This window comes from Acinetobacter sp. YH12105 (assembly GCF_013419095.1).
GTDB classification, from domain to species: Bacteria; Pseudomonadota; Gammaproteobacteria; order Pseudomonadales; family Moraxellaceae; genus Acinetobacter; species Acinetobacter pseudolwoffii.
The window spans coordinates 57,672-115,342 of record NZ_VPAU01000006.1 but is presented as its reverse complement, the minus strand read 5'-3'; the positions used below and the strand labels follow the sequence as shown (position 1 = coordinate 115,342).

Sequence of the window (57,671 nt, the reverse complement as noted above, 5' to 3'; positions counted from 1 at the left end):
CCTGTTCAATCAGGGTATCTTTAAAGATTTCCCAAGTCAGGTCTTCGGCTACGCCGTTGACTTTTTCCAAGGCCTGATAGATCGGTACGGTGCCAATTGGCACGGGAGAATTGCGGATAATCCATTCCCGGGTTTCATGGATGTTCTGCCCGGTTGAGAGATCCATAATGGTATCTGCGCCCCAGCGTGTCGCCCAGGTCATTTTCGAGACTTCTTCTTCAATCGAAGAACCCAAAGCCGAGTTACCAATATTGGCATTGATTTTGACCAGAAAATTGCGTCCGATGATCATCGGTTCCAGTTCCGGATGATTGATATTGGCCGGAATAATCGCGCGGCCGGCAGCGACTTCCTGCCGTACAAACTCCGGGGTGATTTCAGTCAGGTTTTTAGCACCGAAATTTTGTCCCGGATGCTGGCGCATATCGACACCCTCCAGTTGACGCAGGTTTTCACGAATGGCGATATATTCCATTTCTGGCGTAATCATGCCTTGTTTGGCATAGTGCATCTGGGTGATGTTCTGGCCGCGTTTGGCTTTGCGCGGTTTTTGAATATGCGCGAAACGGATGGCCGCAGTACGGATATCACGTAAACGTTGTCGGCCAAATTCAGAGCTTAAATCGTCCAGCATTTCTGTATCGTTACGCTGTTCAATCCAGCTGTCACGGATATTGGGCAGGCCTTTATTCAGGTCAATCGTCACATTGGGGTCGGTATAGACACCAGACGTGTCATAAACCATCAAGGGCGGATTATATTCACCGCCCAAGCCGGTCGGGGTTTCACTGAGGGAAATTTCCCGCATCGGCACCTGAATATCAGGACGCGAGCCTGGCAGATAGACTTTACGTGAAGCGGGTAGAATGCGCGTTAAATCACGTGCTTCCTGTTCATGCGTGGAGAGAGAAGTTTCAGAAGAAAGATTCGTTAACTGGTTCATGGCTATGATCCTTATGAATGACATCAACGAATCAAGCACGACCAAAAACGCGGGCAGATTTATCCTGAGCAGATAAAGCAGGGGCTGGGTTTTTAGCTGGCTTGATTCCTACGCAGGTATTAACCTGATCAGGTTCAACGGTACCCATGCTCAATTCCTGATAAAGATAAAAGGAATCACATGATCTCAGCGAGGGATTACTCGCGCTCCGTCAAGCGAGGCTAAAGCTTAGCTCAGTTTATGCCGAATAAACAGGTCTAAATCTCTCAACTTTAGCGATGGTCTCTTCAGGCAGGGGAAGCTGGACTCAAGCCAAATATTTCTAGCTAGATACAGAACGCATCCATAAAACAGTCTTTATCATATTTTTGTGAGGGTGGGCTGATCTTGGCATAATACAGAATCTGTTCAGCGTCCGAGCGGTTGCGATAGTCGGCAGGCAAGGCTTGCTGGCGCTGTTGCGGATTCATGTCCAGAAACTCCAGAAATTGGCGAGCCTGGGTCGAAAGCGTTGATTTCTGACCGCTGGATAGACCAATAATGGTTTCCAGATGACTGGTATCGACTGCATAACGGTCACGATAGTCCTCAGAAACGGGAGATGCTTCGGTGCCTCTAAACAAAAAATAGGTATATTGTTTCAGCAGGTATTCGGCATCCCGCTTATAACTGCTCTCAGGATAAGTCTTGAGATAATCTTCCCAAAGCAGACTGCGAGCTGCAATGTCAGCCGCCTCAATTTGCAGACGTTTTTCCACCAGTACCGGCTGCATATTCTGTTCAGCCAGATGTTCAATAAAAACTTTTTCAGCGTCGGGTAAATAAGGCGCAAAAATGCGGGCCAGATATTCCGGACTACGACGATAATGTAAGTTGCCATCGCCAAGATCCAGTAGTTCGACATAAGCCTGACCTTTGTGTTTTAACAGGTACTGGTCACGTGAGGTGAGCTGCTGAAAATGGGCTTGCTGAATGGTCGGATGCTGGGCCATTTCCAGCGCATACTGTTCAAAGGCGCGTTGCTGGAACTCAGTACGGTCGACGGCTAAAAAGCGCTGATACATTTCAGTAGAACGCAGCATCAGATGCTTCTGCTCCGCCAATTCCATCAGGGGCAGACACACTTTAAGATCCTGATTAACCTGTTCCAGCGCAAAAGTGGTGCGCTGGTCATTAATCTGGGACATATTTTTTTCAATATTCTTGCACATCAGGCTAAAGTCATTGACTGGACTTTGCTTCTGATTGGTCTCAGTCTGTTCAACCTGGATCTGTGGTTCTGACGGCTGCTGACAGCCTGCCAGAAACAGCAGGCTGCCGGAAATTAGACAGGCTTTGAATATCGACGGGAATGGCATTAACACTATGTTTCAGGACTCTGTATAGGTGAATTCAGAAAATAACGGCCTTGCTGGGAGATATATTGTATAGATCAAATAAAAATACTATGTTTAGTATTGTGAATTGCTTTGTTACATTGCGGGTATAGATCTTGAAAATTGAATTAATCGTGGATAAAACCCGAGAGTTATATTAAAAAGTTAATAAAAATCATACGCAAAAATGCAAAAAATCTCTTTAGTATGGCTTAGCTTAAAGCGCCAGAATTTTTGATCTGAATGGCTGTTAGGGGTTAACACTATAAAATGAAACTAAAACTCAGTGTCATGGCCGGTTTATTGTGCAGTAGTCCGGCGATTTTTGCCCTGGATCTGCAACAAGCCTATGCGCGCGCCCAGCAAAACGATCCGAACTGGCAAGCGAATCTGTTGCAATATCAGGCTGATCAGCTCAATCTGGGGATTGCCAGCGGCAATTTACTGCCGACCGTGAGTCTTTCAGGAAATATCACCCGTAAAAACCAGTCTGTCAATAACTCGCAATCTGCAGGTTTGCCGCCTGAGTTTGGTGAGTTGCAAAGTTCCAGTACCACCAGCCGTCAGGTGGCTTTAACTGCACGCCAGCCTTTATTCCGCTGGGATGCCTGGCAGGGCTATAAACAGGTCAAAACTTCGGTCGAACTCAGCGAAGTCAATCTGCGTCTGCAAAAACAGCAGCATATTTTACAGGTGGCAGAAGCCTATTTTAATGTCTTGCGTCAGCAGTCTTTGACCACGGCATATTTGCAGGAAGAACAGGCTCTATCTGAGCAGCTGCGCATGATGAATGCCAAACTAAAAGAAGGTCTGGTGGCACGTAGTGAGGTCAGTGAAGCCAATGCCCAGTATCAAAGTGCCCAAGCCAACCGGATTTCGACCCAAGTTCAGCTGATTCTAGCTCAGGAGCAACTGGCTCAGCTGATCGGGCCTTATCAGGAAAATCTGGCGGTATTACGCAATGACTTCCAGTTTCAGAAACCGATTCCAAGTGACATGCAGTCCTGGACAGATTTGGCACAAAGCCAGAATCTGAACATTCTGCAAGCCCGTCTGCAAAAACGCTATTCTGAAGATGCCAAACGGGTTGAGCAGGCCGCCCTCTATCCGCAGGTTGAAGCGGTCGGCACCTATGGCTATCTGAAACAGACACCAGAAACGATTATGTCCAGCAATGGTGATTTCGACCAGATTGGGGTGGAAGTCAACTGGAACCTATTTAGTGGTGGCCGTACCCAGAAAAGTATTCGTCAGGCTGGGGTCAATGTACAAAAAAGTGCAGCCCAATTAGACGCTGCGATCCGCAAAGCCAATACCGATGTGAAGCAGTCCTTCATGCAGGTAGAAACCGATCAGGCCAAACTGAATGCGCGTAAAGCGGCGATGGAATCTTCGGAAATGGTTTCACAAGCCTCCAGAGCCCAATATCAGGAGGGCTTAAAGACCATGGTCGATGTGTTGCTGGCCCAGCGCAATGCTTTTTCTGCCAAAACGGATTATCTGAATGCCAAATATGATTATCTGCTGCATGTACTCCAGTTACAGGCTTCAGTCGGGCAGCTGACCGAAAAGGAGCTGGCAGAGCTGAATGCCTGGCTGATCGAATATGATTTACCTCAGCCCAGATGACGCTACTATTGTCATCAAACTTTCATCATAAATATGCTTTAATGTGCTTTATTATTGATCATCGCTATATGCCGTTTCAGGAGTAGACTTCCTTGTGTCCAAATAATCCTGTGTTAAGTCATCACATTTCTTCGCAATTTAATGAAGAGTTGCAGGACGTCAATACCAAATTCATGACCATGGGCGGACTGGTGGAACAGCAGGTGGCCAACGCCATTCATGCCTTACTGGATACCGATGTCGCCATGGCAATTGATGTGCAGTTTCAGGACAATGTTGTCAATCAGATGGAAAGAGACATTGATGAAGCACTGACCCTGATTCTGGCACGCCGTCATCCTGCTGCGATTGATTTACGGATGGTACTTGCCATGTCCAAGGCCAATACCGATCTTGAGCGTATTGGTGATGAAGCGTCTAAAATAGGCCGGATTGCACAAAGCCTGAGCGAAGAGGGTAGCTCGCCGCGCGGTTATATGGAAACCCGGCATATTGGCAACCAGGTTCGGGTGATGATTCATGATGCACTGGATGCTTTTGCACGTCTGGATGTAGATCAGGCCTTGAAAGTGATGTTGGCAGATGCGGATATCGACCGTGAATACCAGTCAGCAACACGTACCCTCATGACCTATATGATTGAAGATCCGCGACATATTAGTCGTGTTATCAATGTACTATGGGTGCTTCGTTCACTCGAAAGAATTGGCGACCATGCCCGGAATATTTCTGAACAGGTGATCTATATGGTCAAAGGTTTTGACGTACGTCATACCAGCGTCGAAGAAATTGAGCAAAAAGTTCAGCGTTAAGAGTGATCATCTTTCAATAAAAGACCTCCCGCTCGGAGGTTTTTTTATTGGCTTGGAAGAAGCCCTAACTATGGGTTTCTTCCTCGGCATCATCCTCAAAAGTCTTGGCGATTTTTTCAATATTCAGGCTCTTGGCCATGGCATCAAAAATTTCCTTATACACGCCTTGCTGATGATAAAGCTGAGCGTGCTCACCATGTTCGGCAATCCTTCCCTCTTTCATCACATAGGTATAATCCGCGTCAATAATTTGCGACAGGCTATGTGAAATGATAATCACGGTACGGCCTTGCTTGATTTGATCCAGACTTTGCTTGATCTGTTCGGTGGCGATGGCATCCAGACTCGCCGTCGGTTCATCCAGAAAAATAATCGGTGGGTTTTTCAGGAACATCCGCGCCAAGGCAATGCGTTGCTGCTGTCCGCCAGAGAGCATGAGGGCATCACTATCATAGCCATCCGGTAACTGTAAAATCTGCGCATGAATCGAGGCTTTTTCTGCTGCCTCAATGATATCGTCCATCGAAGCCGTAGTTTTGCCATAACGGATATTCTCAAAAATGGTGCCTTGAAAAATATGATTTTTCTGCAACACCAGACCAATATGATCACGCAAAAATTGGGTGTCATAGTCTTTCAGGTCAATGCCATCCAGTTTAATCTGGCCTTGTTGCGGCTCATAAAATTTATCCAGCAGGCTGATCAGGGTAGATTTCCCCGCACCGGATAAGCCGACCAAAGCCGTGATCTTATTCGGACGAATTTCCATCTCAATATCTTTCAGGGCATGATGGCCATTCGGATAATAAAAATTCACCCCAGTCAGTTCAAATTTACCAGTCACTTGCGGTTTTTGTTGACCACTTTGTTCAATTTCCTGATCCGCTTCCAGAATCTTAAAGAAGCTTTCTGAATAGATCATGGCATCATTTACTTCATCATAAATCCGGTGCAGTGAGCGAATCGGGGCGGAGACATTATTAAACAGCAGCACATGAAACATGATCATGCCGATACTCATCTGGCCATCCAGCACAAAATAAGAGGTCAGAATAATAATCAACACAATGCCGATCTGTTCCAGGAACGTTTTCAGACCATCAAACAGGAAACTGGTCTGGCGGGTTTTCATCTGGTTGTCGGTTAGTTCGCGTTGCAATCCTAACTGCTTTTCCGACTCAATCGCTTCCCGGTTAAAGGATTTGATCACGGTAATTGAATTAATAATACTGAGAATACCCTGACTCTTTTTCTCGCGGCCATCTCTTAAACTGCGGCGCCAACCACCGAGCTTTTGTGCCTGCTTATAGGTCAGCCAGAAATAGATTGGGACAATGGCGGTGGCCACCAGACCAACATACATATTGGCATAGTACATCAGGCCCAAAGCCACAATTGCGCTGGTAAATAACGGTAAAATATCAATAAAGAAGATCTGTACCAGACGGGTCAGTGAGCCGATACCACGATCAATACGGGTCTGTAATTTTCCGGCCTGATTATTTTCCTGATTAAAAAATTCCAGACGATATTTTAAGAATTTTTCAATAATTCCTTGGGCCAGATCCTGAGAAACAAAAATCCGTAGCTTTTCTCCATAGAACTTCTGGCCGAACTGGACAAAGGCATTGATAATCTCTTTACCGAGCAAGATCGCTGAAATCGTAATCAGAATATGCCAGCCTTGCTCCAGTCCCTGACCTTGTTCCAGCAGCGCATTGATACTATCGACTGCATATTGCAGGGTCAGCGCATTGACCTGTGCGGTAAAGGAACCGATCAGGGTCAAAATCAGCGTGGCAATGACCAGCACCCGATAGGGCTGAACAAAAGGACGAAGTTTCTGAAACAGCTGCCATAAGTTCATAAAGGATTATTTTTATTGTGAAAGTTAAATTCAGTTTAGGCAGGAACAGGACAAGTCACAAGAGCAAATCTTGTAGTCATTTGTGAAATCCGGTTGTACTTTTTCAAAGTCAATGTCAGTATTTTCAGTAAGATAATCGGTCTAATTGACATGACTCTAGATTTATTTGCGCCCCAACCTGAAACGAATATCTTACCCTTTGATGGGGTGGTGGAGGACTATGGTCTGATTCTGGAGCAGGCGCAAAGCCAGCAGTATTTGCAGTATTTTCTGAGCCAGTTGGCCTGGCAACATGATGAAGTACGGTTGTTCGGCAAGCACTATGTCACAGCACGCAAGGTGGTCTGGTATGGCGATGCGCACTATCAATATCGCTATTCGGGGACGCTCAAGCAAGCTCAGTTGTGGACCCCGGGATTATTGCGTTTAAAACAGCATATTGAACAGCTGGTGGGTCATCCCTTTAATTCCTGTCTGGCCAATTTATATGAAGATGGTTCACAAGGCTTGGGCTGGCATAGCGATGATGAGCCTGCCTTATATACAGGAAGTTCTCGGGAAAATGTCATTGCTTCTCTGAGTCTGGGCGCGACCCGTAAAATGAGTTTTAAACATAAAACCCACGGGGATAAAGTCGAGTTGCTGTTACACAGTGGCCAACTGATTGTAATGCGCGGCCAGACCCAGCAGTACTGGAAACACAGCATTGGTAAAAGCAGCAAAGTTTTGACACCCAGAATTAATCTGACCTTTCGTTATTTTTACCCTTAAATCATGTTTTTAGGCATAAAAAAGCATCCCAAAGGATGCTGATTTTAAAATTTTATCAGCAGTTTAAGGGGTGATTCCGGCAGGATGGCGATACCAACTTTCAATCAATAAGGCTGCGGCGATACTGTCCGCAGACAACCTTTTGCCGCGACCTTGCGCCTGATAATGATCCAGTTCATCGCGTGCTTCACGGGTGGTCAGACGCTCATCGACCATCAAGGTTGCAATATTGGTCTGGTGCCGTAAACGGCGCGCAAATTTACGTGCCCGTGTCGAAAGCTCCGATTCACTATCATCCATATTCAGTGGTAAACCGACCAGAAATAGATTCGGTTGATGGCTTTTTACTATTTTGAGCAGTTCATCCCAGTTCGGAATACCGTCTTTCATGGGAAATAAAGGTAGGGGACTGGCACTTGCAATCAGGGATTGTCCAACAGACATTCCCATTTTTTGTGTACCAAAATCAAACGCCATAATGGTTTGTGGCGTGTTTACATCAGGCATGTCCAATCTCGGAAGATAACCAGTTGCGGTCGACGCCCATCTTTTTATAGGCAGCATCCCAACGGTCGTTATAAGGTAAGTTAAAAATCAGATCCATATCAGAATCACAAATCAGCCAGTCACCGTGGGCAATTTCCTGTTCTAGCTGGTGTTTGCCCCAACTGGCATAGCCAAGTGCGATTTGATAGCGACCTACACCTTCATTATGCGCAATTGCATCCAGAATATCTTTGGAGGTGGTGATACAGACGTTTTCACCCACCGCAATAGAGGAATGCCAGGTCGGCTGACCGGTATGCAGCACAAAGCCGGCCTCAGGGCGTAAAGGGCCACCTTGCAAGACTTCATGCGGATTGACATTGTCTGCTTCAATATCAAGATCATTCAGCAATTCTTTAATTTGAATACCGGCAGGGCGATTGATGATGATGCCTTGTGCACCATCTTCATCATGGCGAGCCAGATAGATCACCGTCTGGGCAAAAAAATCATCATCCGCATGTGGCGGCGCAATCAGACAACGATGTGTCAGAAACTGTTTGGTCACCTGAGCAGTTCTCCTTAAAATCAATTTCTTCGCAAAGAAATCGTATGATCCTAACCGCTACGTTACTCGAGCTTTATGGATTTACCAACTTTTATTTGTCTGGATTGTGATATTTAAACCTGCTGAAATTTCAACTGACGTAACTGACGGGCATGTTGTAAAGTCGTTTCACTGATTTCAACACCACCGGTCATGCGCGCGAGTTCATCAATACGTGCATCTTCTTGCAAACTCAGAATGGTGCTGCTGGCCGGGTCGGTTTGCTGCTTTTTCACGAGTAAATGCTGATCGGATTGTGCGGCCACTTGTGCCTGATGGGTAATACACAGAATCTGCACATGTTGGGCCAAACCTGCCAATAAACGCCCGACAATCTCTGCTGTACCGCCACTGATCCCGACATCAATTTCGTCAAAGACCAGTACTTCGGCTTCGGTTTTTTCTGCATTCATGACCTGCATCACCAGTGCAATACGCGACAGCTCACCACCTGATGCCACGCGAGCTAAGGGTTGTGCCGGAATGCCTTTATTGGCAGTAAATAGGAGTTGAATAAAGCTGAGGCCTTCACTCGATGGCTGTTCCAAAGCTTCAAACTTAAACTCGAAATGGGCTTCTGGTAGTGCCAGTTGTTTAACCTGTTCTGTGAGCTGCTTGGCCAGAGGTGCTGCGGCTTCACGGCGAATCTGTTCCAGATGTTGGGCTTTCTCCAGAAAATCCTGATAAGAGACTGCAACCTGTTCAGCCAGTGTTTCCGGGTCTTCCAGTTGATGCAGCTGTTCTAATTCGGTTTGCCAGGTTTCATATTCTGCCTTGAGCAATTCCGGTTGAGTACGATATTTACGAGCCAGACGGTGGAAAACCTCTAAAGTTGAATTCAGTTCTTCCATGCGTTCCGGGTCAAAACTCTGACGATCCATAAACTGACGTAAATTCGCCGCAGCATCTTCAAGTTCGCTTTGTGCATTTAATAAGGAATTATAAATTCCGGAAAGCTGCTCACTACGACCGGCATGCGATTCGACCCGACGCATAATTGATGCGAGTTCCTGGGTCATGTTCTGTTCAGCCTCATCGAGTACATTCAGGCTATAGACACAATCCTGCATGATCGCTTCATGATGGGAAAGCCGGTCAAATTCCTGCTCAATCTCCTGATAATCAGTCTGAACGATGTCTTCCAGTTCTTCCAGTTGCAGCTCAAGGGTTTCGATACGCTGTTTACGGGTGGCTTGTGCATCCAGTGCTGCCTGATGCTGGCGGATATTTTTCTGCCAGGTACTGTAAGCATCCCGTACCGCTTGCGCCGGCGCATAAAAATGATAATAACGATCCAGCCAATGCTTCGGATAAGGGGGTTCGAGTAGTTGTTGCTGACTGTGCTGGCTATAGAGTTGAACCAGTAAACGTCCAATTTCTTTTAGTTCGGACAGGCTGCTCGGTCGTCCATTGATCCAGGCTTTGCTGCGACCGGTGGCAAAAATTACCCGGCGTAAATGGATTTCACCTGATTCATCATCCAGCTCATGTTCTTTTAACCACGCGGCTTCAGGACTATGTTCCTGATAGCTAAAGCTTGCAGTCACATCGGCTTTTTCGGAACCATAACGCACATAATTGGTATCGGTTCGCTCACCCAGACAGGCAGACAAGGCATCTAACAAGAGGGATTTACCTGCACCGGTTTCACCGGTTAAAACGTTAAAACCTTTATCAATATCAATAGCAAGGTGCTCAGCTAAAGCAAAATTGATCAGAGTTAAATGTGTCAGCATAAACGCATCCGGGCTGCGAAAAGTTTGAGTGAAATAGCCTGATGTTGGATTGGGGTCACAACACGGCTGTGATTATAAATCAGGATGAATCAATTTCATTCTATCTTAAATTTTAGCGATTCATATATGCTTATTTCACTGTATTTTCGAAAGAAGCTGACTCAAAAGCCGGCAAATTCACTGCTTGTTTTCATAGTTTTGACATTGTCAAAGTTTAAGCTAGAAACCAAATCTGGCGGGCTGAATATACCATCAAGCCAGTAAACAAGCGGCCAGAATACCCCTTTCGCAACAGGCATTCAGGCGAGATAGAATATTTCACCGCTGCCGACAAACTTCGATTGATTAGTTGAGAGTGCACATTTAAACTACAGCAATCAAAATATTACAAAATGCTTTATCTGGAGAAATCGCATGTCAGCTCAGTTTGATCATGTATCTGTACTTAAAAAATCAAATGTATATTTCGGCGGTTTATGTATCAGCCATATTGTTCAATTTGAAGATGGCACCAAAAAGACTTTGGGGGTCATTTTACCATCAGAAAATGCCTTAACCTTTGAAACGCATGTGCCTGAGCGCATGGAAATTGTTTCAGGTGAATGTCGTGTTCAGATCGGAGATAGCGAAGAAAGTGAGCTGTTCCGTGCAGGCCAGTCCTTCTATGTGCCGGGTAATAGCCGTTTTAAAATCGAAACCGATGATGTGCTGGACTATGTCTGCCATTTTGAAGGTTAAGTACAGCGCAAGATCAGTGCAAACCGGGCAAGAAATTTCAGTGCGAATCGGTTAAACTAATCATTCTATAGAAATCCTGTGAAGTCAGCTTTACGGGATTTTTCTTTTATATATAAATTTAATTTAGAGGTCGTTCATGGCAAAACCTGAATATTTTTATGGCGTACATTCAGTGGAGTCATTGTTAGAGCTTGAGCCTGAACGTGTCTTGACATTATTCACTCTCAAAGGACGCGATGATCAGCGTTTAAAACGTGTACTGGAACTGGCTGAACCGTTTGGCATCAGTGTGCAGCAAGCCAGCCGTGACAAACTGGAAAAATTGGCCGGTCAACCCTTTCATCAGGGTGTTGTAGCAGCCGTTCGTGCCCATCCGGTCTTGAATGAAAAAGATCTTGAGACATTATTGAGCGCAAATCCGCAAGCCTTGTTATTGGCCCTTGATCATATTACCGATCCACACAACCTCGGAGCATGTGTGCGTACCGCCGCTGCGATGGGTGTTGAGGCGGTGATTGCACCACGTGATCGTTCTGCAAGCTTGACTCCGACTGCACGTAAAGTGGCTGCCGGTGGTGCTGACAAAGTCAAATTTATTCAGGTGACTAATCTGGCGCGTACCTTGGGGCAAATCAAAGAAGACTTTAATGTGCGAGTCGTCGGTACCATGCTGGATGAAAAAGCGCTGCCGATTCAGGAGTTTGATTTCACCGGTACTGGTGTCTGTGTGGTGATGGGTGCGGAAGATACCGGTCTACGTCCAATTACACAAAGCCAATGCGATCAGACGGTGTATATCCCGATGGCGGGTAATCTGCAAAGCCTGAATGTCAGTGTTGCAACAGGTATGGCACTGTATGAAGCTTGCCGCCAGCGTAACCTGTAATTGATGATGGCATTGTCAGATCGTACACAGGGCTATGTCTTTCTACTGACGACTATGTGTATCTGGGGCGGTTTTACTTTAACCGCCCGTCTGAATGCGCTTTGGAACATCAGTGCTTGGGATATCGTGGCTCTGCGGTTTTCTTTGGCTTTTCTGATTCTGATGCCGATCTTGCTCTATCGCAAAGAGGCGGCTTTTTTACTGAAAAAAGAACCCTTTATTCTGGCCATGATTGGCGGAGTAATTTACTGTCTGTTTGCCTATAGCGCCTTTCATTATGCGCCTACCGCCCATGCCGCGATTTTCTTGAATGGCTGTATTCCGATTTGTACTGCCATCATGGCTTTTTTCCTGATGGGGCAGGCTTTTGATAAGCATACCTGGGCCAGCCTGATTATTATGATTGCGGTGCTCTGTATCATGAGTCTGTTGATGTATCAGGAAACCGGAGTGGCATTCGGGGCAGGGGATGGGCTATTTTTTATCAGTGCAATACTCTGGGCAATTTTTACCGTGTTATTGCGGAAATATCAGTTAACTGCATGGCAGGCAATGAGCGGTGTCGCGATCTGGTCAGCAGTGGTTTACGTACCTGTTTATCTGCTGTTTTTACCCAAAAATTTGAGTGTGCCAGAACCCCAGCACTTATTGTTTCAAACCATCTTTCATGGGGTTTTTGTGGTAATTATTGCCACTTTAAGCTATGTCGAAGCAATCAAGCGTCTCGGTGCATTTAAAGCCGGTAGCATTACCAATCTTGCACCATTTATTGCTGCGATTCTGGCGGTGCCTTTATTAAATGAAGCGCTGAGCCTGGCGATGATCTGTGGCTTGGTGGGGATGGCAATTGGGGCCTTACAGCCTTGGCGCTGGATTGGCCGTAAAGATAGTTTAGAAGCACAACTTGCAGCACAGAAAAAGCAGTCTTAATCGGACTGCTTTTTTTATACCTCAGGCAGCTGCTATGTTTAAATATTTTTCATGCAATGGGCGGAGATGGGCATAAAGATGATCCAGATGACCATCATTCAGCACAATATCATCAGCCATGGCCTGTTTCTGTTCACGTGACATTTGTGCGGCAATAATGTTTCGGATTTGCTCAATATTTTGACCATCACGTTGTGAGGCACGTTCAATTTGCAATTCGATTGTGGCATCAATCAGTAAGCGATGCTGAGTGAGCTCATGTTGATTGGTCTCAAACAGGAGCGGTGAAACCAGAATGGCATAGGAACTTTGCGCAGCATCTAACTGCTGAATAATCGAAGTGCGAATTGCTGGATGAGTAATATTTTCCAGGGTTTTACGTGCTTCAGGAGACTGGAAAATATATTCGCGCAAGGCACGACGATTCAGTGAACCATCTTCAAGCAGTACCCAATCCCCAAAAGCCTGCTGAATCTGGGCGAGTGCAGGCTGGCCAATCTCGACCACTTCACGCGCCACCACATCGGCATCCACAACGACAATGCCTTGTGCTTCAAACCATTGACTGGCCGCAGACTTGCCACTACCAATCCCGCCGGTTAATCCGAGTATAAATTTCACTTTATTGACCTAAATACACTTTCATAATCTGCTCGCCCCACAGAAAAGCAATCCAGCCGGCAATCGCGATATAGGGACCAAAGGCAAAAGGCTGATTTTCCTTACGGACTTTCAGCAGGATAATCCCGATAATCGCACCCACTAAAGAAGAAAGGAGCACAATTAATGGTAATAGCAAAGGCCCCATCCAGGCACCCAAGGCGGCAAGCAATTTAAAATCGCCATAGCCCATACCTTCCTTGCCAGTGACAATTTTAAAGACATAATACACCACCCACAAACACAGAAAGCCAATGATATAGCCCCAGATGGCAGAACTCGGTGAGGTATAGAGGGCATAACTATTGACGCCCAGACCCAGCGCGGCCAGGGGTAGGGTATAACGGTCCGGCAATAACTGGGTGTCAAAATCAATAAAGGTCAGTGCAATTAAGACATAAGTCAGAATCAGGCCAAATAACATCTGGACAGTCGGACCAAAAACAGCCACCACCATCAGCGCACAGGCCGCGGTCAGAAGCTCAATAAATGGATAGCGGATACTAATGGGATTTTGACAGTTGCCGCACTTGCCGCGCAAGACCAGCCAGCTGATGACGGGAATATTCTGGTACCAGCGGATTGGCTGATGACATTTGGGGCAAGTCGAATCGGGTTTGCTTAAACTTAATTTGGTCTCATCAATAATTGGCTGTTCCGGATGCAGGAACATTTGGCAATCGGTACGCCATTCCTGCTCCATCATCTTAGGAGTGCGATAAATCACCACATTTAAGAAACTACCAATGCAGAGACTAAAAAGCCCAACTGCGCTATACAGCGCTGTTGGGTTTTGAATGAAATATTGAATAAGATCTTGCATTAAACCACAGAACCCATTTGGAAGATTGGAAGGTACATGGCAATCACCAGACCACCGACAAGTACACCGAGAACAGCCATGATCAAGGGCTCCATCATGGAAGTGAGACCGTCTACGGCATTGTCGACTTCATTTTCATAATGGGTAGCAACTTTATCTAGCATGGCATCTAACGCACCGGATTCCTCACCAATGGCGACCATTTGCACGGCCATAGATGGAAACTTGTTGGTCACCCGCATGGCAAACTGTAATTGCTGACCAGTGGCAACATCTTCGCGGATTTTCATGACGGCATCTTCATACACCACGTTATTGGTTGCGCCGGCAGTGGATTCCAGTGCATCAATCAAAGGTACACCGGCTGCAAAAGTGGTGGCCAAGGTACGGCTATAACGGGCAATAATGGCTTTATACACCAGATCACCGAAAATCGGTGCTTTAAGTGCTGCTTTATCCAGAAAATCACGGAATTTTTTACTGCGTTTTTTTGCTTCCAGAAAAGCCGTAATGATGGCCCCAATGGCAATAATGAGCAGGAACCAATATTTTTGCATCCATTCCGACATATTGACTACCATTTTGGTAAAAGCCGGTAAGTCAGCACCAAATGAAGAGAATAAATCCTGGAAAACCGGGACCACTTTTACCATTAGAATAATCGTGACAATCAGCGCGACCACGACCACCGCAGCCGGGTACTTCATGGCTTTTTTAATTTTTTGCTTGAGCAGTTCACTTTTTTCCTTGTAGATCGCGACCCGATCCAGCATGGTTTCTAGCGCACCGGATTGTTCACCCGATTCGACCAGTGAACAAAATAGTTTATCGAAGTATTGCGGGTATTTACGCAGTGCACCGGCAAAGGTATTACCACCTTCCACCTCACCTTTAATCCCCAGAACGACTTCACGCATGGCTGGATTCTCCAGACCCTCTGCAACAATTTCAAAGCCTTGTACTAAAGGTACGCCGGCTTTCATCATGGTCGCGAGCTGTCGGGTAAAAATCGTGATGTCCAGTGTGCTGACACGTTTTTTCATTAAGCCTTCGAGAATGTTTTTTTTCTTTTCCCGAATGGTCTTGATGCTGATGCCCTGTTTTCTGAGCGTCACTTTGGCCAGTGCCATGTTGCGCGCCGGCAATTCCCCCTTGATCTTTACCCCTTTACGATCAATTCCTTCATAGCTGAAGATCGGCATCATCTGGCCTTTCTTTACTGCTGCCATACCTTTATCCTTATTTTAGATCAGCGCACGATCATTCGCTGGTGACACGATTGACTTCCTGTAAAGAAGTCACCCCCTGCATCACCTTGATTAAACCTGATCGGCGTAAATTGTTAAAACCTGCACGGGCAGAAGCATCGGCAATTTCAAGTGCATTGCCATCTTCCATAATAATTCTAGAAATTTCAGGCGTCACTTTCATGACTTCATAAACACCTACACGACCCTTATAGCCTTCGCGACACTCATTGCAACCCACCGGCTCATAGATCTGGAACTCTGGTTGCTGGAGATCTGCTTCGGTAAAGCCCATTTCCAATAAACTCTGCTGTGGAATGTCGGCAGGTTTTTTACATTGTGAACACAGGCGACGTGCCAGTCGTTGTGCAATGACCAGATTCACTGAAGTGGCAATATTAAAAGACGGCACGCCCATATTGCGCAAACGGGTCAGGGTCTCAGGCGCACTGTTGGTATGCAGCGTTGACATCACCATATGACCGGTCTGTGCCGCTTTAATGGCAATCTCGGCAGTTTCCAGATCCCGGATCTCACCGACCATCACGATATCTGGATCTTGACGTAAGAATGACTTCAAGGCAGCAGAGAAGGTCAGGCCGACTTTATTGTTGACGTTGACCTGGTTAATCCCTTGCAGGTTGATCTCGACTGGATCTTCCGCTGTGGAAATATTGGTATCTTCACGATTCAGGATATTCAAACCGGTATAAAGTGAAACCGTTTTACCAGAACCCGTTGGCCCGGTAATCAGCAGCATGCCTTGCGGTTTATCCAGCGCCTGCATAAACAGTTCTTTTTGTTCCGGTTCATACCCCAGTGCATCGATCCCCAGCATCGCGCTAGATGGATCTAAAATACGCAGTACCAGTTTTTCGCCAAACAGGGTCGGTAATGAGTTGACACGGAAATCAATGGCTTTGTTCTTTGATAGTTTCAGCTTGATACGGCCATCTTGCGGAACACGTTTTTCAGAAATGTCCATTTGCGACATGACTTTTAAACGTGAAGACAGGCGGGTTGCCAACTGCAGCGGCGGTGTTGCAATTTGGCGTAATACCCCATCGACCCGATAACGAACCCGGTAGATTTTTTCATAAGGTTCAAAATGCAGATCCGAAGCACCCATACGAATCGCATCGATTAATAATTTATTGATATATTTGACAATCGGTGCTTCTTCTTCACCTTTGTCTTTTTCATCTTCTTCTTTACTCGGATCAGATGAATCGAAATCTACATCCAGATCAAAGTCTTCATCAAACTCAAAAGTGCTTTCTTCGGTAAAATTCTGCTCGATCAGTTTTTCCAGTTTATTGTGTTCAACAATAATGGTTTCAATATTGAGCTTGGTTGAAAAGCGAACGGCATCAATCGCTTCAATATTGGTCGGATTACTGATGGCAATATATAAAATACTGGAATTTTTAAAAATTGGCAGGATGCGATGCTTGGTAATCAGCTTCTCATCAATGATATCCCGCAAAATTTGCGCAGGATCATAGGCACTGATATCAAACAGCGGCTCACCAAATTCGACTGAAATCGTTTCAGCAATAACGGTTGGGGAGAGCTGTTGCTGGTTAATCAGCTCCGCCACAATATCTATTTTTTCTTGCTTGGCATGTGCCAAAGCACTGCGCATATCTTCAGCCGAGATGACGCCTTCCTCGACCAAACGACGAATAAATCCGGTAAATCTTGGCGACCCCTGTAATGCTGTCATGCTATAAATGCCTATAAATCAAATTTTTTTAATTGCTATATTAAAATTATACGTTTGTTACGTAAAAATACCATAGCTAAGAGTGCTGCTACCTTCCTCATATCCAGTAAAACTTTGAACTGGTTAGAAGAAGTTCCCATTTTTTTAAGTGATAACAAAAAACAACCATTTTGAATAGTCTAAACCTAGAATAAGTGATAAGAAAACTATTCTTTAAATTTTCCAATTCCGTGTAGAATGTGCCCAATTCGAAATATGTAAATAAAATAGGTTAATTATGTCAGTTTCGACGATTACCCCTTGGGTAATAGGTAACTGGAAAATGAATCCGCTGCAGGCAGATGCATTAACACTGGTACACGGTATTAAAAATTTACTGGAAACTGCACCAATCGCCGCAGATAAATGTCATATCGGTGTAGCCCCGATTGCCCTTGCCCTGACCCAGATTCGGACGGAACTGTCATCTGCGACTCGTCCTGTTTACACTGTAGCACAAGATGTTTCACGTATTTCAGGAACGGGGGCTTATACCGGTGAAGTGAGCGCTGAATTATTGCAAGACAGCCAGATTCATTATGTACTGATTGGTCATTCTGAGCGTCGTGAAGTTTTCGCAGAAAATGCAGAAGTTCTGAATGCCAAAATCAAGCATGCATTGAGTGCCGGTTTAACGGTGATTTACTGTGTGGGTGAAAGCCTGGAACAACGTGAAGCAGGGCAGGCTGAAGCGGTCGTATTGCAACAGATTTGTGATATTGCAGCGGTAGTGGACGCTGAGCAATGGAAAAATATCGTGATTGCTTATGAGCCGATCTGGGCAATTGGTACCGGTAAAACCGCCTCTCCTGAAGATGCACAAGCCATGCATGCACAAATCCGTCAAGGTTTGAGCCAGATCACCGGCTATGGTGCAACCATGGCGATTTTATATGGTGGTAGTGTCAAGCCGGAAAATGCAGTAGAGTTAGCAGCCTGCCCGGATATCAATGGAGCACTGGTCGGTGGTGCATCACTCAATGCTGAGTCGTTCCATAAAATTGCTCACGCATTTGCAAATACACAATAATTAGGAGTTCAGCATGCAAACTTTTGTGCTGGTAGTACATATTATCTTAGCTGTTTTGATGATTGTCTTGATTTTGGTTCAGCATGGTAAAGGTGCAGATGCTGGTGCCTCTTTCGGTGGCGGTGGTGCGGCGACAGTATTCGGGGCATCGGGTTCCGGCAATTTTATGACCCGTTTGACTGCCATTTTAACGGCGCTATTTTTTGTGACCAGTTTGACTCTGGCTGTTTTGGCCAAGAAAGACAGCACAAATGCCTATAGTTTGGGAACGGTTCAATCTGCGCCGACCATGCCTGTGCAATCGAATGAAACTTCACCAACTGCACCAGAAACGACCGAATAGTTTTAATTAGTCCTTTCTTTTTTCCAGTGATGCGACTAGAATGCGTCACAGCTGCGGTGGTGGTGGAATTGGTAGACACGCTACCTTGAGGTGGTAGTGCTTTCGGGCGTGGGGGTTCAAGTCCCCCCTTCCGCACCAACTTATAATCCAGAAATTTAAGTTGGTGTATGCAGCTGAAAAAACTTCTGTTGATGCGGGATGGAGCAGTCTGGTAGCTCGTCGGGCTCATAACCCGAAGGTCGTTGGTTCAAATCCAGCTCCCGCTACCAATCAATCCTTTTTAAAGACGCAAACTTTTAAGAGGCAGTTTAATAAGTTATTAAGCTGAGAAATATAATTTGCATGTTGTTGCGGGATGGAGCAGTCTGGTAGCTCGTCGGGCTCATAACCCGAAGGTCGTTGGTTCAAATCCAGCTCCCGCTACCAATCTTTTAAAGATGCAAACTTTAAAAGCAGTTTAAGTTTTTTTAAGCTGAATGTTATTTGTACGCTGATGCGGGATGGAGCAGTCTGGTAGCTCGTCGGGCTCATAACCCGAAGGTCGTTGGTTCAAATCCAGCTCCCGCTACCATTTAAATAGTTTGGTAAACGTTATTTATAGATTTAGTTGATTGCTTGTCGGGCTCAACTCTCTATAATCTAGCGAAGGTCGTTGGTTCAAATCCAGCTCCCGCTACCATTTAAATGGTTTGGTAAACGTTATTTATGGATTTAGTTGATTGCTTGTCGGGCTCAACTCTCTATAAACTGGCGAAGGTTGTTGGTTTACATCCAGCACCCACTACCATTTTTTCAGTCACAGATGACAAATATGCAGAATGATGCAGTTTTGATTGAAAAGCTCTCATCTTTTGTATATAATTTTTGCACGTTGATGCGGGATGGAGCAGTCTGGTAGCTCGTCGGGCTCATAACCCGAAGGTCGTTGGTTCAAATCCAGCTCCCGCTACCAAGTTTCTAAAAAGAGGCTCACAACAAGGTGGGCCTTTTTGCACAGTGGGATTTGAAAAAAAATCGCTATTGTGCTTAATTGGGGCGATTTACGCCCTTTTTTATTGGCTATCGTGTAGTGTCGACATTATTTGGTCACGTCTCCATGTTTCACTACTACTATAGTTTGTATTGGTTTGTAGTGGTCAAATAGATCATAAAATCGCACCAGATGACGAGAGTAAATGAAGCTATCAAATAAAACTCAAGCACTTCAGGACTTGATTGCACCGGCAGTTGAAGCCTGTAATGTAAACCTTTGGGGGATTGAGTTCCTGCCACAGGGTAAACGTTCGTTATTACGTATCTACATCGACAAACCGGTCGATGCAAGCGCTGAACCGGCCGTTAATGAAGACGGTGAAGAGGAACAGGGGCGTGGTATTGGTGTTCAGGATTGTGTGCGTGTAACGCAGCAAGTCGGCGCCATGCTGGATGTTCATGATCCGATCTCGGGTGAATATTCACTTGAAGTGTCTTCTCCAGGCTGGGATCGTCCATTCTTCCAGCTCGAACAGATGTCAGGCTATATTGGTCATAGCGTAGCATTACGTCTGATTAGTGCAGTAGATAACCGTCGTAAATTCCAGGCCAAACTGGTTGCAGTCGACCTAGACAATGAAATGATTCAAGTTGAGGTAGAAAAGCAACAGGTATTGGAGATCGACAGTCACAATATCGATAAAGCAAATTTGGTCTTCCAAGATTAATTGAATAAATAAAAATTTAACGAATAGGTGACGTATGGCACGTGAAATTCTGACCGTCGTTGAAACGGTTAGTAACGAAAAGGGTGTACCTCGTGAAGCAATTTTCGAAGCGCTTGAGCAAGCTTTAGTTGCGGCGACCAAGAAAAAATTCTACGAAGGAACTCGCTCTGAAGAAGCACGTTTACGTGTGGAAATTGATCGCAAAACAGGTGACTACCGTACTTTTCGTCAGTGGGAAGTAGTTGCTGACGAAGATCATGAAATGCCAGCGTGTCAGGATGCGATTTCTGATCTTGATCCTGCACAATGGTCAATTGGTGATATTCGTGAACTCGAAGTAGAATCGATTGATTTCGGTCGTATTGCAGCACAAATTGCCAAGCAAGTGATTGTACAGAAGATCCGTGAAGCAGAACGCGCACTTGTGGCCGATGCTTACGAATCCAAAGTCGGCGAGCTGATCTATGGTGAAGTGAAGAAACAAACCAAAGATGGCTTTATCATTGACTTGGGTGATAATGCTGAAGCATACCTTGCACGTGAAGAAATGATTCCGAAAGAAATTCTTCGTCCGAAGCAACGTATGAATGCGATTCTGTTCAATGTCAATCGTGAAGGTCGTGGTGCGCAACTCCAGTTGTCACGTGCCAAGCCGGATATGCTGATCGCATTGATGAAGAAAGAGATCCCTGAGATTTCTGAAGAAATTATTGAAATTAAAGCAGCAGCTCGTCAACCAGGCGTGCGTGCTAAAATTGCAGTAAAAACAAATGATCACCGTATTGATCCGGTTGGTGCATGTATTGGTATGCGTGGTACACGTATCCAGGCTGTTCAACAAGAATTGAACGGTGAGCGTATCGATGTCGTGGTATGGTCTGACGACCCTGCCCAGTACATCGCCAGCGCACTGGAACCAGCAGATGTATCGAGTATTGTCATCGATGAAGATGCCCGTACTGCAGACATCATTTTTGCAACGAGTGATCAATTGGCTCGTGCGATTGGTTCACAAGGTCAGAACGTTCGTCTGGCATCAGAATTGACTGGCTACAAGCTGGACATGATGCTGGAAGAGGAATACTACGCCCGTCAACAAAACGAAGCGCAACAGTATCTGGACATGTTTGTAACACGTCTGGATATCGCGGAAGATTTGGCGATGGCACTGGTAGAAATGGGCTTCACCTCGCTTGAAGAAATTGCTTATGTCCCTGCAGAAACGTTTGATGAAATCGAACTTGATGCTGAACTGGTTGAATTATTGCAAAGCCGTGCGAAAGAAATTGCACTTGCTGATGCATTACAACAGCAAGAGAATATACAAGCGCCAAGTGAAGAACTTGTTGCAATGGAAGGCATGACAGCAGAGATCGCGCAAGCTCTAGCAGCTCGTGGTGTGGTAACAGTTGACGATTTGGCAGATCAGGCGACCGACGATATCGAAGATATTGAAGGTTTGGGTGCTGAGAAAGCCGGTCAACTCATTATGAAAGCGCGCGAATCATGGTTTAACTAGGAGGTAGTATATGACGGACAAGTCGATTAAAGAGTTAGCCCTCAGCGTGGGTCGTCCAGTTGAGAAGCTCCTAGAGCAGGTTCGTGAGGCAGGTTTACCACAGCGTAAAGCTGACGATATTATTACCACCGAACAACAAGATAGCTTGATGAGCCATGTGAAGAAATCACAAGGTTCAGAAAGCCAAGCAGGGCAAATCACGTTGAAACGTAAAACAACCAGTACCGCAAAAGTTGCGAGTACTTCAGGTAAGGCGAAAACGATTAATGTAGAAGTTCGCAAGAAGCATACATTTGTTAAGCCTGATCCAGAACAGATCAAAGCAGAAGCATTGGCGAAAGCCAAGGCTGAACAACAGGCCAAAGCTGCGCCTGAGCAGAATACAGCACAAGCTGCTTCTTCTGCTGAAGCTCCGAAAACTGGCGTAAATAACGCGAGTAAAGCTCTAGAAGCGATGCGTGCTGCTGCAAAACAAACCAGCGACAAGCAAGAAGTTTCTAAAGCGGCAGTCGTGGTAAAACGCAAATCGACCAACAAGCCGATTGTAAAACAGGTTGTTAAACAAACTGAAACGGCTGAACAGAAAAAAGCACGTGAAGCTCAGGCAGCGCAATTAAAAGCGACTGAAGAAGCAGCACGTCGTAAAGCGGCTGAAGAAGCGCAGCAACGTACGCTTGAACAAATGCGTCAGATGGCGTCTAAGTACACCGCTGAAGATACAACAGCAACGATTCGTGTCGTAGACGATTCTCCGCTTGCTGCCGGTCTGGTGGGTCAGGCATATGAAGACTCATTTGCCAAAGAAGACCGCGAGATCAAACGTGGTACCAATACCCCAGCTGCACGTGCACCGAAAAAAGGTGGACGTCGTGGTCAGGAAGAGCAGAGCTTCAGCAAACAGCCTAAACGCGGTTTGAAAACCAGCCAGGGCAACAAGCACGGCTTCGAAAAACCTGTGAAGAAACAGGTTTACGATGTTGAAATTGGTGAAACCATTGTTGTGGCTGATTTGGCTGCGAAAATGGCGATCAAGGTTCGTGAAGTTATTAAATCTCTCATGAAAATGGGTGAGCTGGTTACTCAGAACCAAGCCATTGATCAGGAAATTGCAGCATTAATCGTAGAAGAAATGGGTCATAACCCGGTATTGGTTTCTGATACGCAAGCTGAAGATAACTTGCTTGAAGCAGCTGAAGAAGCACGTGGTGCACAAACAACGCGCGCACCAGTGGTTACCATCATGGGCCATGTTGACCATGGTAAAACATCGCTTCTTGACCGTATCCGCCGTGCCAAAGTGGCGCAAGGCGAAGCAGGCGGTATTACCCAGCATATCGGTGCTTACCACGTTACAACCGACAAAGGTATTATTACCTTCCTTGATACTCCGGGACACGCAGCGTTTACTGCAATGCGTTCACGTGGTGCCAAAGCAACGGATATCGTGGTACTGGTTGTTGCAGCAGATGATGGTGTTATGCCACAAACTGCAGAAGCAATCGACCATGCACGTGCTGCAGGTACACCAATCATTGTTGCAATCAACAAGATGGATAAAGAATCTGCTGATCCAGATCGCGTATTGAACGAATTGACCACCAAACAGATCGTACCTGAACAATGGGGCGGTGATGTACCAGTTGCCATGGTTTCGGCGCATTCTGGTCAAGGTATCGATGAACTTCTAGACCTGATTTCGATCCAGGCTGAATTGCTTGAATTGAAAGCATCGGAAGAAGGTGCTGCACAAGGTGTGGTGATTGAAGCACGTGTAGACAACAGCCGTGGTGCGGTCACGTCTATTCTGGTTCAAAACGGTACCTTGAAAGTGGGTGACCTGGTTCTTGCTGGTTCATCTTATGGTCGCGTTCGTGCAATGACCGATGAAAATGGTCAGCGTATCAAATCTGCAGGTCCTTCAATTCCAGTGGAAATTTTGGGTCTTCCAGAAGCGCCAATGGCAGGTGACGAAGTTCTTGTTGTTAGCGATGAGAAAAAAGCACGTGAAGTTGCCGATGCACGTATGGATCGTGAACGTCAAAAACGTCTTGAGCGTCAATCTGCAATGCGTCTTGAAAACATCATGGCGTCTATGGGCAAGAAAGATGTGCCTATCGTGAACGTGGTGCTGAAAACTGACGTACGCGGTACACTGGAAGCCTTGCATGTTGCACTTGCTGAACTTGCAACGGATGAAGTGAAAGTACGTATTATTGGTTCGGGCGTTGGTGCAATCACCGAGTCTGACGTAACACTGGCTGAATCTTCAGAAGCAGTTCTACTTGGCTTTAACGTTCGTGCGGACAACACCGCGCGTCAAAAAGCCGATGCAGACAGCATCGACATTCGTTACTACTCAATTATCTATCAATTGATTGATGATGTGAAAGCAGCAATGAGTGGTAAGCTGGCACCTGAACATCGTGAAACGATTCTGGGTGTTGCACAAGTACGTGAAGTATTCCACTCAAGTAAATTCGGTGCGGCTGCGGGCTGTATGGTTCTTGAAGGCGTATTGCATCGTAACAAACCGATTCGCGTACTCCGTGATGACGTGGTGGTATTCCAGGGCGAGCTTGAATCTCTTCGTCGCTATAAAGAAGTGGTTGAAGAAGTTCGTGCCGGTATGGAATGTGGTCTTGCGGTGAAAGGTTATAAAGACATCAAAGCACTGGATAAGATCGAAGTGTACGATGTTCAACTGATCAAACGGAGTCTTTAATGGCGGGTAGTCAACGTCTGAAGCGTATGGCGGATACAGTACAACGCGAGTTGTCAGAACTGATCCGTCAGGAGCTGAAAGATCCACGCTTAGGTGGTCTGGTGACCATCTCTGCCGTGAAGGTGAGCCCGGACTTGGGATATGCGGAAGTTTATGTCACTGTTATGGGACGTGAGCTGGGCGATGAACAAAGTGAAGCGGCGAATAAAGAAACTTTAGAGGTATTAAACAAAGCCTCTGGTTTCCTGCGTCACGAACTGAGCCGTCGTATCAAAACCCGTATTACACCTCGTCTACGTTTCCATTACGACAAGACCAATGCCTATGGTAACTATATGTTTGGTCTGATTGCTGAAGCTGTGAAGGACTTACCTGAAGCTGAAGCAAAAAAAGATGATGAATAAGTCTTAGGACAATAAAAAAGCCACCTTCGGGTGGCTTTTTTATAGCTGGCTTTATTGAAACTTTAAACATTAGAAGTGAATCGACCTATCTAAAAATAGTCCAAATCAAGTGAGATCATCATTTTTATGATTCATTTTTTTCTCATAAAAAGCACGGCGACGTGAACGTTGCCAAGGCAGGGGACGCTCCAGTGTTTCTGGAACCTCACCACTTAGCGAGCGTAAACGTAAATGCAATGCTGCCTGCGCCATCAGATTGGCCGATACTGGCGCAGTGATAAAGGCAAACAGGGTAATCAGCACTTCAGCAAAACCGAAACGGCCGTACATGGCCGAGAAAATAATCGCGGCAATCAGAAAACTGCCCAAGCCCAAGGTACTGGATTTGGTTGGTGCATGCAGCCGCATAAACAGATCGGGCAGGCGTACCATCCCAATCCCACCGACCAGCATGAAGAAAGCACCAATCAATAAAAAAATCGAAACTAGTATTTCTAAAATTAACGGCATTTAAAAACTCCTAGTCGATGACATGGCCAGTGGTGAAATAACGCGCCAAAGCTGCTGTAGAGACAAAGCCGAGCATCGCCACCAGTAAGGCCTCTTCAAACAGAAAAGTGCTACTCCAGTAAATTCCCAAAATGACAATCAGACAGGTGGCATTCAGGAACAGGGTATCGAGTGCCAGGAGGCGATCAACGATAGAAGGGCCGGTAATGAGTCGGATCAGGCAGAGTAACATCGAGACAGTGACTGCACCCAGGCAAATCATTAATGCATAAGGCAGAATCGTCATATTTTTTCTCCTGTCTGTACGCTGAAAATTTTAAGCAAGGGCTGTTCATAACGTTGTTTGATCAGCTCGATTTCAGCTGCTTCATCATCCGTGCTTAAAGCATGCACCAGAATATCACCACGATCCTGATCAATACCGGCAGTGACTGTGCCCGGTGTGGTGGTAATAATCATGGCCAGTAAGGTGTTGACTTCTTCATGCTCGGTTTCCAGAGGCACACGGAACCATTTGGGATGTAGGTTTTTGGTCGGACCCAAGACCAGTTTTGCAACTTTAAGATTGGCCACCACAATGTCCCAGACCACGACAAAGAACAGACGCAGCGCAGGCCGCCACTGGATATTCGGGGTATAGTCAATAAACGGCGCGACCATTTTGGGAATGACAATCGCCAGAAGCAGGGCCACCAGCAAGGTTCCGGCTTCTGTGCTATGTGACAGTAAAGTCCAGCTGAGTCCCACGATTACAGAAACCAACGGGTGCGGGAACCAACGTTGCAGGAATGATTCAGCCATTAAGGTCCCTCCGCCGGTTTAAGTTGATTATCATCATGTTGGGTTTGTTCAATATGCTGCTGGTCAATCTGACGTTGTTTGAATTCAGAAATATTTTCACCTTCCAAAGTGGCTTCTGAAATCATATAAGGAATCAGATGTGCATTTGGATCCACCACCTCGCCACCATATTTGGTTTCTGGCAAATAACTTGGATCAAAGGGTTGCACACTAATAAATTGACCTTCTGCATCACGTTTTAACAGGGCAGCTTCATAGACCGGATTGTTTTTAATCTGTTCTGCCGTCTGATAGTTATATTGATAGATCGGTCCAGCAAATACAACATAAGCTGTTAAGCCGGCAAGTAGCAAATAGATCGTGTGATCATTACGTGCAGGTGCCTTACTGGGTAAAGCTTCATATTTGTGGAAATCGTCAGAATTCAAATCATCTTCAGGTTTGGTCGAGCGCCAGAACAGCATAAAGCCGACTCGAGTAAAAGCCAGAATACTGAGGAAACTCACCAGCAGAATGGTCAGGATAATGATCATCTGATGCTCTGAATTGGCAGAAGCCTGCAAAATAAAGACTTTGCCAAAGAAGCCGCTGAACGGTGGCAGACCGGCCATCATCAAGGCAATGATGAAATAGACAATCGAAACCAGCTTGTTCTGTTTCATCAGCGGTGCGATTTTAAAATGATCTTTGAACTCACCGCGCTGTGAGGTAATCCAGCCAGACAGGATATAAAATGCCGCAGCAATCAGGGTACTGTGTACCATATAGTATAGGGCGCCGGCCCAGGCTGCCGTCGTATTCATGCCAATGGCCACCAGAATCGTACCGACTGAAGACAGCACCATAAAGCCGACAAAACGGCGCAGGCGTTCTGTACCAATCGCACAAATGACACCATAGACCGAAGTAATCAGACCGATCACCAGTAGACAGTTCATCAGAATCTGATGGCTGTATTCATCATCAAAAACAGTTCCATTGATTCGCAAAATCGCATAGATCCCGACTTTGGTCATGATGGTAAAGAGTGCGGCAACAGGGGTGGTGGCTACGGCATAGGTTTTGGGTAACCAGAAGCCCACCGGCAGCATTGCCGCCTTAATCCCGAAGACCACGAATAGCATGAGTCCACCGGCAACGGCCAGTTTATGCTGATCTGCTGCCAAGGTAGGCATTAAGCGCGCCACATCGGCCATGTTCAGACTGCCGACACTGCCATAAATCATGCCGAGTCCAATCAGGAACAGTGCAGAAGCCAGCAGGTTAATGGTGACGTAATGAATTCCCAGCTGGAAACGCGCCTTGCCCTGTCCATGTAATAGCAGCACATAGGATGCCATCAACAAGATTTCAAAGAATACGAACAGGTTGAATAAGTCACCGGTCAGGAAGGCGCCGGTCAGGCCCATCAGCAGGAAATGCACCATGGTATGGAAATAACGGCCACGGGTATCCCATTCTTTACTGGCATACCAGACCACCGGTACTGCCAGGGCATAGGTCAACACCAGCATCATGGCAGAGAGTTGGTCCAGCACCAGCACGATCCCAAAAGGTGCGGCCCATTCGCCCAGTGTATATACACTGACTTGACCCTGACTGCTGTCAATTAAATAACTGACCGCAATGATCAGACCCAAGATACCCGAGATATGGCTGATACCACGACGCCAAGGCTGACGCCAGTCTGTGGTCAGGGAGCCAGAACCCGGATTGCCTAAAAGTACCAGACTAAAAGCGGTAATGGCCGGTAAGAGAATACTGAAAATTGGCGTATGTTGAGACCAGAAGTGAAGAAGATCAGTCATTAAGGCTCATCCTCACGTGGGTCAATCTGAGGTGTTTCTTCTTTTGAATCAACGTGGTCTGTTCCTGATTCATAACGGCTACGCAGTGCCAGCTGAACAATAAAGGCAGTGGTGGCAAAGCCAATCACGATGGCGGTCAGCACCAGTGCCTGCGGAAGGGGATCGGTGACTCTGGAGGCCTCGGTCAATACGGCAGGCGAATTCATCTGGATCCGCCCCATGGCAAATAAAAACAGGTTGACCGCATAACCAATCATGGCCAAGCCCAGCACCACCGGAAAAGTACGCGCACGCAGAATCAGATAGATTCCGGTGGCGGCGAGTAGACCAATGGCGGAGGCTAATAAAAATTCTAAACTCATCATTCTATTATCCTCTTGGTACTGGGCCAGTCATACTGGAGTGACGTGAATCGCCCAGGACAGAAATCATCAGCATGGTCGCACCGACTACAGTGACATAGACACCGACATCAAACAGCGCCGCCGAAGCCAGATGCATTTCTCCAATCACGGGTGGCGAGACATAGATATGTGCGCTGGTCAGGAATGGGCGTGACCAGAACCAGGCTGCAACCCCGGTCAAACCGGCAATGGTTAAACCCACGCCAATCCAGATTTCATACAAACGACCAGATTTGGCACCCAGCAACTGTTCAGTTTTATCCTGTCCCACTGCAATATATTGAATAATTAAGGCCAGTGAGGTGACTAATCCGGCAATGAATCCACCGCCCGGCAGGTTATGGCCACGCATAAAGATATACAGGCTGACTACCAGAGCTACAGGTAAAATCCATGATGCCGTGATACGTAACATCAAGGGGGAGGGATTAAATCGATAGGTCAAACCTTGGGTCATGGTGGTGCCATGCGCACGCATGCCATCCATCAGGCTAAGCACACCAATCGCGGCAATCCCGAGTACAGTAATTTCGCCGAAGGTATCGAAACCACGGAAGTCGACCAGAATCACATTGACCACATTGGTTCCGCCGCCGAGTGGAATTGACTGCTGCAGGAAGAACCATGAAATAGAATTATGATCACGGGTCATGATCAGCCAGGCGATGGTGGCAATACCGAGACCGCCGCCCAGCGCAATGATCGCATCACGCCAGCGCCGGGTTGGACTGGATTCATAAGGGGTTAGCTGCGGTAGCAGAGATAAACTCATTAATAACAAGACGGTGGTTACTACATCGACCGTAATTTGGGTCAATGCCAGGTCAGGTGCCGAGAAGCCAATAAAGACCATGGTCACCACCAGACCTACTGCACCACTGATCAGTACCGCTTTAATCCGTTCATGATGGAACCATAGCAGCATCCAGCAGGCAGAGAACAGCAACATCCACAAGACAATGGCCAGGGCAGGGGCATGGGTCAGCTCACGCGTACCGCTACCGATACCATTGGATAGCAATGGGAAACCAACCAGACCGATGGTAAAGATCACAATCCATAATAAATAGCTTTGTAATTTGCCAGTTTCAGTGGCACGGCGGAAACGACGTGAATTTAACAGCAGATTTTTCAGGAACAGGTCAAACAGGATCCGACCCTGTAAGCGGCCCAGTTTTGGATCCAGATCAGTTTCACGTAAGGCACCACCTTTAGCCAGAGAAAAGTAAAATACTGCACCACCGGCCAAAGCAATCACACTCATTAATAATGGCAGATTAAACCCATGCCAGAGGGCCAGATGCGTACCTTCAAAAGCAAAATTTTGAGTCGTTGCCTGCGTGGTACTATTCACGATTTTTTCGACCAAAAGTGCTGGCAATAGACCCACTAAAATACATAAAAATGCCAGTAAAGTGGCGGGTGCGCGCATGCCAAATGGTGGCTCATGCGCATTTTTATTCGGGACTTGCTTGCCCAGTGGGCCGTCGAAAAATACCCCATGCACCAGACGAATCGAATAAGTGACTGCAAAAATTCCGGCCAATGTCGCCACAATGGCTGAACCGACCAGCACTGGCCCGCTTAAATTGGCCACCAGCTCAGTAAAGAACATCTCTTTGGAGAGGAAACCATTGGTCAATGGAACACCGGCCATAGAGGCCGCAGTGATCATGGTCAGCGTTGCAGTAAAGGGCAGCAGTTGCCATAGACCTGAAAGCTTACGTAAATCACGGGTGCCAGATTCATGATCGATAATACCGGCAATCATAAACAGGGCCGCTTTAAAGGTGGCATGGTTAATAATATGGAAAATTGCCGCTGCGACTGCCAGTGGAGAACCAATCCCGAGCAGACACATGATCAGACCCAAATGACTGATGGTTGAATAGGCCAACAAGCCTTTCAGATCTTCCTTAAAAATGGCAAAAAAGGCGGCCATGCACAGGGTAAACAGACCGACAAAGGTCACAATATTATGAAACAGTGCCGCGCCCGCAAAAATCGGGAGTAAACGTGCGACCAGAAACAGGCCGGCTTTGACCATGGTGGCCGAGTGTAAATAGGCAGAGACCGGTGTCGGTGCTGCCATGGCATTGGGTAACCAGAAATGGAAGGGGAACTGCGCACTCTTGGTAAAGGCACCGAGTAAAATCAGCAACAAAGTGGGAACAAATAGCGCATGTGACTGAATCTGGTCAGTCATCGTCAGGATTTGATCAATCTGATAAGTGCCGGTAATTTGACCCAGCAGGATGAAGCCACCAAGCATGGCCAAGCCACCCATGCCGGTAATGGTCAAGGCCATACGTGAGCCGCGCTGTGCGGCTTCGTAATTGCTCCAATAGCCCACCAGTAAAAATGATGAAATACTGGTAAGTTCCCAGAAAACCAGCAGGATCAGCAAGTTATTCGACAATGAAATTCCGAGCATGGCTGCCATAAACAGCATCAGCAAGAAATAAAGTTTGCTCAGCGAATTTTTAGGATTGAGATAATAATAGGCATAAATATAGATCAGGGTGCCTATACCACTGATCAGCAAGGCAAACAGCAGGGCCAGAGAATCCAGACGGAAACTGAAATCGATCCCGAGCTGGGGCAGCCAGGACCAGGTCTGAATGATCACGGCACCATCAAAGATGGCAGGCGCCTGACTCAATAATAATAAGAAACTGCTGAGGCTGACACCAATTGCCCCTAAAGCCGTTACCCCGCGCGAAAATTGCTTCAGCCACGAGACAAGGGTTGTGCCTAATACTAACGGTAACAATATAATAATCGGCAGCACACTCGTATCCATTGTCGTGATTTAGGTTGTGACCAACCTAGGGTGAATCTTCATCTTTCAAGGACTACAGGATTACAAGGAGCAACCCAAACTTCTCAATCTTGAAAGCCAAAAGAATATTCAAAAAGAATATAAAAACAGTTGTATTGCGCAACTTATAAACGATAGCAAATTCCGATTTTACAATGAAATTCGCAAATAAAACCGATCATATTACAGGATAACAACAACATCAACGTTTTTATGTCGAACTTATAAATTATACGCGAGCAGGCTTTTGGCGTGGGGTGGATGCTTAAACAGATCATCCAGAAGTGACCGAAAATTAAGATTAAATTGCAAGCATTGATTGTAAATATGACTAAATGCAGTTTTACAATTGCAAAAAGACAGCACTAAAATGGTCTGGATAAATCTCGATATTCATTGAAACGATCATTACTGTTTTTCAACGTTACTTAGAGCGATTGCGGTAGCGTCGGCTGATCCTGAGCAAGTAAACGTAACAATTCCTGCTGCTGTTCAGGATTCAACTGTTGCTGAATCCGCTGTAATACAGCAAGCGGTGTAGTCGGTTCGGTGACGGTTTCTATTAGCGCTTCTTCGGCAGGAATTGCGTCTGGATCAGTATGTAGACCCATTTCGGCATAGATCTGATCAAACTGGATTTTCATGCTTTCAAGATGAATTGGATGCAACTGTTTATTTTCGAGTCTTAAACACTGAAAGGCCTGTGCCTGTTCCAGTAACTCAGGTCGGTTGCCGGTGGCAATAATTTGCAAATTAGGAAATGCCTGATGCAGACGCGGCAGAATCTCTGCTGCCAGATCCTGATCCAGCTGATGATCAATGGCATCAATCAACAACACTCCTGTACCTTCCTGACATGGAAATAAACTGTTCGGATTGAGCAGACAAAGACGCCGTACAATATCGCCCACCAGCGCAATCCAGGTGCGGATGCTATTGGGAAGCTGCTGAAAAGTAAAACGCTTGTCCTGATAGGTCAGCATCAGTTGCAGCTTGGGCTGGTATTTTAACTCAATCTGGCTGATGTCAGGCAATACCTGCGACAAGGCATTTTTTAAGGCCGTTAAATGCGGGGTATGGAGCTGTGCTTGCGCTTTTTCAATCTGCCGCGCCAGTTCATCTCCCCGAATATCTTCAGGTTGCTGCAAGGCACGCGCTAAAATCTGATCCATGATCTTGGCGCTTTGCGCATTTTCAATATCACTGACTTCACGCAACCATTCAAAGAAACGGGCAAAGGTCGTAAACGGAATCGCGCCAATGTCGTAAGCATACGCTGTATGGAAAATAGCCGGATTGTTTTTGCTGATCAGATTGACGTCATTGACAAAGCGGTCGGTAGGATAATAGGCAATTAGCGGCAAGCCGAGCAGAGGATCATTGAGTCGGGCTTTCTGATAAAGCCCAAGCATGCTGTCCAGTTGCGCGGTTTCTGCTTTGCTAAAGCCGAGTCCCTGACTATTTAAAGTCTTATAGACTTGCCAGGAACAGCTCTGTTGCTGTGTAGCTTCAGTCTGGCTGGATTCTGTAAGCGCTGAAACCTCTTCGGGAAAGCCAACCCGGATATCAATTTTGGATTGCAGCCGGTGTTGCATGATGTCCTGATCTTGCATCACCAGACCGGCAGCCCGGCTATCGCGATAACGTGCTGCAAACCAGGTCAGCGCCTGATAAGCACAGCGTAACAAAGTGGTTTTGCCAGTACCCTGATTGCCCAAAATTAAGGTAAGCGGATATTGTGAATGATCAAGCTGAAGCTGAATCTCTGGAAAATGCAGGGTGTGTTTCAGTTGAAGCGCTTCGATGTGCATAGGTCACCTGTACCATGATTTTACATCCATACCTTAACCGACGGCTTGACGAAGCGACTGCGGCATCTTGATCTTCAGTTGTTGAATCAGGTCATAAATGTGATGAATATTTAAGCTTACTTTAGCACGTGTACAGGCCACGTAAAGTAAACGTAGCTCTTCATCACTAATTTTATGATCTTTTTCATTCAGCTTAAACTGATAGTCATCTTCAATATGCACCCGTTCCCACTCCAGACCTTTGGCCTTATGTGCAGTGGAAATAATATAGTCCGCCTGTCCAATCGGGGTGATTTTGGCCAGGGCTTTTTTCAATGGATCGGTGCCATGTTCATCGACCAGTTTAACCAGCGGTTTGATATCGCTACCTTCATTGGTTTCACAGTATTCATGCACATCATGCCAGGAATTAAACCAAGCCAATTCCGGCACATCGACCACACGTTTGCCCTGTTTCAACATGGCAGCCGCATCGACAAAACGATTCAGTTTGACATGATCGGCTTGCAGGCTGACTTTATCACCACGCACCAGTCCGGCAAGTAACAGTTCCATGGCCCGGGCATTGGTCCGGCATAAAATTGCATCCCGCATTTTGGTATGCGGTTTATTCACGACTTTAGAATCTAACAACGGATTGCCAAGCAAAGGCACGGTTTCATTCAGTGCACCTAAAATGGCATTGGCATTTAACGCGATTTCAGGGCCAAAACGAAACGATGTGGTCAGGCGTGATTCGGGTAAAGGCAGTTGCTGCATGGCATTCACCGCACCGCGCCAAGCATAAATCTGCTGATGCGCATCACCGACATAAATCACCTGAGTATTCCGCTGTTTCAGCAAAATTCCGAGCATGAGTGGGTCGGCATCCTGCGCTTCATCAAACAGCACATAATCGGCCGGAATATTCGGTTCAGACAGCGCCCAGAGTTTCAGGTAAATATCATGGCCAATCCCGGCCTGATGATTGGGGTCGATTGATTCTAGCCAGCGCCGTTCTACGGCCGGATAAAGTTTCTTTTGCAGGATCTCAATATCATCTGGATGCAACCAGCTCGGTGCCTGAATATGCCGCGGAGCAGGATATTGCGAACTGGTCGAACAGAAATAGCCAACTGCATTGGCGACTAAACTCGCCAGACGCGAAGGCATCAAGACATATTTTTCATAACGCCCACCCATCATACGGCGCATGGTCATCGGTTCCAGACGGTATTCTTTGGCAATAAAGCTTGGGCTTAAACGGGGCAGACGCAGCTTGTCGGTGATTCCACGTGGAACACTGCGAAATGCCAGCGAGTGAAAAGTGCGGCAATCCACGCCACGATGAAATTTGGCTTGCGCTTCACTGGCAATGGCTTTGTTGAAAGCCAGATACATGCCACGCCGTTCAGGCATGGCATCACTGATCATTTGTAGTGTGGTGGTTTTACCTGTGCCGGCATAGGCAATCACTTTAAAGGAATTACCCAGACGGGCATTATCGATGGCAGTGGCCTGCTCATAAGTGGCCTTGGGTTTTTGCAGATCAGACACAGGCATATTCATCATTTAATGCTGACGGCTGGCTTTTTCAACCAGACCGGATAAGCCCTGACGACGTGCCAGCTCATTCAAGACCAGTTGCGGTTCGATATCGAAATAACCCAGCATCACAATGGTATGGAACCACAGATCAGCAACTTCATAGATCAGATCATTTTTATTGTCTTCAGAGACCTGAGCGTTGAAATCTTTGGCAGCCAGCACAGTTTCAAAGCTTTCTTCACCGACTTTTTCTAAAATCTTGTTCAGGCCTTTGTGATAGAGCTTGGCCACATAAGAGGAATCCGGATCGGCCTGTTTGCGTTCTGCCATCATCTGGCCCAGATAGGACAAGACTTCGACCTGTTCAGACTGGGCGCTTGACGCTTCCATCGCCAGCGTATGCGGATTTGTGGATTTTTCACCATAAATTGCAGACGGGTGTTTCAGCTGTGCATCGACAATTTCCCAGCCATTTGGCGTGAGTTTACGATAGAAACATGATTCACGACCAGTATGACAAGCGATGCCGCCATGCTGTTCAATTTGCAGCACAATTACATCGGCATCACAGTCCAGACGGATTTCATGTACGGTTTGAAAATGTCCTGATTCTTCGCCCTTATGCCATAACTTGCTGCGTGAACGGGAGAAATACACGGCTTGGTTTTTCTCAGCCGTTAGTGCTAGCGCTTCACGGTTCATCCAGGCCACCATCAAGACACGACCAGTTTGATGATGCTGGGCAATGGCAGGGACTAATCCTTGTTCGTTAAATTTTACTTCATCGAGCCATTGCGCGTTGTTCATAAGGGTTTCCATCATTTCAATCAAAATATAAAAATACGGATAGGAAATATCCGCAGATAGTGTACGTGATCTCGCAGCATTTGCGGCAAAAATCTGTGTCGATAAAGACAGGCTATGTCGTGTGTGATCCAGATGAGCTTGCTTTCACCTAGAGATTTAAAACTGAGACATCAAAAAAGCCGCCCGGTCGGCGGCTCGTATTTTTAGGAAATTATCCCAGTAAAAATTACCAGTGTTCGCCCGGGAACAGCCGTGCATATGCTTTTTGCACCAAATTTAATTTTTGTGGTTGACCCACAGAGGCACTTGAACTTGGGAACAGGTTATAACCAATCGACATCAGAACATTGTTGATATCCGGAGCAATCGAATAAGTAATCGAGGCCAGACGACCCAAACCGGTCGCAACTTTCTTCGGACGTTTCACGATGGCATAGGCAATCAGGTCAGCTGCCTGTTCCGGAGAAAGTGTCGGGACGTATTTATAAATTTTGGTTGGTGCAATCATCGGAGTGCGTACCAAAGGCATATAGATCGAGGTGATGGCGATTTTATGCGAATGTACTTCTGCAGACAGGCAGCGACTAAAAGCATCCAGCGCAGCTTTTGAAGCAACATAGGCCGAAAAACGGGTGGCATTGGCCAGTACGCCAATCGAACTGATGTTAATGATATGACCCGCGCGACGAATCATCATTTGCGGCAGGATATTCATGACCAGACGCACGGCGCCGAAATAGTTCAGCTGCATGGTTCGTTCAAAATCATGGAAGCGGTCGACCGATTCATGCACGGCGCGACGAATCGAACGACCCGCATTATTGATCAGAATATCAATATGATCGACTGAGGCAATGATCTGTTTGGAGACCTCATCAATCGCCTCCATATTGTTTAAATCGCATGGAAAGATTGAGGCTTTGCCGCCTTTGGCTTCAATGTCTGCTTTTACTTGTTCTAGGGTTTCTTGAGTACGGGCCACCAGTAAAACATGCGCACCTGCATCGGCCAGTTGATGTGCCGTCGTTAACCCAATACCGCTGGATGCGCCGGTGATCAGGACGGTTTTACCTGCAACAGATTTTTCCAGTTGTTTGTGTAGTCTAGTTTTCACATTTGTTATCCCTAATTTGAAGTCAGCGTTCAAATTATTTTTATTAAAGGTGTATGGCGCTCTAACAGGAGATGAGAGCGAAGGTGAGTACAGATATGATAACCAATTCTTCAGGAAAATCTATAAATTAAACTATTGAAATTAAAATAAAAATTAGAGTAATTGCTCTATTTGTGTTCGCTATTTCATTTAACTTTTACCATGAAAATAAAAAGCAAAGCAAGTGGCTGTTTTAGAATATAAATAAAAAAACTCCACCAGAAAGGGTGGAGTTTTGAGTCAGATGAAACACGCCTTTAAACGGTCGCTAGTGCCTGTTCCAGATCCGCGATCAAGTCATCAATATGTTCAATCCCAATCGAGAGTCGCACCATATCTTCACTGACACCTGCTGATTTTAACTCCTCGGCATTGAGTTGGCGATGTGTGGTGGTCGCCGGATGACAAGCGAGACTTTTGGCATCGCCGATATTGACCAGACGGGTAAACAGTTGCAGCGCATCAATAAAACGTGTGCCGCCTTCAAGACCATGCTCTACGCCAAAGGTTAGAATCGCAGATGGTTTACCTTTCACATATTTTTGTGCCAAGGCATGTTGTGGATGATCTTTCAGACCAGCGTAATTGACCCATTTTACTTTAGGATGCTGCTGTAAATATTCCGCAATTTTAAGCGCATTTTCAGTATGACGCTCCATACGCAGACTTAAAGTTTCCAAACCTTGCAGGATCAGAAACACATTCTGCGGGCTGATCGCGGCCCCAGTATTGCGTAGTGGCACCACACGCGCTCGAGCGATATAAGCCGCTTCACCGAGAACTTCGACATAGTTTACGCCATGATAACTTGGATCGGGGGTATTCAGCGCGGGAAAGCGTTCAGGATATTTACCCCACGGGAATTTACCGCTATCGACAATGATGCCACCAATCGAATTGCCATGACCGCCGATATATTTGGTCAGGGAATGCACGATAATATCTGCACCGAAATCGAAAGATTTTTGAAGTACTGGGGTGGCAACAGTATTGTCGACAATGACCGGCACGCCATATTCGTGCGCAATTTTAGAGATTTCTTCCAGATCAATAATATTACCCAGTGGGTTACCAATTGATTCCACAAAAACCAGTTTGGTTTTTTCATCAATCAGGTCATGCAGACTTTCCGGTTTTTCATAATCAAAGAAACGGACTTCAATACCTTGTTTGGGCAGGGTATGTGCGAACAGATTATAGGTGCCGCCATAAAGCGTAGATACGGATGCAATATTGTCACCGGCTTCAGCAATGGTCTGAATCGCATAGGTAATTGCAGCCATACCAGACGCTAAAGCAAGCGCACCAATCCCGCCTTCAAGTGCGGCGATACGTTGCTCTAACACCGCCGTGGTCGGGTTCATGATCCGGGTATAGATATTGCCCTGTACCTTTAAATCGAACAAATCGGCCCCATGTTGAGTATTGTCAAAGGCATAAGACGTAGTTTGGTAAATTGGCACTGCTACTGCTTTGGTGGTGGCTTCAGGGCTATAACCTGCATGAATCGCAAGGGTTTCTGCTTTATAACTCATTATGACTGATCTTCTTGTGTTTAAGTTTATGACTTGAGTGTAACATTTTCATATATAAGTAAAAGTGCAATTTTACTGAAATAGATAGATGAAATAATCATATATAAATTGGGATTCGACGCACTTATTTGACTTAAATCAGCTGTTTGAAAAATCACCATAAATAAACTTGTAACAATGCATTGAAGTTCATGGCAATGGCTTATGTTTTCGCAGCTTTCTGCGTATAATAGCCGATTATTTTTTCGCTCTTTTTTGAGCTGGGGTGGTTGTTTTAACCCCATTTGGTTTTTCAGTTGAGGAGTCCTACGTGGCCCAATATATTTATACGATGAACCGAGTGTCTAAGATGGTGCCGCCGAAACGCGAAATCCTGAAAGATATCTCCTTATCATTTTTCCCGGGCGCAAAAATTGGTGTGCTTGGTCTAAACGGTGCAGGTAAATCGACCTTGCTTCGTATTATGGCGGGCGTAGATAAAGATTTCTCTGGTGAAGCACGTGCACAACCAGGTACTAAAATCGGTTATCTCGAGCAAGAGCCGCCTTTAGATGAAACTAAAGACGTGCGTGGCAACGTTGAAGATGGTCTGCGTGAACCGCTGGATGCTTTGGCACGTCTTGACGAAGTATTTGCAGAATATGCAGCAGAAGATGCTGACTTTGATGCACTTGCAAAAGAGCAGGAAAAGCTCGAAGCCATTATCCATGCATGGGATGCACATAACCTTGCCAATCAGATGGATCAGGCAGCTGCTGCACTGAACCTTCCAGCTTGGGATGCGGATGTTAAACTGCTTTCAGGTGGTGAACGTCGTCGTGTGGCGCTGTGCCGATTACTTCTGTCTAAACCAGATATGTTACTTCTAGACGAACCAACGAACCATTTAGATGCTTCATCTGTATCTTGGTTGGAACGTTTCTTGAAAGACTTCCCGGGTACCATCGTCGCTATTACGCATGACCGTTACTTCTTGGATAACGTTGCTGAATGGATTCTGGAGCTTGACCGTGGTATGGGCATTCCGTATCAAGGTAACTACTCTTCTTGGCTTGAGCAGAAAAATGCCCGTTTAGAGCAAGAGAACAAGCAGGAAGAATCTTTTGCTAAAGCATTGAAAAAAGAACTTGAATGGGTTCGTTCTAATGCCAAAGGTCAGCAAAAGAAAAACAAAGCGCGTATGGAGCGTTTTGAAGAGCTTAACTCGCGCGAATTCCAGCAACGTAACGAAACTTCTGAAATCTACATTCCACCTGGCCCACGTCTGGGCAACAAGGTTGTAGAAGTTGAAGGCATCAGTAAATCGTTTGGTGATCGTACCCTGTATAAAGATTTATCATTCGTTGTACCGCCTGCTGCGATCGTGGGTATCGTCGGTGAGAACGGTGCAGGTAAAACCACGCTATTCCGTATGATGACTGGCGAACAGCAACCAGATACCGGTACGGTAACGCTGGGTGAATCGGTTAAAGTGGCTTATGTCGGTCAGATCCGTGACACCTTAGATAACAATAAAACCGTTTGGGAAGAAGTTTCTGGCGGTTTAGACATCTTGAAGATTGGCGAATACGAAATTGCATCTCGTGCATATATCGGTCGCTTTAACTTTAAAGGCCAGGATCAGCAAAAACGTGTAGGTCAATTGTCAGGTGGGGAGCGTAACCGTTTACAACTGGCGAAAATCCTGCAAATGGGCGCAAACGTAATCTTGCTCGATGAACCGTCAAACGACCTGGATATCGAAACCTTACGTGCGCTTGAGGATGCCATTCTGGTGTTCCCGGGTACTGTGATGGTGATCTCGCATGACCGTTGGTTCCTGGACCGTATTGCAACGCACATTTTGTCATTTGAAGGCGAAACACCTGAATTCTTCACCGGTAACTATGCTGAGTTTGAAGAATATCGCCGTAAGCGCGATGGTGATGATCTGGTTGCGAAGCGTCAAAAATACCGTAAAATTGGTGTTTAATCCCTGATTTTAAAATAAAAAACCAGCCTTCGGGCTGGTTTTTGTGCTTATAGGGCGGTGGGTAATGACTTAGATTTCCCACTCGTGATTACATTCACGACATTTCCATTTCTTTTGGGTCTGCATGAAGGCTTGCATGGAAATTTTAAAATCAGGCAAGTCTTTATAGAACATAAAGCCTGCAATCAAAGAAAGAATAAAGACGATGACGGTTGCAGTCTGTAAAGTTGTACCTGCACCATCACCAAAGATCCACATCGCGATACTGATGATCACCAGCAATAATAATAGGAATAGGGCGGGCACCAGAAACATCAGGCTTTTAGGAACCACCGGACGTGGAGCTGCTTGACCTGGCTGGGCCACCGGCATGATTTTCGGGCTTTGACACTTAGGGCAACGATATTGCATTACAACTCCAAAATTCTAAATTACTGATTATTTTATCGGAAGATGCGAAGAAACCGAAATATTGCCCAACATAAAATATACAGGCAATAAAAAACCCAAGTCATAATGCTTGGGTTTTTTAAAAGACCACTTCAAAAGTAATCTTGAATATGGCGTCCCTACGGGGATTCGAACCCCGGTTACCGCCGTGAAAGGGCGATGTCCTAGGCCTCTAGACGATAGGGACAATTGAGGCATTACACAGCTAAAGCAAGACTTGATTTGGTGGAGTCAAGGAGGATCGAACTCCTGACCTCTACAATGCCATTGTAGCGCTCTACCAACTGAGCTATGACCCCAGTCTGTGTGAGCGCTATATTAGGGATATCGCGCTCACACGTCAACAAAAAAATTAATTAAGCTTGATCAACCGCTTCATTTTTCGGCAATTTTAAGCTTTCATTGAGTTTTTCCCAGACTTTTAGCTCTTTTTTGCTTGGGCCACCGACAATTTCCAGCGCATGACGTAAACGTGCGAAGGTTAAATCAGGGCCAATGGTGACCATAGTCTGCATCACCGGGGTAGACGCAGTTGAACCGGCAATGGCAATAAAAAAGGCCGGCATGAAGTCACGCAGTTTAATTTCCATTTGTGCTGCCAAATCCATCAAGGTTTGGCTGACCGTGTCGTTGTTCCAGGTGAACAGGCTTTCTAAACGCCAAATGGCAAACTGCAAGCTTTGACGTACCTGTTCGTCAGACAGTTTTTTGCTGACAAACTGTTCCTGAGTCAGGGCCGGGAAGTGGTTGAAGTAATGCGCAGACCAGTTCACTGCTTCAGACAGCAAGTTGATACGTGGTTGAATCGCAGCTGCAATTTCTTCTAATTTGGCACGGTCTGCTTTCCATGCCAGCAGCGTATCGAGCAATTCAGCAGGAGAAAGGGCTTTGATCCATTGACCATTGAGCCAGTTGAGTTTTTCAACATCAAAGATTGGACCACCGAGTGATACGCGTTTGATATCAAAATGTTCAATCATTTCTGCCAAAGTGAATTTTTCACTTTCATCTGGCATTGACCAGCCCATACGACCCAAGTAGTTCAACAAGGCTTCAGGCAGTACACCGATATCTTTGTAATAGTTGATTGAAGTTGGGTTTTTACGCTTAGACAATTTTGATTTGTCCGGGTTGCGTAGCAGTGGCATGTGACACAGTACCGGCATCTCCCAACCGAAATACTGGTACAGCAACTGATGCTTCGGTGCAGACGGAATCCATTCTTCACCACGAATCACATGCGTGATTTGCATTAAATGGTCATCCACCACGTTGGCCAAATGATAAGTTGGCAAGCCGTCAGTTTTCAGCAGAATCTGCATGTCGACCTGCGCCCATGGAATCTCGACTTCACCACGCAGCATGTCATTAAATTTACAAATACCTTCAGTCGGTACTTTCATGCGAATCACATGTGCTTCGCCAGCAGCCAAACGACGCTCGACCTCTTCTTGAGAAAGGTTTAAGCCTCGACCGTCATAACGTGGAGATTCACCACGTGCTTGCTGTTCAGCACGCATTTGATCCAGTTCTTCGGCAGTAGCGAAACAGTAGAAGGCATGACCTTTTTCAACCAGTTCCAGCGCATAGTTTTTATAAATATCCATGCGTTCTGACTGGCGGTACGGTGCATGTGGGCCACCCACATCTGGACCTTCAGACCAGTTGAGACCGAGCCAGCGCAATGAATCCAGGATCATTTTTTCAGATTCAGGTGTTGAGCGCAGTTGGTCGGTATCTTCAATACGAAGGATGAATTCACCTCCATGCTGTTTAGCAAAACATAAGTTAAACAAGGCAATATAGGCAGTACCTACATGAGGAAAACCTGTAGGAGAAGGTGCAATACGAGTACGAACAGTCATAGCCGGATATAATCTAGAATATAAATTTGGTTCTATTATAGCGAAAAAGCCACATCACTTAATGCTTTATTCAACATTCAGTGATGTGGCTTTAAATCCTGCTGTTATTCGAGTTGGTTAAAACTGATTAAGAATGATCGCTAGAAAATATGCTTTGTACGAAGCGGGTAAAGCGATAATTTTGTGCTGCAAAGAAATTTTGTGAAGGTGCAACTTTCAGCGCAGTTAAGACTTTAAGATTATCGTCTGTATGCAGGGTTTTTTCGCTTTTTTGTTGTTGAATTGCTTTTTCAATCGGCGATGTCTTGCTTTCAACAGTAGTGACTGAGGCCTTCTGCAAATCTGTCTTCACAACGACGGCATGACCCAGTTGAATCGAAAACAGCATGATCAGACTTAGGATGCTAGCTGTGAATAATTTAAATTTCATATCCAAACTTCCTCCTTGCTTCTGGTTGGTTTTATTCTGTTAAAAATGTTTTTTTAATACTCCGTCTACAATTTAATCACAGTTGATTATAAAGAAGTAGAACCAAGTCACATTTTTTACAAAAAATTAATATAACATCTATGGAAAATTACTAAAAATCGTAATTCTCTCTTTTGGCGGCCTATTTTTAACAGACAACTGTGAAGAGAACGTGAAGAACTGTCTTATATTGTAGCAGGAGATTAATTTTTTAGCAGAATATGTATCCAGGTTTAATTGTTAGCAGATATCTCAAAATCAGAAATAGATCATCAATATTATTATAAACACATGATTGTTATATTTATTTTTTATTTATACAGTGTGGTTATCTCAATAATGAGTCACATAACATGAAAAAAATAATAGCAACCGCAATCTTGACAATATTTACTGCAACCACCATGCAAAATGTAATGGCCAAAGATTTCCTGAATGTCTCCTATGATCCGACCCGTGAATTTTACCAAGAATATAATCAGGAGTTTGGCCAGTTCTGGAAGCAGGAAACCGGACAGACAATCAATTTTAAACAGTCACATGGCGGTTCAGGCAAGCAGGCACGTTCGGTCGTCGATGGTTTGCAGGCCGATGTGGTGACTTTGGCTTTGGCCAATGACATTGAGGAAATCGTCAATGCCGGTTTAATCGAGAAAGGCTGGCAAAAAGAATTTCCGAGTAATTCTGCACCTTATACATCGACCATTGTTTTTTTGGTGCGTAAGGCCAATCCCAAGCAAATCAAGGACTGGAATGATCTGACCAAACCGGGTGTCGAGATTATTACACCTAACCCGAAAACTGGTGGAGCGCCACGTTGGATCTATCTATCTGCTTGGGGCTATGCGCTGAAACAGCCCGGTGGCAATGATGCCAAAGCCCGAGATCTGGTGAAAAGGCTTTATCAAAATGTCAAAGTGTTGGATTCCGGTGCCCGTGGTTCACTGACGACTTTTGCCGAGCGCGGTATTGGCGATGTACTATTATCTTGGGAAAATGAAGCCTTGCTGGCAACGCAAGGTCTAGGTAAGGACAAGTACGATATCATCTATCCCTCTATTTCAATTCTGGCCGAGCCATCGGTGGCAATCGTTGATAAAAATGTGAATAAAAATGGCAATGCCAATCTGGCGAAAGGCTATTTGAATTATCTGTATTCCCCGAAAGGGCAGGAGTTGGCTGCGAAATATTTCTTCCGTCCACGCGATGCCAAAGTGGCTGCCAAATATTCCGCCCAATTTCCGAAAATTCAGACCTTCACCATTGATAAAGTCTTTGGTGGCTGGGCAAAAGCGCAAAAAACCCATTTTGTGAATGGGGCGATTTATGACCAGATTTATAATGAAAAGCGATAACAAGCTTGAATCTAAATTGAATGAAGAAAATGGATAAAGCGTTATCCGTTTTTTTTATATTTAATGCATAAAATTCTATATATTCGAAATAAGTGAAATGACTGGCTATATTTTGTTTTTAAAAACAGATGATTAAGAATAAAAAACCTTTGATTATATCGTGTTGTGATGTTGTAGGTTGAATTGCGATAAATGATTTTATTTCATATAGTTATATCTATACAAGATAAACTCCCGTGCGCTCATGAAAAATCAATTAAAATCGTTATTTAGCGTTGCCTTATTGGCTACAGGTCTAGGCTTGACAGCGACTGCCTCACAGGCGGCTGATCGTCAATTTCTAAACGTGTCTTATGATGCAACCCGTGAATTCTATGATGAATTCAATAAATCATTTGGTGCTTACTGGAAAAACCGGACCGGTCTGGATGTGAACTTTAAACAGTCACATGGTGGTTCGGGCAAGCAGGCACGTTCGGTGGTCGATGGCCTAAAAGGCGATGTGGTGACTTTGGCGCTGGCCAATGACATCGAAGAAATCGTGAAATCTGGTCAGATTCAACCCGGTTGGCAAAAAGAGTTTCCGCATAATTCTGCACCTTATACCTCAACCATCGTGTTTATGGTACGCAAAGGCAATCCGAAGGGCATCAAGGACTGGAGTGATCTGACCAAGCCAGGCGTAGAAATTATTACCCCCAACCCGAAAACCGGTGGTTTGCCACGTTGGGTATACCTGTCTGCCTGGGGCTATGCCGAGAAACAGCCGGGGGGGAACAAAGCCAAAGCACAGGACTTTGTCGGCAAACTCTATAAAAATGTCAAAGTGATGGACTCAGCAGCACGTGCTTCGATGACCACGTTTGCTGAGCGTGGTATTGGTGATGTATTGCTGACTTGGGAAAATGAAGCACTGGTTACCCAAAAGACTTTGGGTAAAGACAAGTTCGATATTATTTATCCGTCAATTACGATTTTGACCGAGCCATCGGTGGCCATTGTCGATCGTACCGTGGATAAAAATGGCAATAAATGGTTGGCAACAGGTTATATCAACTACCTGTACTCCCCATTGGGTCAGGAAATGGCAGCCAAACATTTCTACCGTCCGCGCAATGAGAAAGTATTAGCCAAATATTCAGCACAATTCCCGAAAATCAAAACCTTTACCATTGATGAAGTGTTTGGTGGCTGGGCCAATGCACAGAAAACCCATTTTGTGAATGGCGCGATTTTTGATCAGATCTATAACTCAAAACGTTAATCTGCTGATTTGAAGACGAATTACAGATAAACAGGCCTCCCTTGCGGAGGCTTTTTTATTGACGACACTCAAATAAAAACGGTTTTCTCTATGGAAAGTAATATTTATCTACAAAAAGTCGTTTGGAGCTTTGCTGAAACAGGGTGATAATGTGCAGTTAAATTTTTCGCCCTATTGATTGAGTTTTTATGTCACATATTTCTGTATTACTTCACGAAACGATTGATGCCTTGTTGGCAGGTCGCAATACGGGAATTTATGTAGACGGTACTTTTGGTCGTGGCGGACATACCCGTTTATTGTTATCAAAATTAGATGAACATGCACGTGTGTATGGCTTTGATAAAGATCCTCAGGCCCTAGAGACGGCAGCAATCTTAGAACAAGAGGATCCACGTTTTAAAATTATTCATGCCAGCTTTGCCGATCTGAAAGACGCACTGGCTGAGCTTGGGATTGAGACCGTGGATGGGGTGATGGCAGATTTAGGCGTGTCTTCGCCGCAGCTGGATCAGGCCGAACGTGGTTTCAGTTTTATGAAAGATGGCCCGCTAGACATGCGCATGGACAATTCTCAAGGTCCAACTGCAGCAGAATGGCTGCTTGAAATTGAAGAAGAAGCACTGGCCAATATCATTTTTAAATACGGTGAAGAACGTTATAGTCGCCGGATTGCCAAAGCCATCAAGGCGGCAGGGCAGATTGAGACCACGGCTCAACTTGCGGAAATTGTGAAAGTCGCGCATCCAAAATGGGAAAAAAATAAGCATGCTGCGACGCGTACTTTCCAGGCGATTCGTATTGCTATTAATAAAGAATTAGAAGATATTGAAATCTTCTTGCCTCAAGCAGTTGAGGTTTTAAAACCTGAGGCACGTTTGGCCGTAATTAGCTTTCACTCTCTGGAAGACCGTTTGATCAAACAATTTATTCAAAAAGAATCTACATTAGACGAAGATTTTGGCTGGGGAATGCCGGGGCAGCAAAAAGATACACGACGTTTAAAGAAGGTATCCCGCGTAAAAGCCAGTGACGAAGAAGTCAAAGCGAATCCTCGTTCACGTAGTGCATGGCTCCGGGTCGCAGAACGTTTAGCTTAATAGGCACATCATGAAAACTGAAGTGGTTGATAAAAAAACAGAAAAGTTGTGGCTTAAACAAGCCTGCATCTATCTCGTCTTGATACTGATGGTCTTTATCAGTGCAGTCTTTGTGGTATTTCAGGTGTTTGAATATCGTCAGGACACCAGAAAACTGAGCACTTATCTGCGTGAGCGTGATGACCTGAATGCAGATTGGGGGCGTTTGTTAATTGAACAGCAAACTTTTGGTGCAACTGCGCAGATTGGCACACGTGCTGTCACCCAGCTGCGCATGTATTCTCCCCCGGTTTCACAAAGTGTCGTCATTTCTTTACCACAAACTTCAGATGAGAAAAAATAAGGCTAGCGCTCGGACATGATAGACAAAAGAAAGAAGCAAGCGGTACGTAAAAAACAATCAGTTACCGACAAAAACGCCTCAAATGTGTATATCAATCGTTTCTATATCATGTGGGCGGTGGTGTTGCTGTGTTTTATTACACTGATTTGCCGGGCCTTCTATGTGCAGATTATCAATAAGGATTTTTTGCAAAATAAAGCCAATGCCAATATTTTAAGAACCAATACCATCAAGGCCATGCGTGGCGTGATTTATGACCGTAATGGGGTGCCGCTGGCGATCAGTACGCCGATCATGAAAATCGTGATTGATCCACGTGACTATTTTGACAATAAAAAACTCTATGACGAGACCATATTGGCACTAGAAAAAGAGCCAGATAGCCGCAAGCTGAAACGCCAGTTGCCGGATAAAAACCTGAATCTGGATGAACTGGCCGATGCAGTCGGTATGGATCGGGCAGAACTACGCAAAAAAATGCAAGAACGCCCGCGTTCTCGTTATCTGATCCTGAAAAAAGAAGTTCCGCCACAACAGGCCGAACTGATCATGAAGCGTAATTTTCAAGGCGTGTATACCGAGAAAAATTACAAACGTTATTATCCGCAGCCACAGCCCAATTCACAGATTATTGGTCTGACCAATAGTGAAGGCACCGGGATTGAAGGTCTGGAAATGCAGCTCAATACCCGTCTGGCAGGTGAAGATGGTGAGCAGCAGATTATCCGGGATAAAAAAGGCAACCGGGTTAAAGAGCCGGAAGTGATTAAAGAAGTCGAGCCGGGCGAGAATATCACCCTGAGTATTGACTCGCGTCTGCAATATATTATGTACCGTGAATTGACTGCGGCAGGTGTGGCCAATAATGCCCGTTCTGCGACTGCGATTGCGGTCGATGTAAAAACCGGGGAAATTCTGGCCTTGTCATCTTGGCCATCATATAACCCGAATGATAAAAATGGTCTGCTGAACAAGGATGCCATGCGTAACCGTGGTGCAGTGGATTCCTTCGAACCGGGTTCGACCATGAAGCCCTTCACTGTGGCAATGGCTCTGGAAAGTGGTAAATATACGGCCAATTCAGTGGTCAACACCACACCGGGCAGTATGCGAATTGGCAATCACACTATTCGTGATACGCATAACTATGGTCAGTTAACACTGGGCGGTATTATCCAGAAATCTTCGAACGTGGGTGTCGCCAAACTGGCCTTGTCTTTGCCGTATGAAACTCTACCTACTTTCTATAAACGCTTGGGTTTTGGCTCACGCTCAGCAGTAAGATTCCCGGGTGAAAGTGCCGGTCTGATCTTGCCACCAAGTAAATGGAATGTGTCAGAAGTGGCAACCATGTCCTATGGTTATGGCCTGAATGCTACTGTGCTGCAAATGGCGGATGCCTATGCCATGCTGGCCAATAAGGGTGTGAGAATGCCGCTGAGCCTGTACAAGCTGGAAGAACAGCCGCAGGGTGAGCAAATGATTGATGCCAATATTGCAGATCAGGTCTTGCTTATGCTGGAAGTAGCAACTCTGCCTGGCGGTACCGCCACGCGCGCGACAATTCCGGGTTATCGTGTGGCAGGGAAAACCGGTACTGCGCATAAACTGCGTGCCGATCGTAAAGGCTATTCTACCAATGAATACCGGGCTTTGTTTGCTGGCGTAGCGCCCGTGAGTGATCCGCGTATTGCCATGGTGGTGGTGGTCGAAAATCCGCAAGGCACCTATTACGGCGGTACGGTATCGGCACCGGTATTTGCACGCGTGATGCAGGAATCCTTGCGTCTGCTAAATGTCCCTCTGGACAAACCTTTAGAATCTCCCAAAGTCCAGTAAATAGGTGATCAATGTCTATTACATTTAAAGATCTCTACGCCGTTCAGGATACTGCTGAATGGATGACCCAAGCCTTTCAGGGTTTCGAACTGGATAGCCGTAAAGTTAAGGCAGGGCAAATTTTTATTGCCTTGACCAGTCTGTCACAACCAGAAAAAACTGCAGTATTTGCACAAAAAGCTTTAGAGCAGGGTGCCTTAGCGGTGATTTCTGAAATCGAATTGGATATCTCACCCAATCTGGTGGTTGCTGATGTCCGACATTTGATGGGACAGTGGCAAAAACAATACTTACAAGCCAGCCAACCTGTTCAGGCTGCAGGTATTCTTGCAGTGACCGGCACCAATGGTAAAACCACGATTTCACGTTTGGTTGCGGAACTGTTCATGTTGCAAAGCAAAGCTTGTGCAGTGATGGGGACGACAGGTAACGGGATTTTGCCAAATCTGGAAGCCTCGTCGCATACCACGCTCGATGCTTTGCAATTGCAAAATGCTTTGCATGTTTATGCTCAAGCCGGTGCTAAATTTGCCTCGATTGAAGCCAGTTCGCATGGTCTGGAGCAAGGTCGCTTGAATGGCTGTGATATCGAGATTGCGGGCTATAGTAATTTAAGTCGCGATCATCTGGATTATCACGGGACGCTGCAAGCCTATGCAGAAGCCAAATCTGCTTTATTTAAATTTGAAAGTTTAAAAGTGGCTGTCATCAACCTGGATGATGCGCATGCTCATATCATGATTGATGCAGCGCGCAACAATCCCTCACAGCCAGAAATTTTGACCTATTCAACCCGTCAAGCTGCGGATTATCAGGTTCAGGATATTCAATACAGCATTTCAGGTGCAGCCTTTAAGCTGAAAACGGCTTCTGCTGAATATGTTGTGAACAGTCCGCTGCTTGGACATTTTAATATTGAAAATCTGGTCGCTAGTCTGATCATGGCAGAGCAGGCCGGATTTGATTTAAGCAGCTTGATTGCGACTGTGCCACAGCTCAAAGGTGCACCAGGCCGGATGCAGGTGCTGCGTGATGGCGAGCGCCTATTTGTAGTGGATTATGCGCATACACCTGATGCCTTGACTCAGGTTCTCATCACTTTAAAACGTCATGTTTCACAAAATCTCTGGGCCGTCTTTGGCTGTGGCGGCGATCGTGACCGCGGCAAGCGTCCACTCATGACCCAAGCAGCATTAGAAGGTTCGGATATTACGGTCTTGACTTCCGATAACCCGCGAACCGAAGATCCTGCACAAATTTTTGCCGATATGAAAAATGGCATCGACTTTTTAGGCAAAAGCTACCATGAAATTCATGACCGTCGTGAAGCGATCAAGTTTGCCGTTAAACACGCGCAGGTAGGGGACATCGTGGTGATTGCAGGCAAAGGTCACGAAAATTATCAGGAAATTGATGGTGTACGTCACTGGTTTGATGATGTGGTCGAAGTGCAAGCCGCGATTGATGCCCAGCATCACAGCGCAGATTCAGCTTATCCAGCGTATTAGGATTCAGATATGCATACCTCAACAACCAGTACCGTGCCACTTGCACCTTGGACAGCAGAACAGCTTGAACAAGCGACTCAAGGCAATTGGCTCAATAATAAAAAACCGGCAGACGCCATCAAACGTATTCTGACCGATTCGCGTGATGCTGAACAAGGGGATGCTTTCCTTGCACTGCAAGGCGAGCGCTTTGATGCCCATGATTTTGTGGCACAAGTAGCAGCAAGCGGCTGTCAGATTGCGATCGTCAGTCGACCGCTCGATATCGATATCTGCCAGCTTGTCGTAGACGATACCCGTTTGGCACTAGGGCGGTTGGGCGCATACCGTCGTCAGCAGAATCCTCAGCTCAAAGTCATTGCCTTGACCGGCAGCAGTGGCAAGACCACCACCAAGGAAATGCTGGGGAGCATCTTGTCTCGTCTTGCGCCGACACTGATCACGCGTGGCAACCTGAATAATGACCTCGGCGTACCGGTGATGTTGCTCGAATTACGTCCCGAACATCAGTATGCAGTGATGGAGCTGGGTGCCAGTCATCAGGGCGAAATTGATTACACCTCAAACATGGTACAGCCGCATGTAGCCGGGATTATTAATATCGGGACTGCGCATTTGGGTGAATTCGGCGGTCGTGATGGCATTTGTACTGCCAAATCTGAAATTTATGCGCATATTACAGAAACCTCGATTATTCCTGCCGCAGATGATTTTACTGAAACCATTCGTCAGGCGGTCAAAACTGAACAAAGCTTAAGTTTTGGTGCCGGCGGTGAGGTGTATGCCAGCGATGTCGTGCTTGATGCGCAATCTTCTACCTTTACCCTGCATACACCACAAGCTTCGAAAACAGTTCAGCTGCCCTTTGCCGGTGAGCATAATGTTGAAAATGCCACAGCAGCGGCTGCCTTTGCTTTGGCAATCGGGATTGGTCTGGATGATATTGTGACCGGTCTGGAGCAGGCTGTGGGTGCCAAAGGCCGTTTGAACTTTATTCAACACAAACAGTATTTGCTGATTGATGATACCTACAATGCTAATCCTGGTTCAATGCGTGCAGCAGCTGAAGTTTTGGCACAGCAGCAGGGCATTCGGGTCATGGTGACCGGTGATATCGGTGAACTCGGTTCATCGGCTGCGATGGAACATTATAAGCTGGGTCGAGATCTGGTCTCGGTCAAAGGCATTAACTTTGTGGTGGCTGTGGGTGAATTTGCACCTGCCGCACAGGAAGGTGCACGTAGTACCCAATATGGCAAGAAAATGCAGGCTTTCCTGAATCAGGAGCAGGCATTGCCATTTTTAATTCATTTGATTGAAACACATCAACCTCAGCCGATGTCATTTCTGTTTAAAGGGTCGCGTTATACCCATATGGAAACATTGATGGCTGCATTGATGGAGAAACTCTAAATGCTGTTATGGCTCTTTGAACATTTGGCGGGCTTTGACAGCACGTTTCAGGTGGTTCGTTATTTAACTTTACGTGCTTTACTCAGTGTCCTGACGGCATTGACCATTGGTCTGGTGCTGGGTCCTATCATGATTCGCAAGCTTCAGGCACTCAAATATGGTCAGTCGGTCAGCTCGTATGCCCCTGAAAACCATGCCAAGAAAATGGGTACACCGACCATGGGTGGGGTACTAATCCTGCTTTCAATCGGTATTTCGACCCTGCTTTGGGCGGATCTTTCCAATCCTTATGTCTGGATTGTACTGGCGGTGATGGTCATTTTCGGTGCCGTGGGTTGGGCAGATGACTGGATTAAAATCCGTTATAAAGACAATGCCGGTCTGCCTGCGAAGAAAAAATTCTTCTGGACTTCGGTCGGTGCATTGGGAGTCGGTATTGCCCTGTATGTGATTGCACAGCAGCAGACCAATCCGGTACATACCGCGAATATGCTGGATCTTTTGATTCCATTTTTTAAAGATTTGACGATTCCGCTGTCGGCTATTCCACTGGGGATTGGCTTCATTATTTTTACTTATTTTGTGATCAATGGTGCATCCAATGCGGTAAACCTCACCGATGGTCTGGATGGTCTGGCGATTATGCCAATTGTACTGGTTGCAGCAGGTCTGGGTGTATTTGCTTATCTGGCCGGAGACGTGCGTTTTGCCAATTACCTGCATATTCCCTATGTGAAATATTCCTCTGAACTGGTGGTGATCTGTGCGGCGATGATTGGTGCCGGTCTGGCATTCCTGTGGTATAACGCCCATCCTGCGCAAGTGTTTATGGGTGATGTCGGTGCTTTATCGCTGGGTGCGATGTTGGGTACGATTGCCGTGATGGTTCGCCAGGAAATCGTCTTTGCGATTATGGCCGGTGTATTCTTGGTCGAAGCGATTTCAGTATTCTTGCAGATTGGTTCATTAAGAATGCGCAATAAACGCGTGTTCCTGATGGCACCACTGCATCATCATTATGAAAAGAAAGGCTGGCGTGAAACTCAAGTCGTCATTCGTTTCTGGATTATTACAATTATGCTGGTGGTTTTGGGTCTAATGACCTTAAAATTGCGCTAAGAGATGCATTGAAAAAAGTCGGCGCAGGCCGGCTTTTTTGTTTTGGAGAGAATGATGAATTTACTCATGTGCCCAGTCTGTCGCCAGCAGTTGAGCTTAAATGAAAGAACATGGCGATGTGAGAATCATCATAGCTACGATGTGGCCAAGCAAGGCTATGTGAACCTGCATGTGGTGCAACATAAACACAGTAAAAATCCTGGGGATACGCCTGAGTCCGTCCAGGCACGTCGTGCATTTTTGAGTGCGGGTCATTATGTGCCTTTGCAACAGGCCGTGGTGGAGAAGCTGCGAGAGCTGCGTATTGAAAATCTTTTAGATATTGGGTGTGGTGAAGGCTACTATACTGATGCCATGCAGACTGAAGTGCTGCAATGCGTCGGGGTGGATATTGCCAAAAATGCCGTTCAGGTCGCGGCCAAGCTCAATAAAAATATCACCTGGGTCGTAGGAACCGGGGCGACTTTACCGGTGCTGGATGGGTCGATTGATATGTGTACCAGCCTGTTCAGTCCGATCCCAAAACAGGAAATTTTACGGGTTTTAAAAGCTGAAGGTTATTTAATGGTGGTGACACCTGCGCCACAGCATTTATATGCGATGCGTGAGGCACTTTTTGAAGAAGTGAAACCCCACGAACCGCAAAAGTTTGTTGAGCAACTGCAAGATGAATTTGATCTGCTCAGTGAGCAGGTGATTGATGCCCCGATGACTTTGCCACAGACAGATTTAAAAAACCTGATTGCTATGACACCGTATGCTTACAAGGCCAAACCTGAACGCCGTCTGGCACTTGAACAGCAGGATCAGTTTAAATTGCTGGCGCAATATCAGATCTATCTGTTTCAGAAAAAATAAAAATTCACCGATAAAAATGCCCTCATTGTTGAGGGCTTTTTTATACTAGTTTGTCGGTTGTGGTTATTGCACTTCTTGAATCAGGTTTTCTAAAGCGTCCACTTTGCTTGGTTGAAGCGGCTGTTCTGGCGGAGCAGTTGTTTCAGCAGTATCTGGCACAGCGATTTCCTGTCCCGGCAGATCTTCGAAATCCGTTTCTGTCCGTTTCGGGACGACCACAGGTGCCGGGCGGTAAAGCGTAGTGGCCATTGGTGGTGAAGACGGATCATTCTGCGCTTCATCACCCTGAACTGCCTTGCTTCGATTCACTGGTGCCTTGGCATTACGGTCTAAACGCACCCATGCTTCTGGCTGACCTTTTAAGGCATTGCCCATAAAGTCGGTCCAGATCGGTAAGGCTGCCACACCACCATATTCACGGCGTCCCAAGGTTTTAGGCTGGTCAAAGCCGACCCAGGTGATAGTAACCAGTTTGCCATTGAACCCTGCGAACCAGGCATCTTTGGCGTCATTGGTGGTTCCGGTTTTGCCCCCAATATCATTTCGCCCGATTCTTAAGGCCGCACGGCCGGTACCGTGCTGAATCACATCACGCAGAATATTGGCCATGTCATAGGCAGAGCTGGATTTTAAAATACGCTGTGCCTGACGATAATTACTGTCTTCGGCAGAGACTTTGGGTGCAGCCTGTTTCTGTTCTAGAGTTGTATTGTTGATTGCAATCGCTTCATCATCTGCGGTCATGGTGTCGGCAGGTTGAGCAGATTCTTCTTCGGTATTGATACAGGAAATACACGCATATTCAGGCTGAGCCTCAAAAATGGTATGGCCATAGGCATCTTCAATACGGTTAATGAAATGTGGCTGGATCCGGTAACCGCCGTTGGCAAAAGTCGCATAACCTGTCGCCATCTGAATCGGCAGAACCTGAGGCGTGCCGAGTGCAATGGTATAGTTACGCGGGATCTGATTGTCCTGTAAACCAAAATCCATAAACAGCTGACGGGTACGTTCAATCCCGACAGCCTGTAATAAACGCACTGAAACGGTATTGCGCGAAAGATAAAGTGCGCGGCGTAGCGGGATCATCCCCAGATAACGGCCATCTGAATTACGAGGTGTCCATTTGCCAATGGTAATTGGCGCATCATTCACCATGGTATGCGGTGTCATGCCTCGTTCTAAAGCCAGTGCATAAACAAAAGGCTTAATCGTAGAGCCGGGTTGACGCCAGCCCTGGATTGCACGGTTAAATTTCGACTGATAAAAGTTGTATCCGCCCACAATGGCTTCAATTGCACCATTATTTGGATTGATGGCAATCAACTGTCCTTGCACATTTGGAATTTGTACCAGCGACCACGAGGTTTTATTCTGATTCGGTCGTAAACGTATAATATCTTTGACTTTGACAATCTCGGAAGCTTTGCTCGGCGCACCACCTACACTGTTGACATTGCGAAAGGGGCGCGCCCAAGACATACCGGACCACGGTACAGTTACCGTGGTGCCATCCTGCATCAACGCTTCAAAACTGGAATTGCCAACCTTGGTTACTTGAGCAGGGTAGGTGTTGGCATAGGCACGGAAATTTTCCAGCGGTTGATCATGTGCTTCAGCACCACGCCAGCCATGTCGACGGTCATAAGCTTCCAGACCCTCTTGTACCGCCTGTTCTGCATAGGTCTGGCGTTCACTATGGATGGTGGTATAGACCTTGTAGCCAGAATCTACCGCCTGTTCGCCAAAGTTTTGTACCAGTTCAGAACGCACCATCTCACCGACATACGGGAATTTGTTACGAGTACTTCGGTCAGGCATATCCAGATTGATGGGTTCAGCAATCGCTTGTTGATACTGACTCTGGTTCAGATAGCCCAGTTGCAGCATACGTCCTAAAATCCAGTTGCGACGTTCGAGAGCACGTTTGGGGTTGGCCACCGGATTATATCGAGAAGGCGCTTTAGGTAAGCCCGAAATCATGGCCATCTGCGCAATCGAAAGCTCTTCTAAACTCTTGTTATAGTAAATTTTGGCTGCTGCTGCGATCCCGTAGGCATTTTTACCCAAGAAGATCTTATTCACATAGAGTGTCAGAATTTCTTCTTTAGTCAGGCTTTGCTCAATCTTACGGGCCAGAAAAATTTCAGTCAGTTTACGCTTGAGTGTTCGTTCAGGGCTGAGATAATAGTTTTTCGCCACCTGCATGGTGATAGTGGAACCACCGGTCTGCACATCCGAACCGGTGATACTTTCACTGACTGCACGGCCTAAGCTTTTAAAACTGATTCCGCTATGCTCGAAAAAGCTGGAATCTTCAGCGGCGAGGAAAGCATGAATAAACTCGGATGGAATTTGTTCATATTTCACGGGAACAGAAAGCTTGCCACCATACTCAGCAATTAATTCATTATCTGAACTAAAAACTTGTAAAGGCTTTAATAAAGGCGCCTTTTTAAGCGTGGACATTTCAGGCAAAGATGGGGCAATATAGAGATACATGCCATAGAAACCCATCGGAATTGAGATCAGGATAATGATAATGATCAAAAAAAATGGGTGAACAAGGCCTGAACAAGATAGCTTTTTCATAACAAGTAAGTTTTAATAAGAGCTAATGGCGAACTAATTACCGATCAGTATATCCTTTAGATATACATATTGTTAGATGAGTTATTGTATCTATATAAAATTATAGATCGGATCGATTGGTAAGTTAGATTTAATTGGGGACAAAAAAATAATAGGAATTATATTGTGCGCAGGTTATATCGTAAACCAAATAAGGGGTTAATAGGAGTTGATATTAGTTCGACTTCTGTTAAGGTTTTGGAGCTTTCTGTAAAAAGTAGCCGTTACTGGGTAGAGAGCTATGCTTTGGTCCCATTAATGGAAAACAGTGTTGTTGAAAAAAACGTCTTAAACCCGGAAGCAGTCGCGGATGCCCTTGGGCGTGCAATTAATTTGGCCAACACCCAGTCGAATCATGCCGCTTTTGCCATTCCAACCTCTATGGTGATTACCAAAACTATCGAGATGGATGCAGACATGTCGAATGATGAGCGTGAAGTTCAGATTCGTGAGGATGCAGAACAGTATATTCCGTTCCCACTCGATGAAGCCAGTCTGGACTTTGAAGTTCTGCCTGACCGTCTTGCCAATCCAAACCGGGTCAATGTGCTGTTGGTGGCAACCCGCATTGAAAATATTGAAGCACGTTCTGAAGTTTTGGAAATTGCCGGACTGACACCCAAGATCGCGGATGTAGAAAGTTTTGCGCTGGAAAATGCTTTTAAAGTGTTTTCGGATACTTTGCCGATGGGGGTAAATACTGTCGGTATTTTAGACATTGGACATAGTATGACGACTTTATCGGTCATGCAGAACAACAAAATTATTTATACCCGTGAGCAGGTGTTCGGTGGCAAACAGCTGACTCAGGAAATTCAGAACCGTTATGGTCTGTCTTTTGAAGAAGCCGGGCGTGCTAAAAAAACCCGTGCTTTGCCAGATGACTATGATATTGAAGTGCTAGAACCGTTCCTGGATGCCGTGGTGCAACAGGCAGCGCGGTCATTACAATTCTTCTTTTCATCGTCTCAGTTTAATGAGATTGATCATATTTTATTGGCTGGCGGGAATGCCAATATTCCAGGTCTGGCAAAATTATTACAACAAAAACTCGGTTACCGTGTCACGATCGCGAATCCATTTTTGCAAATGGGCTTTTCTCCTCAAATTGATATTAAAAAAATTGAAAATGACGCGTCATCACTCATGGTTGCATGTGGTTTGGCATTGAGGAGTTTTGATTAATGGCAAAGATTAACTTACTTCCTTGGCGTGATGAGCTAAGAATTAAAAGAAATAATGAATTCGTGGCAATCTGTGTGGGGGCACTTTTCTTAGGACTGGCGGCGGCAGGTTCAACCTGGTTTTATTATG

49 protein-coding genes, 7 tRNA genes and 1 riboswitch (2 of these 57 cut by a window edge) are annotated in these 57,671 nt (G+C 45.9%); of the genes, 29 read left to right on the top strand and 27 right to left on the bottom strand.

What is annotated here, in order from left to right; genetic code table 11:
* Both thiC and FTU44_RS06955 read right to left on the bottom strand, forming a co-directional pair.
* Positions 1 to 943, bottom strand: partial view of a phosphomethylpyrimidine synthase ThiC gene (thiC, locus tag FTU44_RS06960; RefSeq protein WP_180049941.1) — the beginning only. Its footprint begins 953 nt before the window's first position; 943 of the gene's 1,896 nt are visible here — the first part of the coding sequence; it begins with the start codon at positions 941 to 943; its stop codon lies off the left edge, out of view.
* Between the two features lie 88 nt (positions 944 to 1,031).
* Positions 1,032 to 1,164: riboswitch (TPP riboswitch) on the bottom strand.
* 105 nt (positions 1,165 to 1,269) lie between these two features.
* The gene (locus tag FTU44_RS06955; protein WP_180049962.1) at positions 1,270 to 2,301 is read right to left on the bottom strand and encodes a hypothetical protein; all 1,032 of its coding nucleotides are present in this window, start codon (positions 2,299 to 2,301) and stop codon (positions 1,270 to 1,272) included.
* A gap of 288 nt (positions 2,302 to 2,589) precedes the next feature.
* Here FTU44_RS06955 and FTU44_RS06950 point away from each other — a divergent pair, with 288 nt between their 5' ends.
* Together FTU44_RS06950 and phoU are read left to right on the top strand one after the other, a co-directional pair.
* Positions 2,590 to 3,948 carry a TolC family outer membrane protein gene (locus tag FTU44_RS06950; protein ID WP_180049940.1) on the top strand — a complete coding sequence of 453 codons (1,359 nt, stop codon included), beginning with the start codon at positions 2,590 to 2,592 and terminating at the stop codon, positions 3,946 to 3,948.
* A gap of 92 nt (positions 3,949 to 4,040) precedes the next feature.
* Positions 4,041 to 4,760: a phosphate signaling complex protein PhoU gene (gene phoU, locus FTU44_RS06945; RefSeq protein WP_005094412.1), complete on the top strand. Its 720-nt coding sequence runs from the start codon at positions 4,041 to 4,043 to the stop codon at positions 4,758 to 4,760.
* A 64-nt stretch (positions 4,761 to 4,824) separates the two neighbouring features.
* Here the strand turns inward: phoU and FTU44_RS06940 are convergent, their stop codons facing one another.
* The gene (locus tag FTU44_RS06940; RefSeq protein WP_180049939.1) at positions 4,825 to 6,627 is read right to left on the bottom strand and encodes an ABC transporter ATP-binding protein; all 1,803 of its coding nucleotides are present in this window, start codon (positions 6,625 to 6,627) and stop codon (positions 4,825 to 4,827) included.
* Between the two features lie 150 nt (positions 6,628 to 6,777).
* Here FTU44_RS06940 and FTU44_RS06935 point away from each other — a divergent pair, with 150 nt between their 5' ends.
* A complete protein-coding gene (locus FTU44_RS06935; protein WP_159138534.1) occupies positions 6,778 to 7,398 on the top strand; it encodes an alpha-ketoglutarate-dependent dioxygenase AlkB in 621 nt (206 codons plus the stop codon).
* 63 nt (positions 7,399 to 7,461) lie between these two features.
* Here FTU44_RS06935 and ruvX read toward each other — a convergent pair whose 3' ends face one another.
* The 3 genes from ruvX to recN all read right to left on the bottom strand — a co-directional run bounded on the left by ruvX (position 7,462) and on the right by recN (position 10,227).
* Complete coding sequence (gene ruvX, locus FTU44_RS06930) at positions 7,462 to 7,905, bottom strand: Holliday junction resolvase RuvX (protein ID WP_005168963.1); 444 nt, start codon at positions 7,903 to 7,905, stop codon at positions 7,462 to 7,464.
* On the bottom strand, positions 7,898 to 8,452 hold the full coding sequence (locus tag FTU44_RS06925; protein ID WP_159138536.1) for a YqgE/AlgH family protein: 555 nt from the start codon (positions 8,450 to 8,452) through the stop codon (positions 7,898 to 7,900). Before FTU44_RS06925 ends, ruvX begins: the two co-directional genes overlap by 8 nt.
* A 113-nt stretch (positions 8,453 to 8,565) precedes the next feature.
* A complete protein-coding gene (gene recN, locus FTU44_RS06920) occupies positions 8,566 to 10,227 on the bottom strand; it encodes a DNA repair protein RecN (protein ID WP_005094403.1) in 1,662 nt (553 codons plus the stop codon).
* Between the two features lie 414 nt (positions 10,228 to 10,641).
* Between recN and FTU44_RS06915 the strand changes: the two genes are divergently transcribed.
* The 3 genes from FTU44_RS06915 to FTU44_RS06905 all read left to right on the top strand — a co-directional run bounded on the left by FTU44_RS06915 (position 10,642) and on the right by FTU44_RS06905 (position 12,781).
* Positions 10,642 to 10,965 (top strand): pyrimidine/purine nucleoside phosphorylase, encoded by a 324-nt coding sequence (locus FTU44_RS06915; protein ID WP_004281089.1) that lies wholly within the window; start codon positions 10,642 to 10,644, stop codon positions 10,963 to 10,965.
* 136 nt (positions 10,966 to 11,101) lie between these two features.
* Positions 11,102 to 11,851 (top strand): 23S rRNA (guanosine(2251)-2'-O)-methyltransferase RlmB, encoded by a 750-nt coding sequence (gene rlmB, locus FTU44_RS06910; RefSeq protein ID WP_005168959.1) that lies wholly within the window; start codon positions 11,102 to 11,104, stop codon positions 11,849 to 11,851.
* A 6-nt stretch (positions 11,852 to 11,857) separates the two neighbouring features.
* Positions 11,858 to 12,781, top strand: a complete 924-nt coding sequence (locus tag FTU44_RS06905; RefSeq protein ID WP_005094400.1) for a DMT family transporter — start codon at positions 11,858 to 11,860, stop codon at positions 12,779 to 12,781.
* Positions 12,782 to 12,802: 21 nt separating this feature from the next.
* On the opposite strand, the gene coaE is transcribed toward FTU44_RS06905, so the two are convergent.
* Genes coaE through pilB form a run of 4 tightly spaced genes read right to left on the bottom strand, consistent with a single transcriptional unit; the run spans position 12,803 to position 17,237 of the window.
* The gene (gene coaE / locus FTU44_RS06900) at positions 12,803 to 13,402 is read right to left on the bottom strand and encodes a dephospho-CoA kinase (protein WP_180049938.1); all 600 of its coding nucleotides are present in this window, start codon (positions 13,400 to 13,402) and stop codon (positions 12,803 to 12,805) included.
* A gap of 1 nt (position 13,403) precedes the next feature.
* Positions 13,404 to 14,264, bottom strand: coding sequence for an A24 family peptidase (locus tag FTU44_RS06895; RefSeq protein ID WP_074383650.1), 861 nt, complete (start codon positions 14,262 to 14,264; stop codon positions 13,404 to 13,406).
* Positions 14,264 to 15,493 carry a type II secretion system F family protein gene (locus FTU44_RS06890; RefSeq protein WP_159138537.1) on the bottom strand — a complete coding sequence of 410 codons (1,230 nt, stop codon included), beginning with the start codon at positions 15,491 to 15,493 and terminating at the stop codon, positions 14,264 to 14,266. The genes FTU44_RS06895 and FTU44_RS06890 overlap by 1 nt, the downstream gene beginning before the upstream one ends.
* Positions 15,494 to 15,524: 31 nt before the next feature.
* Positions 15,525 to 17,237: a type IV-A pilus assembly ATPase PilB gene (gene pilB, locus FTU44_RS06885; RefSeq protein ID WP_005094394.1), complete on the bottom strand. Its 1,713-nt coding sequence runs from the start codon at positions 17,235 to 17,237 to the stop codon at positions 15,525 to 15,527.
* 277 nt (positions 17,238 to 17,514) lie between these two features.
* Here pilB and tpiA point away from each other — a divergent pair, with 277 nt between their 5' ends.
* The 11 genes from tpiA to FTU44_RS06830 all read left to right on the top strand — a co-directional run bounded on the left by tpiA (position 17,515) and on the right by FTU44_RS06830 (position 24,994).
* The gene (gene tpiA / locus FTU44_RS06880; RefSeq protein ID WP_180049937.1) at positions 17,515 to 18,306 is read left to right on the top strand and encodes a triose-phosphate isomerase; all 792 of its coding nucleotides are present in this window, start codon (positions 17,515 to 17,517) and stop codon (positions 18,304 to 18,306) included.
* Between the two features lie 13 nt (positions 18,307 to 18,319).
* Entirely contained in the window at positions 18,320 to 18,649 is a 330-nt protein-coding gene (gene secG / locus FTU44_RS06875; protein ID WP_005094388.1) for a preprotein translocase subunit SecG, read from the top strand.
* A gap of 53 nt (positions 18,650 to 18,702) precedes the next feature.
* Positions 18,703 to 18,787 (top strand) — tRNA-Leu (locus FTU44_RS06870).
* Between the two features lie 54 nt (positions 18,788 to 18,841).
* Positions 18,842 to 18,918: transfer RNA gene (locus FTU44_RS06865), tRNA-Met, on the top strand.
* An 80-nt stretch (positions 18,919 to 18,998) separates the two neighbouring features.
* Positions 18,999 to 19,075: transfer RNA gene (locus FTU44_RS06860), tRNA-Met, on the top strand.
* 68 nt (positions 19,076 to 19,143) lie between these two features.
* A tRNA-Met gene (locus FTU44_RS06855) sits at positions 19,144 to 19,220 on the top strand.
* Between the two features lie 304 nt (positions 19,221 to 19,524).
* A tRNA-Met gene (locus FTU44_RS06850) sits at positions 19,525 to 19,601 on the top strand.
* 223 nt (positions 19,602 to 19,824) lie between these two features.
* Complete coding sequence (gene rimP, locus FTU44_RS06845; protein WP_005094386.1) at positions 19,825 to 20,349, top strand: ribosome maturation factor RimP; 525 nt, start codon at positions 19,825 to 19,827, stop codon at positions 20,347 to 20,349.
* 34 nt (positions 20,350 to 20,383) lie between these two features.
* The gene (nusA, locus tag FTU44_RS06840; RefSeq protein ID WP_005094384.1) at positions 20,384 to 21,868 is read left to right on the top strand and encodes a transcription termination factor NusA; all 1,485 of its coding nucleotides are present in this window, start codon (positions 20,384 to 20,386) and stop codon (positions 21,866 to 21,868) included.
* Between the two features lie 10 nt (positions 21,869 to 21,878).
* Complete coding sequence (gene infB, locus FTU44_RS06835; RefSeq protein ID WP_005094383.1) at positions 21,879 to 24,590, top strand: translation initiation factor IF-2; 2,712 nt, start codon at positions 21,879 to 21,881, stop codon at positions 24,588 to 24,590.
* Positions 24,590 to 24,994, top strand: coding sequence for a ribosome-binding factor A (locus tag FTU44_RS06830; RefSeq protein WP_005094380.1), 405 nt, complete (start codon positions 24,590 to 24,592; stop codon positions 24,992 to 24,994). Before infB ends, FTU44_RS06830 begins: the two co-directional genes overlap by 1 nt.
* 105 nt (positions 24,995 to 25,099) lie before the next feature.
* On the opposite strand, the gene FTU44_RS06825 is transcribed toward FTU44_RS06830, so the two are convergent.
* The 11 genes from FTU44_RS06825 to FTU44_RS06775 all read right to left on the bottom strand — a co-directional run bounded on the left by FTU44_RS06825 (position 25,100) and on the right by FTU44_RS06775 (position 38,171).
* Entirely contained in the window at positions 25,100 to 25,504 is a 405-nt protein-coding gene (locus FTU44_RS06825; RefSeq protein ID WP_005094378.1) for a Na+/H+ antiporter subunit G, read from the bottom strand.
* 10 nt (positions 25,505 to 25,514) lie between these two features.
* Positions 25,515 to 25,790, bottom strand: a complete 276-nt coding sequence (locus FTU44_RS06820) for a monovalent cation/H+ antiporter subunit F (RefSeq protein WP_005094376.1) — start codon at positions 25,788 to 25,790, stop codon at positions 25,515 to 25,517.
* A complete protein-coding gene (locus FTU44_RS06815; protein ID WP_179999316.1) occupies positions 25,787 to 26,305 on the bottom strand; it encodes a Na+/H+ antiporter subunit E in 519 nt (172 codons plus the stop codon). The genes FTU44_RS06820 and FTU44_RS06815 overlap by 4 nt, the downstream gene beginning before the upstream one ends.
* The gene (locus FTU44_RS06810; protein ID WP_159138538.1) at positions 26,305 to 28,113 is read right to left on the bottom strand and encodes a monovalent cation/H+ antiporter subunit D; all 1,809 of its coding nucleotides are present in this window, start codon (positions 28,111 to 28,113) and stop codon (positions 26,305 to 26,307) included. Before FTU44_RS06810 ends, FTU44_RS06815 begins: the two co-directional genes overlap by 1 nt.
* Entirely contained in the window at positions 28,113 to 28,478 is a 366-nt protein-coding gene (locus FTU44_RS06805; RefSeq protein WP_005168933.1) for a Na+/H+ antiporter subunit C, read from the bottom strand. Before FTU44_RS06805 ends, FTU44_RS06810 begins: the two co-directional genes overlap by 1 nt.
* 4 nt (positions 28,479 to 28,482) lie before the next feature.
* Positions 28,483 to 31,320, bottom strand: coding sequence for a monovalent cation/H+ antiporter subunit A (locus tag FTU44_RS06800; protein WP_180049936.1), 2,838 nt, complete (start codon positions 31,318 to 31,320; stop codon positions 28,483 to 28,485).
* A gap of 446 nt (positions 31,321 to 31,766) precedes the next feature.
* On the bottom strand, positions 31,767 to 33,149 hold the full coding sequence (locus FTU44_RS06795; RefSeq protein ID WP_005168931.1) for an AAA family ATPase: 1,383 nt from the start codon (positions 33,147 to 33,149) through the stop codon (positions 31,767 to 31,769).
* Between the two features lie 33 nt (positions 33,150 to 33,182).
* Positions 33,183 to 34,685 (bottom strand): UvrD-helicase domain-containing protein, encoded by a 1,503-nt coding sequence (locus FTU44_RS06790; protein WP_034608364.1) that lies wholly within the window; start codon positions 34,683 to 34,685, stop codon positions 33,183 to 33,185.
* Between the two features lie 15 nt (positions 34,686 to 34,700).
* Positions 34,701 to 35,483: a bifunctional phosphoribosyl-AMP cyclohydrolase/phosphoribosyl-ATP diphosphatase HisIE gene (hisIE, locus tag FTU44_RS06785; protein ID WP_159138540.1), complete on the bottom strand. Its 783-nt coding sequence runs from the start codon at positions 35,481 to 35,483 to the stop codon at positions 34,701 to 34,703.
* Positions 35,484 to 35,709: 226 nt separating this feature from the next.
* Positions 35,710 to 36,597 carry an SDR family NAD(P)-dependent oxidoreductase gene (locus FTU44_RS06780; RefSeq protein ID WP_044108999.1) on the bottom strand — a complete coding sequence of 296 codons (888 nt, stop codon included), beginning with the start codon at positions 36,595 to 36,597 and terminating at the stop codon, positions 35,710 to 35,712.
* A gap of 296 nt (positions 36,598 to 36,893) precedes the next feature.
* A complete protein-coding gene (locus FTU44_RS06775; RefSeq protein ID WP_180049935.1) occupies positions 36,894 to 38,171 on the bottom strand; it encodes an O-acetylhomoserine aminocarboxypropyltransferase/cysteine synthase family protein in 1,278 nt (425 codons plus the stop codon).
* Between the two features lie 310 nt (positions 38,172 to 38,481).
* Here FTU44_RS06775 and ettA point away from each other — a divergent pair, with 310 nt between their 5' ends.
* Positions 38,482 to 40,143, top strand: coding sequence for an energy-dependent translational throttle protein EttA (ettA, locus tag FTU44_RS06770; protein ID WP_180049934.1), 1,662 nt, complete (start codon positions 38,482 to 38,484; stop codon positions 40,141 to 40,143).
* A gap of 69 nt (positions 40,144 to 40,212) precedes the next feature.
* On the opposite strand, the gene FTU44_RS06765 is transcribed toward ettA, so the two are convergent.
* The 5 genes from FTU44_RS06765 to FTU44_RS06745 form a co-directional block, all read right to left on the bottom strand.
* The gene (locus FTU44_RS06765) at positions 40,213 to 40,554 is read right to left on the bottom strand and encodes a membrane protein (RefSeq protein WP_004281123.1); all 342 of its coding nucleotides are present in this window, start codon (positions 40,552 to 40,554) and stop codon (positions 40,213 to 40,215) included.
* Positions 40,555 to 40,704: 150 nt separating this feature from the next.
* A tRNA-Glu gene (locus FTU44_RS06760) sits at positions 40,705 to 40,780 on the bottom strand.
* A 36-nt stretch (positions 40,781 to 40,816) separates the two neighbouring features.
* Positions 40,817 to 40,892, bottom strand: a tRNA-Ala gene (locus FTU44_RS06755).
* Positions 40,893 to 40,949: 57 nt separating this feature from the next.
* Positions 40,950 to 42,458, bottom strand: coding sequence for a glutamate--tRNA ligase (gene gltX, locus FTU44_RS06750; RefSeq protein ID WP_100329408.1), 1,509 nt, complete (start codon positions 42,456 to 42,458; stop codon positions 40,950 to 40,952).
* A 127-nt stretch (positions 42,459 to 42,585) separates the two neighbouring features.
* Positions 42,586 to 42,888: a hypothetical protein gene (locus FTU44_RS06745; protein WP_005094351.1), complete on the bottom strand. Its 303-nt coding sequence runs from the start codon at positions 42,886 to 42,888 to the stop codon at positions 42,586 to 42,588.
* Positions 42,889 to 43,280: 392 nt separating this feature from the next.
* Between FTU44_RS06745 and FTU44_RS06740 the strand changes: the two genes are divergently transcribed.
* The 9 genes from FTU44_RS06740 (at position 43,281) to FTU44_RS06700 (ending at position 53,726) form a co-directional block, all read left to right on the top strand.
* A complete protein-coding gene (locus FTU44_RS06740; RefSeq protein WP_180049933.1) occupies positions 43,281 to 44,282 on the top strand; it encodes a sulfate ABC transporter substrate-binding protein in 1,002 nt (333 codons plus the stop codon).
* Positions 44,283 to 44,526: 244 nt separating this feature from the next.
* Positions 44,527 to 45,546, top strand: coding sequence for a sulfate ABC transporter substrate-binding protein (locus FTU44_RS06735; RefSeq protein ID WP_005168906.1), 1,020 nt, complete (start codon positions 44,527 to 44,529; stop codon positions 45,544 to 45,546).
* 188 nt (positions 45,547 to 45,734) lie between these two features.
* Positions 45,735 to 46,646 (top strand): 16S rRNA (cytosine(1402)-N(4))-methyltransferase RsmH, encoded by a 912-nt coding sequence (gene rsmH / locus FTU44_RS06730; protein WP_005094346.1) that lies wholly within the window; start codon positions 45,735 to 45,737, stop codon positions 46,644 to 46,646.
* A gap of 10 nt (positions 46,647 to 46,656) precedes the next feature.
* Positions 46,657 to 46,989: a cell division protein FtsL gene (ftsL, locus tag FTU44_RS06725; RefSeq protein ID WP_005094344.1), complete on the top strand. Its 333-nt coding sequence runs from the start codon at positions 46,657 to 46,659 to the stop codon at positions 46,987 to 46,989.
* Positions 46,990 to 47,004: 15 nt separating this feature from the next.
* On the top strand, positions 47,005 to 48,828 hold the full coding sequence (gene ftsI / locus FTU44_RS06720; protein ID WP_074383637.1) for a penicillin-binding protein PBP3: 1,824 nt from the start codon (positions 47,005 to 47,007) through the stop codon (positions 48,826 to 48,828).
* Between the two features lie 11 nt (positions 48,829 to 48,839).
* Positions 48,840 to 50,336: a UDP-N-acetylmuramoyl-L-alanyl-D-glutamate--2,6-diaminopimelate ligase gene (locus tag FTU44_RS06715; RefSeq protein ID WP_180049932.1), complete on the top strand. Its 1,497-nt coding sequence runs from the start codon at positions 48,840 to 48,842 to the stop codon at positions 50,334 to 50,336.
* Between the two features lie 9 nt (positions 50,337 to 50,345).
* Positions 50,346 to 51,749, top strand: a complete 1,404-nt coding sequence (gene murF, locus FTU44_RS06710; RefSeq protein WP_180049930.1) for a UDP-N-acetylmuramoyl-tripeptide--D-alanyl-D-alanine ligase — start codon at positions 50,346 to 50,348, stop codon at positions 51,747 to 51,749.
* Positions 51,750 to 52,868 (top strand): phospho-N-acetylmuramoyl-pentapeptide-transferase, encoded by a 1,119-nt coding sequence (gene mraY / locus FTU44_RS06705; protein WP_180049928.1) that lies wholly within the window; start codon positions 51,750 to 51,752, stop codon positions 52,866 to 52,868. It begins immediately after the preceding gene.
* A 54-nt stretch (positions 52,869 to 52,922) separates the two neighbouring features.
* A complete protein-coding gene (locus FTU44_RS06700) occupies positions 52,923 to 53,726 on the top strand; it encodes a putative RNA methyltransferase (protein ID WP_159516326.1) in 804 nt (267 codons plus the stop codon).
* Between the two features lie 63 nt (positions 53,727 to 53,789).
* Here the strand turns inward: FTU44_RS06700 and ponA are convergent, their stop codons facing one another.
* Entirely contained in the window at positions 53,790 to 56,318 is a 2,529-nt protein-coding gene (ponA, locus tag FTU44_RS06695) for a penicillin-binding protein PBP1a (protein ID WP_180049926.1), read from the bottom strand.
* A gap of 165 nt (positions 56,319 to 56,483) precedes the next feature.
* On the opposite strand from ponA, the gene FTU44_RS06690 reads away from it, so the two are divergent.
* Together FTU44_RS06690 and FTU44_RS06685 are read left to right on the top strand one after the other, a co-directional pair.
* Positions 56,484 to 57,542, top strand: a complete 1,059-nt coding sequence (locus tag FTU44_RS06690) for a pilus assembly protein PilM (RefSeq protein WP_005168888.1) — start codon at positions 56,484 to 56,486, stop codon at positions 57,540 to 57,542.
* Positions 57,542 to 57,671: the 5' end (the start) of a PilN domain-containing protein gene (locus FTU44_RS06685; RefSeq protein ID WP_005094324.1), read on the top strand. Its footprint extends 509 nt past the window's final position; 130 of the gene's 639 nt are visible here — the first part of the coding sequence; its start codon is at positions 57,542 to 57,544; its stop codon lies beyond the right edge, outside the window. Before FTU44_RS06690 ends, FTU44_RS06685 begins: the two co-directional genes overlap by 1 nt.

Bases quoted from the DNA above. Each gene is read 5' to 3' on its own strand.
- FTU44_RS06820 (WP_005094376.1), bottom strand. From the start codon at position 25,790: ATGACGATTCTGCCTTATGCATTAATGATTTGCCTGGGTGCAGTCACT.
- hisIE (WP_159138540.1), bottom strand. From the start codon at position 35,483: ATGAACAACGCGCAATGGCTCGATGAAGTAAAATTTAACGAACAAGGA.
- FTU44_RS06810 (WP_159138538.1), bottom strand. From the start codon at position 28,113: ATGACTGATCTTCTTCACTTCTGGTCTCAACATACGCCAATTTTCAGT.
- rlmB (WP_005168959.1), top strand. From the start codon at position 11,102: ATGGCAAAACCTGAATATTTTTATGGCGTACATTCAGTGGAGTCATTG.
- pilB (WP_005094394.1), bottom strand. From the start codon at position 17,237: ATGACAGCATTACAGGGGTCGCCAAGATTTACCGGATTTATTCGTCGT.
- FTU44_RS06825 (WP_005094378.1), bottom strand. From the start codon at position 25,504: ATGCCGTTAATTTTAGAAATACTAGTTTCGATTTTTTTATTGATTGGT.
- rsmH (WP_005094346.1), top strand. From the start codon at position 45,735: ATGTCACATATTTCTGTATTACTTCACGAAACGATTGATGCCTTGTTG.
- FTU44_RS06915 (WP_004281089.1), top strand. From the start codon at position 10,642: ATGTCAGCTCAGTTTGATCATGTATCTGTACTTAAAAAATCAAATGTA.
- ruvX (WP_005168963.1), bottom strand. From the start codon at position 7,905: ATGCCTGATGTAAACACGCCACAAACCATTATGGCGTTTGATTTTGGT.
- FTU44_RS06895 (WP_074383650.1), bottom strand. From the start codon at position 14,264: ATGCAAGATCTTATTCAATATTTCATTCAAAACCCAACAGCGCTGTAT.
- recN (WP_005094403.1), bottom strand. From the start codon at position 10,227: ATGCTGACACATTTAACTCTGATCAATTTTGCTTTAGCTGAGCACCTT.
- FTU44_RS06700 (WP_159516326.1), top strand. From the start codon at position 52,923: ATGAATTTACTCATGTGCCCAGTCTGTCGCCAGCAGTTGAGCTTAAAT.
- secG (WP_005094388.1), top strand. From the start codon at position 18,320: ATGCAAACTTTTGTGCTGGTAGTACATATTATCTTAGCTGTTTTGATG.
- FTU44_RS06745 (WP_005094351.1), bottom strand. From the start codon at position 42,888: ATGAAATTTAAATTATTCACAGCTAGCATCCTAAGTCTGATCATGCTG.
- ponA (WP_180049926.1), bottom strand. From the start codon at position 56,318: ATGAAAAAGCTATCTTGTTCAGGCCTTGTTCACCCATTTTTTTTGATC.
- FTU44_RS06800 (WP_180049936.1), bottom strand. From the start codon at position 31,320: ATGGATACGAGTGTGCTGCCGATTATTATATTGTTACCGTTAGTATTA.
- FTU44_RS06815 (WP_179999316.1), bottom strand. From the start codon at position 26,305: ATGGCTGAATCATTCCTGCAACGTTGGTTCCCGCACCCGTTGGTTTCT.
- FTU44_RS06805 (WP_005168933.1), bottom strand. From the start codon at position 28,478: ATGATGAGTTTAGAATTTTTATTAGCCTCCGCCATTGGTCTACTCGCC.
- mraY (WP_180049928.1), top strand. From the start codon at position 51,750: ATGCTGTTATGGCTCTTTGAACATTTGGCGGGCTTTGACAGCACGTTT.
- FTU44_RS06795 (WP_005168931.1), bottom strand. From the start codon at position 33,149: ATGCACATCGAAGCGCTTCAACTGAAACACACCCTGCATTTTCCAGAG.
- FTU44_RS06830 (WP_005094380.1), top strand. From the start codon at position 24,590: ATGGCGGGTAGTCAACGTCTGAAGCGTATGGCGGATACAGTACAACGC.
- FTU44_RS06775 (WP_180049935.1), bottom strand. From the start codon at position 38,171: ATGAGTTATAAAGCAGAAACCCTTGCGATTCATGCAGGTTATAGCCCT.
- murF (WP_180049930.1), top strand. From the start codon at position 50,346: ATGCATACCTCAACAACCAGTACCGTGCCACTTGCACCTTGGACAGCA.
- infB (WP_005094383.1), top strand. From the start codon at position 21,879: ATGACGGACAAGTCGATTAAAGAGTTAGCCCTCAGCGTGGGTCGTCCA.
- FTU44_RS06935 (WP_159138534.1), top strand. From the start codon at position 6,778: ATGACTCTAGATTTATTTGCGCCCCAACCTGAAACGAATATCTTACCC.
- rimP (WP_005094386.1), top strand. From the start codon at position 19,825: ATGAAGCTATCAAATAAAACTCAAGCACTTCAGGACTTGATTGCACCG.
- FTU44_RS06715 (WP_180049932.1), top strand. From the start codon at position 48,840: ATGTCTATTACATTTAAAGATCTCTACGCCGTTCAGGATACTGCTGAA.
- FTU44_RS06905 (WP_005094400.1), top strand. From the start codon at position 11,858: ATGGCATTGTCAGATCGTACACAGGGCTATGTCTTTCTACTGACGACT.
- FTU44_RS06950 (WP_180049940.1), top strand. From the start codon at position 2,590: ATGAAACTAAAACTCAGTGTCATGGCCGGTTTATTGTGCAGTAGTCCG.
- FTU44_RS06890 (WP_159138537.1), bottom strand. From the start codon at position 15,493: ATGGCAGCAGTAAAGAAAGGCCAGATGATGCCGATCTTCAGCTATGAA.
- ftsL (WP_005094344.1), top strand. From the start codon at position 46,657: ATGAAAACTGAAGTGGTTGATAAAAAAACAGAAAAGTTGTGGCTTAAA.
- nusA (WP_005094384.1), top strand. From the start codon at position 20,384: ATGGCACGTGAAATTCTGACCGTCGTTGAAACGGTTAGTAACGAAAAG.
- tpiA (WP_180049937.1), top strand. From the start codon at position 17,515: ATGTCAGTTTCGACGATTACCCCTTGGGTAATAGGTAACTGGAAAATG.
- gltX (WP_100329408.1), bottom strand. From the start codon at position 42,458: ATGACTGTTCGTACTCGTATTGCACCTTCTCCTACAGGTTTTCCTCAT.
- FTU44_RS06765 (WP_004281123.1), bottom strand. From the start codon at position 40,554: ATGCAATATCGTTGCCCTAAGTGTCAAAGCCCGAAAATCATGCCGGTG.
- FTU44_RS06740 (WP_180049933.1), top strand. From the start codon at position 43,281: ATGAAAAAAATAATAGCAACCGCAATCTTGACAATATTTACTGCAACC.
- ftsI (WP_074383637.1), top strand. From the start codon at position 47,005: ATGATAGACAAAAGAAAGAAGCAAGCGGTACGTAAAAAACAATCAGTT.
- FTU44_RS06955 (WP_180049962.1), bottom strand. From the start codon at position 2,301: ATGCCATTCCCGTCGATATTCAAAGCCTGTCTAATTTCCGGCAGCCTG.
- FTU44_RS06940 (WP_180049939.1), bottom strand. From the start codon at position 6,627: ATGAACTTATGGCAGCTGTTTCAGAAACTTCGTCCTTTTGTTCAGCCC.
- FTU44_RS06735 (WP_005168906.1), top strand. From the start codon at position 44,527: ATGAAAAATCAATTAAAATCGTTATTTAGCGTTGCCTTATTGGCTACA.